We start from the raw sequence: 56,897 nt of genomic DNA on the forward strand, positions 1-56,897 counted from the left end.
GCCGGCACTACCGATCAACGATGGGCGAGCGCGTAATCCAGCGCCGAGCACACCGCTGCCACCTGCGCGTCGTTGCACTGCTGCGGGGTCGCCCGTGGGCTGTCCGGGTAGACCTCGGTGGTGGTGGTGTACTTCGCACCGGTAATGCCGGCGCACAGGCCCAGCTTCACCAGCGGGTACTCGATCACGCCATGGGCCACCACCGGCGAACCGATGATCTCGCCCTTGTCGTCGGCCGGCGCGATGTGGGTGACCTTCTCCACCGCGGCGATGACGGCCTGCTGGAAGGCCGGTTGTGGGTTCTCGCTGTCGTCCACCAGGTAGAACCCATCGGGAATCAGGCCCGGCTCGAACGGCTTGCCGTCACGCGCCGCCAGCGCCGGGCGGAACTCGCTCTCGTCGCTGTCGGTGGTTTCGTGCAGGTCGATGTGCAGCACGAACTGGCCCTTGTACGGCGCGATCAGTTCGATGACGGCGGTCGATTCGCGGGCCGGGCCGTCGGCGCGGAAGTTGCGGTTCGGGTCGATCGCATCGAAGTTCCAGCGGTTGATGCGCTCGAAGCCCCACGGATTCACGCACGGCGTCACCAGCAGGTTGGCCTTGCCGGCATAGTCGGCGGCGTGCTTTTCGAGGAACTCCAGCGCGCCCATCACGCCGCTGGTCTCATAGCCGTGCACGCCACCGGTGACCAGGGCAGCCGGCAGCGCCGGGTTCCAGTCGCGGCTGCGCAGGGCGAACAAGGTGTAGGTCTCGCCCGCGTAGTCGAGCTGGCCGTAGGCCACCTTGTCAAAGCGCGAAGCCAACGCCTCGATGCGCGGCAGCACCTCTTCGTCATAGCGACGCAGGCGCTGCTGGCGGCCACGCCACGCCTCCCGCTCCGCCGCTCCCCACGGCTGGCCAGGGGTTCCGACGGGGTAGAAAGCAGCTTGGGACATGGCGGATCTCAGCGGGTCAGGAAGCAATCGCCCACTCTACCACCGGGGCATCGGCATGAACCGGAGGCGCATTCCAATAGCGAATGGAATCAGCAATAATTCTCATTTACGACCTTCCACAACCCTTACCGATGCCCATCCACGCCCTGCAACCGGCCCGCCTGCCCCTGGCTGCCGCCCTCGCCCTGTGCCTGCTTCCGGCCACCCGTGCCTTCGCCCAGGACGGCGCCACCACGCTGGACAGCATCCAGGTTTCCGGCAGCTGGCTGGGCACCGGCCTGCATGACAGCGTCAAGAGCTTCGCCGGCGCGCGCACGGTGGTCGACCGCCAGCGCATCGAGGCCAGTGGCGCAGCCAGCATCGGCGATGCCATGCGCCGCATCCCCGGCGTGCAGGTCACCGACAACTCCGGCACGGCCGGCAGCTCGGTCTCGCTGAACATCGGCGTGCGCGGCCTGACCGGGCGCTACTCGCCACGCTCGACCGTACTGCTGGACGGCGTGCCGCTGGCGGTGGCGCCGTATGGCCAGCCACAGCTGTCGTTCGCACCGACCAGCCTGTCCAACATCGAATCGATCGACGTGGTGCGCGGCGGCGGCGCGGTGCGCTACGGCCCACAGAACGTGGGCGGCATCATCAACTTCAGCACCCGCGCCATTCCGACCGGCGCGGGCCTGCACGGCGAAGCGGGTGTGCGCTACAGCGCCTACGACCATGGCGGCGGTGACAGCACCCAGTACAACGCCTTCCTCGGCGGCACCGGCGGCAACGGCCTCGGCGCGGCGCTGCTCTACTCGGGCCAGGACGGGCGCGGCTGGCGCCAGGGCAGCGATGACCGCTTCAACGACCTCGCGCTGAAGTTCGCCTATGCCATCGACGAACAGCAGGAACTGCGCGCCAAACTGTCCTACTACGATGTGCGTTCGCTGACCCCGGGCGGCCTGACCCGCGCCCAGTACCAGGCCGATCCGTTCCAGAACACCCGCCCCACCGATTTCTGGAAGGGCCACCGCACCGGCATCGACCTGGGCTACACCAACACGCTGTCGGCCAACAGCGAGTTCGAGGTGCTGGCCTATTACAACGAAAGCAGCCGCGCCAGCTCGCTGATCAACGCCGCCAACACCCAGCTGACCGTGCAGCCGCGTGACTACCGCGTGCTCGGCATCGAGCCGCGCTACACCCAGCGCCTGCACTGGGGCGCCAGCGTGCACGACATCACCGCCGGCTACCGTTTCCTGCGCGAGCGCGGCAACGACCGCAGCTACACCGTCACCCGCCGCACCGGCGTGGCCAGTGCCACCACCCGATTCGACAACGCCACCGATGCGCATGCGTTCTACATCGACGACCGCATCGCGATCGGCCAGTGGCGGATCACCCCGGGCGTGCGCATGGAATGGATCGACATGGACCGCCGCCAGGCCGGTGGCACGGCGACCTTCAGCAGCCGCAACGACAAGGCCCTGCCCTCGCTCAACATCGCCTACCTGCTGACCCCGCAGCTGACCGTGTTCGGCAACTACACCACCTCGTTCGGGCCGGTGCAGAACATCCAGCTGAATTCGCAGACCGCCAGCAATCCGCTGAACCCGGAAATCGCCAAGACCACCGAACTCGGTGCGCGCTGGCAGGACGGTGCACTGCGCGCGGAAGTAACCGTGTTCAAGATGCGCTTCGACAACCAGATCCTGCAGGTGCCGGGGATCACTCCGCCGACTTTCCAGAACATCGGCGCCACCGATCACAAGGGTGTGGAGAGCGCACTGGAATACCGCTTCGCCGAGGACAGCGCGCTGGCCGGGCTGGAGCTGTACGCCAACTACACCTGGACCAAGGCGATCCAGCAGTCCGGCGACAACCGTGGCCTGGACGTGCCCTTCTACGCGCGCGACACCGACAGCGTCGGCGCCCGCTACGCACTGGCCGGCTGGACCTTCAATGTCTCCAGCACCCACCAGAGCGGCCAGTACGCCGACGCCGCCAACACCTGGGCCGAGAGCGCCGATGCGCGCGTGGGCCGCGTGCCGGGTGTTCGCCTGTGGAACGCGCAGGTGGCCTGGCAGGTGCCGGGACTGGGTGACAGCGAGATCGCACTGGGCGTGAACAACCTGGCCGACAAGCGCTGGTACACCCGCAATGTCGATGGCAACGCCGGCCGCATGGTGGCCGCGCCGCGTACCTTCTACGTGCAGGGCCACTACCGCTTCTGAAGCGGTAATCGCCCGATGCAGTGACGGTGGCGATCACGGTGGCGGCGTATCATGCCGCCACCATGTCACCGTCTGCTTTGCCATCGCGCCTGCATCTGGCCTTCCAGGGCCTGCGCCTGCGACTGCGTGGCAGTGATCTGTGGTTCATCGCACTCGCGCTGCTGGTCGGCCTGATCGCCGGCTACCTGACCCTGCTGCAGTCGGGCATCGCGCGCTGGTTGCAGGGCACGCTGTATGGGCTGGACGAAGGCATGCGCCTGAGCTCCCTGCCCTCGCTGACCTGGACCGCGCTGCTGGTGCTGCCACTGGGCGGCCTGCTGGTCGGCCTGGTCAGCCTGGCCGCGACGCGGCTTAAGCGCCCCCTGCTCGATGCGGTGGAAGCCAATGCCCTGCATGGCGGCCGCATGTCGATGCGCGACAATCTGATCGTGCTGACCCAGACCCTGCTGTCCAATGGCTGCGGCGCCTCGGTCGGGTTGGAGGCTTCGTATACGCAGATGGGTGCCGGCAGCGGCTCGCAGCTGGGCCGGGTGATGCGCCTGCGTCGCAACGACGTGCGCATCCTGGTCGGTGCCGGTGCCGCCGGTGCCATCGCCGCCGCCTTCGGTGCGCCATTGGCTGGTGCGTTCTATGCCTTCGAAATCGTCATTGGCGCCTACACCCCGGCCGCACTGGCACCGGTGGCCGTCGCCGCGCTGGCCGGTGCGTTCGTGGCCGACCAGGCTGGCATCGAGGCCTACCTGCTGCCCGCTGCCTCTACCATCGACGTGCGTGCCGCCGACTACGCCATCTACGGCCTGCTCGGCTGCTGCTGCGCGATGGTCGGCATTGTCATCATGCGCCTGATCGCTTCGATCGAAGGCACGGTCAAGCGCAGTCCATTGCCGCTGTGGGGTCGCCCGGTGGTGGGCGGCCTGCTGCTGATCCCGCTGGCCCTGGCCAGCCCGCAGGTGCTCTCGTCCGGCCATGGCGCGCTGCACCTGGACCTGACTACCCACCTGCCGTTGATCTGGATCGGCGGCCTGCTGACCCTGAAGTGCCTGGCCTCCGGCATCTCTCTCGGGTTTGGTTTCCGTGGCGGCCTGTTCTTCGCCTCGCTGTTCATGGGCACCCTGGTCGGCGCCCTGTTCGCCGGCCTGCTGGCGATGGCCACCGGCGTGCCGGTGGTCGACGCCACGTCCGCCGCGCTGGCCGGCATGGCAGCGTTGGCCGCGGCGGTGGTCGGCGCGCCCATGACCATGGCCATGCTGGTGCTGGAAGGCACCCACGACTTCCTGCTGACCAGCGTGGTGATGAGCGCGGTGCTGGTGTCCAGCACGCTGGTACGGCAGTGGTTCGGCTACTCGTTCTCGACCTGGCGCATGCACCTGCGCGGCGAGACCATCAAGAGCGCCCGCGACGTCGGCTGGGTGCAGAACCTCAACGCCGGCCGGCTGATGCGCAAGGGCGTGGCCACCGCGCCGGCCGATCTCGATGCCGCCGCGTTCCGCCAGCGCTTCCCGCTGGGTTCGGGCAGCCGGGTGATCCTGATCGACAGCGAAGGCCACTACGCCGGCATCGTGCAGATTCCGCGCGTCTACGGCGACGGCGTGAAGCCGGAAACCACGATTGGCGAGCTGGCCGAGAACCGTGATGTGTCGCTGTCGCCAGCCGCGGACGTGGTCAGCGTGATGCAGCGCTTCGACCAGACCCAGGCCGACGAACTGGCCGTGGTCACCGCCGACGGCCAGGTGCTGGGCGTGGTCTCTGAAGCCTTCGTACGCAAGCGCTACGCCGAGGAACTGGACAAGCGCCAGCGCGAACTGATGGGCGAGCGCGTCGAGGACACCGACTGATCCCGCAAAAAGGGGACGGAGGGGATTAAGTCGTTTCTGGCACCTGACTAACCACGCGTGGCGTGGACCGCTGGAAATCCACGCATGGCGTGGCTCTACTGTCACCTCGACCGGGTAGACTCCGGCCATGCGCTTCATTGAGACCTTCCAGGCCGGTCCCTTCGCCGACACCGTGGTGAGCCTGCTGGCCGCCTTCGTGCTGGGCACGCTGATCGGCGCCGAGCGCCAGTACCGGCAACGCACCGCCGGCCTGCGCACCAACGTGCTGGTCGCCGTCGGCGCCGCGGCCTTCGTCGACCTGGGCATGCGCATCGCCGGCAGCGCCGAGGCGGTGCGGGTGATCTCCTACGTGGTCTCCGGCGTCGGCTTCCTAGGTGCCGGCGTGATCATGAAGGAAGGCATGAACGTGCGCGGCCTGAACACCGCCGCCACCCTGTGGTGCTCGGCGGCGGTGGGCAGCTGCACCGGCGCGGACATGCTGGCCGAAGGCGTGCTGCTGACCGTGCTGATCATCGCCGGCAACACCCTGCTGCGGCCGCTGGTGAATGCGATCAACCGTATCCCGATCAACGAGGCCGCCACCGAAGCCACCTACGAAGTGCGCCTGAGCGTGGATGCCGAAGCCGTGCCGCGCGTGCGCGAGCGTCTCGTCGATGCGCTGGAGGCTGCGCAGTATCCGGTCGGCGACGTGCAGGTCGTCGAGCATGCCGATGCGCCCACCGATGTGATCGCGGTACTGGTCAGTACCGCCGTGAGTGCCGATGAGCTGGATGTGGTGCTGGCGCGGATGGAGCACGTGCCGGGCGTGCTGCACGCCACCTGGGAAGTCAGCACCCGCGATTGATTCATCCACGCATGGCGTGGATCTACCGAGGTCGTGGTGAAGTAGATCCACGCCATGCGTGGATGCTCTCTCACCCGCCCGCCATGCGCTGCTGTGCGCGCAGCAGCTTGCGGAATGAACCGCACTGCCGCGCGTCCTGCGCTTCCGGGCAGGCCGCCGCGCGCTGCAGGTGCCGGCGCACCCGCTGCAGCTGGGCGATCTGCCGCTGCAGCACATCGGCCTGTGCCAGCAGCGCCTCACGGTCCAGCGAGATACATCCATCCTGCGGCGGCAGCGACAACCCGATCTGCTGCAGCGACAACCCGGCCGCCTGGCCAAGACCGATCAGCGCCAGCCGTTCCAGCACGCGCTCGTCGTACTGCCGGCGCAGGCCGCGACGGCCCAGTGCCTGCAGCAGCCCAAGCTGTTCGTAGTAGCGCAGGGTCGAGGCCGGCACGCCACTGCGCTTGACCACCTCGCCGATATCCAGTTCACGCACGGGCTTGACCTCAAGTGACCTTCAAGCGCCAACCTATGGGCGACTTCCCCGCAAGGCAAGACCATGACCAGTACATCCCCCGTTGATCAGAACGCGCTGTGGAACGGCCCCGGCGGTCAGATCTGGGTTGCGCAGCAGGCCATCCTCGACGGCCTGTTCCAACCCCTGGCCGACCTGCTGGTCGACGAACTGCCCGACACCGTCACGCAACTGCTGGATGTAGGCTGCGGGACCGGTGCCAGCCTGCTGGCATCAGCCGCCGCACGCCCGTCGGCGCACTGCACCGGCCTGGACATCTCCGCGCCGATGCTGGCGCTGGCCCGTCAACGCGCCGAGGCGGCAGGACTGGACGCAGACTTCATCGTCGCCGACGCACAGCAGCATCCGTTGCCCACCGCGCACTTCGACTGGATCCAATCTCGGTTGGGCGTGATGTTCTTCGAAGATACCGAGGCCGCCTTCGCCAACCTGCACCGTGCCGCGCGACCGGGTGCCGGCCTGCGTTTCATCGCCTGGCGCAGCGCAGCGGAGAACCCGTTCATGACAACGGCCGAACGCGCCATTGGCGATGAACTCGATCTACCCCCACGCGCGCCCGGCGCACCGGGCCAGTTCGCCTTTGCCGATGGCGAGCGTGTGCAGCACCTGCTGCAGGCCGCCGGCTGGAATGACGTGGAGGTTGTTGCGGTAGACCTGCCCTGCTCGCTCGCCCGCGAAGACCTGCCGACCTATGTCGGCCAGCTGGGCCCGTTGGGCCTGGCACTGCGCAATCTGCCCGAAGACCGGGCCACCTCGCTCCGGAACAAGGCGGTAGCGGCATTCACCCCGTTCATCGAGGGCGACCGCGTACGCGTGGATGCCGCCTGCTGGCTGGTCCGCGCCCGCGCCTAGGAAAAGGGGACGGAGGGGATTAAGTCGCTCTTGCCCCGAGCGTGCCGGAAACGACTTAATCCCCTCCGTCCCCTTTTTCCCTACAGCGCCTCGCCGGCGTCGGCCAGGCGCGATTCGATCAGCGCATACCACTGCTGCAGCACGTCGATCAGCATGTCCAGCTCGGCGTCGGTACGCTGTGCGCGGCCACTGCGCAGGCAGGCCTGGGCCTCCTGCAGCTGGGCCAGGAACCCGGCCACGGTATCGGCCTGCAGGATCAGCCCCGGCAGGCGCCGCCCGGGAATGCGTACCACGGCATGGTTGCCGAGCTGGCCGTACACGCTGAGTGTGGTTTCCGTCTTCATGGAAAGAGGCAGGAATTGAGCGTTCATCGCGTGCACCATGGAAAACCTGAGCCGCCGGCAGGCGTGGTCAACGGGGGAGACGTAACCACGTCCTGCCGACGGTCAGGGGGGACTCGGGATACCGGGGCATGGCCCCGGTGCGGGACTCTCAGCGCGGTTGGGCGATCCCAGCGATCTGCACGCGACGGTTCGGCGCCAGGCAGGCGATCAGCTCGCGCCGATTGCGCTGCTCGCACTGCACGATCGGCTCGGCTGCGCCCCGCCCTTCGGCGCTGATGCTGGCCGCAGGCACCCCGCCCTGCACCAGCGCGCTGCGTACGGCCTCGGCACGTCGCTGCGACAGGGTCTGGTTGTAGCTGGCACTGCCGATACGGTCGGTGTACCCGGTCACCCGGATCGACTGCACCTGCGCGGCCTCGCGCACCTGCGCCAGGATGCCCTGCACCGCCTGCTGGCCTTCGGCGCTGAGTACCGCGCTGTCGAATCCGAACAGGGCGTCGGCCGACAGCCGCAGGGGTTGCTCCGGCAGCGGTGCCGGTGCAGGCGGCGCCGGTGGCCGTGGCGGTTCGATCACCGCCGCGCACGATTCCGGCTTCCAGTAGCCCCCCTGGGCGATGCCCTTGCTGTCGAAGCGCACCTGGAACTGGCAGGTGAAATACTCCGCGCCCTGCGCGGTGCGGAAGTTGAACAGGTAGTTCCACTCGCGCACGCCCCACATGCCTTCGTTGAAGTGCGGCGTGCCCAGCAAGGTATACAGCTGCCGCTTGCTCATGCCCGGCGCGAATCTGCGCAGGTCGGCGACGTCGGGATAGATGCCCTCCTTCAACGAAGCCTTCGACGCCTCCGGGAACTGCACGGCGGTGGTGTCGGCAGGACGGTCGGCGGCCGGCGCATGGCTGCGGCAGGCGGCCAGCAGGCCCATCCCCAGGACCAGGCCCAGCACTGCGGCCATCTGGCCGGTGCGGGCGATGCGATGCTGTTTCATGTCATTCCCCCCTTTGGACGTTTCCGCGATGCCGGGCCGCGCGTGCGGCCCGGCCGCGGGGATCACCACTGGATGCCGGCACCGACGGCCACACCGGCCTCGCCACGGCTGTTGGTGGAGCCGCTGAACTTGTAGATCCAGCGACCACCTTCAGAGACACCGGAGATACCGATCGCCACGCCCGACTCGCCGTTGTAGCTGCCAGCGGCGACCGAGGCCATGCTGCGGCCCGCTTCGCTGGGCTGCGGCAGCGCTGCGGTGGCCATCGCCGACGCGATACCGGCCGAGGCGCGGTTGTCGGTCTTGCGCAGGTCGCGCTCGAAGCCGCCCATGCGCTCGTCGGTGTACGCCTTCGACCAATCCAGGGTCTGCGCCATGCCCGACTTCAGCTGGTCCACGTTGACCGCGTCGGTACCGGCGGTGCCGGCGGCGACGTTGCGCACCGTGGTCGGGCCGCTGCTGGTGCTGCCCAGGGTGACGCTGTTGTAGTTGGTCGCACCGTTCACCGTGGTGTCGTAGCGGATCGTGCCCTGCTGCGAGGCCTGCAGCTGGCGTACGTTGACCGCATCGGTGGCCTGCGAGCCGTCGGCCACGTTGACCACCTGGCGTTCGGCACCAGCGGCACCCACGGAGACGGTGTTGGCCCGGTTCGCCACCGAACCCGCACCCAGCGCCACCGAGTTGTCGGCCTGCGCCTGCGAACCATTGCCCAGCGCGGTCGAGTTGGCGCCGGCTGCGGTTGAGCCTGCACCACCGGCGGCCGAGTTGGCACCGCTGGCGGACGGGTCGGCCAGGTTGTTGGTGTTGTTGGCGCGGAAGCTGCCGGCCACGTTGGTGATGTTCTGGATCTTCTGGTCGGTGTACTTCTTCGATTCGTCGATGGCGTAGTTCACGCCGTTCTTCAGCTGGCCGACATTGGTTGCGTCGTACGTATCGGAACCGTCGGCGACATGGGTGATCTTGCGCTCACTGCCAGTACTGCCGACCGAGACCTCACCGGCCGAGTTGCTGGCACCGGTCTGGCCGTAGGCACCGGTGTAGCCGCTCTGCGCACCGACGCTGGCCACCGAACCTGCACCCAGTGCCACGCTGTTGCCGGCACTGGCGCTGGCGCCGTTGCCGACCGCCACGCTGTTGGCACCGGCCGCACTGGCCTGCGGGCCGACCGCCACCGCCTCCGCCCCGGCCGCCGTTGCGGCCGCTGCCGTCGAGTTCACCGCCAGGTAGGTACTGCCACCGCCGCCGTTGGTGATGCGCTGGTTGAGGACCTTCAGCGAGCCGTCCACCGCAGTGAAGGCGGCGGTGACATTGTTGTAGTCGCCGCTGGTGAAAGTGCCATCGGTGGCGATGCTGGAGATGCTGAACTTCGGCGCGGTCCACACGTTGGTCGTGCCGTTGTAGGCGGTGGTGCCACCGAAGTAGTTGGCAATGGTGCTGTGGGTGCTGAACAGCTGGTCGCCGGTGATGGCATCGCTGCTGCCGGCCAGGATGCTGCCGGCGGCGACGTTGGTGATCTTCACCGCGCCGGTGCCGGTGCCCGTCAGCGTCACGTTGTTGAGCACGTTGCCGCTGGCGTCGACGTCGTACTTCACGGCCAGCTTGTCGATCTCGCCGGTCTGGTCGGCAACGTTGGCCAGCGAATTGCTGACCGCGTCGAAGGCGGTACCGACGTCGTTGTAGTTGCCCTTGGTAATCGTGCCGTTGGCGGCCACGTTGTTGATCGAATAGGTCGGTGCGGTCAGTACGCCGCTCGCGTTGACCGCCGCGCCACCACCGAGGTGGGTGGCAACGGCCTGGTTGGCCGCAAACAGCTGGGCACCGTTGATGGCCTCGCTGCTGGTGGCACTGACCTGGCCCGGGCCCAGGTTGCGCAGCGTGGTGGCGGTGCCGCTCTGGCCCAGCGTGGCACTGGCGTAGTTGACGCTGCCGTCGCCGTTGAGGTCATAGCGCAGGGCACCCTGCTCCGACGCCTGCAGCTGGCCCAGGTTGACCGCATCGGTCGCGGCGGTACCGGCGGCCATGTTGGTGACCTGGCGTTCGGCACCGGCCGCACCGATGGACACGCTGTTGGCACGGTCGGCCAGGCTGCCGGCACCCACCGCGATACTGTTGGCGGCGGTGGCGCGGGCGTTGGTACCGACCGCGATCGAGTCGGCGCCAGTGGCCAGCGCCTCGGTACCGGTCGAGTTCACCCGCAGGTACTTGGTGCCACCGTTGCGGATATCGGTGATCTGCGTGTTGAGATTGACCAGCGAGCCGTCGACCGCGGCGAAAGCATCGGTGGCGTTCTCATACAGGCCCTTGGCGATGGCGCCGCCGGTGGAGATGGTGCTGATCTCGAACAGCGGTGCAGTGAACGCGCCGCTGGCCGGATCGAAGGCCGCGCGGCCGCCGAAGAAGCTGGCGATGGCAGCATTGGTCGCCGCCAGCTGGCCGCCATTGACCGCTTCCAGACTGCCGGCAGTGACCGCACCGCCGGCCAGGTTGCCGATGGTGGTGGTGCCGGTGCCCGCGCCAAGCGTGACACGACGGTAGTTCGGATTGCCGCCAGCATCCAGGTCGTAGGTGACGGCGGCATCGGCCACGCCGTTGATCAGGCTGATCGCGCCCCTCAGCTGGGCTACGTTGACCGCATCGGTGTTGACGCTACCGGCAGCCACGTTGGTGATCTGGCGCTCGCCACCACCGGCGGTGCCCACCGACACTTCGCCCGCCGAAACCTGCGGAGCAGTCAGGCCGTAAGCACTGTAGCTGGCCTGCGCGCCGCGCAGTGCGGCCGAGCGGTAGCCCAGTGCGACCGAGTTGGCCTGGTTGGAGGTGGCTTCAGCACCGAGCAGGGTCTGCCCGTTTGCGGTACCGACGGCACTGTCGCCGACGATCACCGAATGGCCCATGCGCGCAGCGTAGTCGGCGGTCGGCACACCGGTCGGATTGCTCGGGTCGTTGACCCCATCACCCGGGAAGGCGACGTTGGCATCGACCTTCGGCAATTCGTGCCGTGCATTGGCACCGATCACCACTTCCTTCGAACCGTTGGCGAAGGCGCCATCGCCCATCAGCACCTGGTAGTCCTGCGCGGCGTTCACGGCCCAGCACGAGATGTCAGCCAGGGCGACGTCCAGGCACTTGGCGGCCCACGCCGGCGAGTCCTTCGGCAGCAGCAAGCCCAGCAGGCCACCCGGATTGCCGTTGTTGATGTTGTAGATGTAGCTGTCGGAGGTGACGCCACCGATCAGGGTCAGGTGCGAGCTGCCACCGGTAGCGGCACCGCCCAGCCCGTTGAGGGTGCTGCCGACCGGCGACAGGTTGACCACCGGCAGGCCCAGCACATTGACCGTCGAGTAGGTCTGCATCACGTTGGCATTGCTGAGCTTGAGGTTGCCGTTGCTCAGGTAGCCATCGCCACCGAACAGGCTGGTGGTGGTCGGGCCGATCAGCTGCCCCACATTGCCGACCAGGCCGCCGGTGCCGATGATCAGGCCCGCGTTCGGATCGGCCGGAGCCGGCGCCTTCGGGCTGGTGGGCGGGATCGCCGAGGGCTTGGTCAGGCCGAGGCCACCGAGCGTGCCGCCGACCAGGCCGCAGACCGCGCTGCCCAGATTGCCGAGGGTGCCATTGAGGTTGCCGTTGAGCAGGTTGCCCACGGCACTGCCGACGTTGCCGAGCGTGTTGCCCAGCAGGCCACCCAGGCCAGTGCCGGAGCCGGTGGCGCCATTGAGCAGACCGCCGACGGAACCGACGGTGTTGTTGAGCGTGCCGCCGACCGCAGTGCCGACGCTGCCAACCGTGCCGCCGACTGCGCCACCCACGCTGCCGACGGTGCCATTGAGGGCGCCGCCGACCGCACCACCGACGCTGCCTACGGCGCCGTTCAGGGCGCCGCCGACCGCACCACCGACGGTGCCTACGGTGCCGTTCAGTGCGCCGCCCACGGCGCCCACGGTGTTGTTGAGCGTGCCGCCCACGGCACCGCCGACGCTGCCGGCCGTGCCATTCAGCGCGCCACCCACGGCGCCTACAGTGTTGTTGAGCGTGCCGCCTACGGCGCCGCCCACGCTGCCGACCGTGCCATTCAGGGCTCCGCCGACCGCACCACCGACGGTGCCTACGGCGCCGTTCAGTGCGCCGCCTACGGCGCCTACAGTGCTGTTGAGTGTGCCGCCTACGGCGCCGCCCACGCTGCCGACCGTGCCGTTGAGGGCGCCGCCGACCGCACCACCGACGGTGCCTACGGTGCCGTTCAGTGTGCCGCCTACGGCGCCGCCCACGCTGCCAACCGTGCCGACCGCACCACCGACGCTGCCTACGGTGCCGTTCAGTGCGCCACCCACGGCGCCCACGGTGTTGTTGAGCGTGCCGCCCACGGCACCGCCCACGCTGCCGACCGTGCCATTGAGGGCGCCGCCGACCGCGCTGCCGACCGTACCGACGGTGCCGTTGAGCGCACCACCGACTGCATTGCCTGCGGCGCCGACCGCACTACCCACCAGCCCGCCGACACCCAGCGCGCTGTTCTGCGCCGCAACCGTTGCCTGGCCGGCCAGTTTCAGATTGCGATCGGCAACCACTTCCTGGCCATTCGGCGCCTGCACGCGCACCTTGCCGGCAGCACCAGCATCGAATGCTGCGGTGATCGCGCGATCGTGGGTTTCTCCCGGCAGTTCCTCCTTGGCGGGCAGCGTGATCGCCGCCGTCGCCTTTACCTGGCCCTGGGCGTCGATCTGGTGGCCTGCCACCTTCAGCTTCGAATCCAGCGCCCCATCCACAGAAGCCTTCAGACCCCGCAGTGCGCCCGCCGGCGCGCCGCTGATGCCGGCGGCCGCCTTTGCACCGGCATCGATTGATGCCACCTGAGCGCCGCCAAGACCGATGTTGGCATTCGCTCGGACATCAGCGGCAAGCCTTGGCACGGCGACCTGCTTCGGCGCCGTGTTCGCGGCCAGCTTGACCTGCACGGAGGCCGGCAGCACGTCACGCACCACCGGCAGCGACGCGGTGCTCAACTGCAGGCCGACGCGCGCATCCGCGCTGATCGCCGGGCTGCTCTGGGCCTGGCTTGCGGCAGCCGCGAGGGCTACCTCGGCATCGACCTTGACTGGCATCGGCTGGGTGTACTTGGCTGCAAGAGCCTGCAGATCACGCAGCGACTGATTGGATTCGGATGCTCCTGCGTGGCCACTGGCCAGCACGCACAGCAGGGCCAGGGCGAGCGTGGTGGGCATCAGCAGGAAGGCGCGCGGATCCCGCGCGGCGCTGCCGCCGCTGTCGCCGGTGGCCAGTTCCGAGGCCACAACCAGAGCATTGAGCTGGCGGTTCCATACACGCCGGTAGATGCGATTCATGAGCACTTCCCCCGTAGGCGAACAACTTGAATGTCAGTGGACTTGCCGTTAGGCAGGTGACTGACATTTCAGCGTTTGCAACGGTGGCTGCGCACTTCATTCCGGCACGGCAATCGCGCATTCCGGCAAATCCACGGCCGGAATCGGCAGCGGGCTATGCAGAAGCGGCAACGATATCGGCAAGCGCATGGGCAATTCCGGCAGAAACCACCCCGAAACCCTTGCGGCGCTTGATTCAGGCCGGCTGGCCGATCTGCGCGGGAGCGCGCATCAGCGTATCGCGCGGCAGCTCGCCGAAAACCTTGCGGTAGTTGTCGGCAAAGCGGGAGAGGTCCCATAGGCCACAGCTGAGGGCGATCGCCTTCACCGAACGGCGGCTGGAATCGGCCATGGACAGGCTGCGGCAGGCAGCGCACAGGCGCAGCATCGACAGATAACGGTTGGGCGAAGTTCCGAACAGATCCTCGAAGGCATAGCGCAGGCCGCGTTCGCTGACACCCGCCGCGTCGCATATCTCGTTCATGTAGATATTGCGGCGCAGGTTGAGCCGCATGAAGTTCTCCGCCCGCTGCGCGATCAGATAATGCGTGCGCCGGGCGCGGCTGCAGCCGGGGCGATCGGCGGCGCCTGCACCGAGCAGGGCCTGCACGTGCTCGTGCAGCAATCGTTCGGTTTCCTGCGGCTGCAGGCCAGCGCCCTGGCCGAGCTGAAGATGCAGCTGCTGATAATGATGGGCGAGTGGCGCCGAATCGTTCGCCAGATTGAACAGTGAAAGTGCCTGGCCCGCGGGCGGTGTGCTGCGCAGGCTGAGTTCGGTCAACTTGCGTTGCACCCGTGCGACCGGCACCAGCATCAGGGTCATGTGCGTACCGGGGCTGAGCGTAAACTCGCTGATGCCTTCGGGCATCACCGTCAGCGCCATCCCCGGTGCAAGCGGCACCCCGTGGCACCAGCTCAGTGTTTCATCGGTGGCGTGCAGATACCCCAGCATCGCCCAGTCGGGTGGCAGCATGAAGCGGCCACGGCAGTGGAAACCGCAACTGATGCTGCAGAACAGGGCTTCCTCATGCACGCGCGAAGCGAAGGCCGCCCGCGGCCCTGCCATCGAGCAGCAGCAGTTCGACATCGCACACGCGAAGTACGCCGCCCAGCGTCGCCAGATCGATCGATCGCAGGCCGCTGTCGTCGCTGTCTTCTACCCCACCATCGACCATGACAGTGTCGTCCCCCCATTGATCCGCAACTCGCTGCGGCCCCCACTGCCTGACAGGGCCACACCATTCCTCCAGGAACCTTCGCCATTGCCGGGATGGCCTCGGCCGGTGCCACGCGACCAACCCGGTTGAAAGCAGCAACGTGAGAGCGAGTATGCCCGATAACCATCGAAGGTAAACCCGAACTCCGTATTGAAGAAAATAGATACAGAGATGAAGAAAATGTCGTCGCCAGTGGCACGATATTCGCATGCACCATTTGCTCCATCACAATATCTGCACGTCGATGAATCGTTTTGCCAGCGAACGGATACGCGTCACAGAAACAACCTGAAAGTTTAAGGGCTGCCGCGTTTCTGCCGAATTTGCATATAGGTTCCAGTTGCAGCCAACCGCCATTCAGGCAAAGTCGACGACACGGTGATCCGGTCGCTTCAAAAACGACCACACCTGGGGGAGCGTATGACCACGACCGTATCGCAGAACAGTTCGACCGCCGGCGCATCGCCGCGTGGTTGCGACGTTGCGGCCGGCATTTCCCCCGGGGCAGATCACCAGGAATGAGCACGGCGGGTCATTCCCGTCATGCCACCCCGCCAGGATGTGCGGGGCCCACGGACGATCCCGGCGGAGCCGGGCCACCGCCCAACAGGTGTCCTGCATCTGCAGACAACAAGTAGAGGGAGACAAGGCCATGAACGCATCCATCCGCAAGTTCCTGAAGGAAGAAGATGGCGTCACCGCGCTCGAGTACGGGCTGCTGGCCGCCGTCATCGCCGGCATCCTGATCGCGGTCGGCAACAAGGAGATCAAGGGGTTCTTCGAGACGCTGTTCAAGAACCTCTCCGACCTTGCCACCAAGGCCTCCGGGTCGGCACCTGCGACCGGCGGTGGCGGCTGAGCCTGCGCGCATCGCACATCCCTGCAGCGGTGCTGGGATGTGCCGGTGGCAACTGCAGGCTGTCCAATGACGGACGACGGAGTGTGCGATGACGTTGCTGGGACTATTGGCCATCGGCGTGTGCCTGCGGATCGCGATCAGCGATCTGTATGCCCGCCGGGTGCCCAATGCCTGGCTGTTGTCTGCGTCCATCATTGCCATCGCATTGATCATCGCGGGGCAGTTCAGCACGCCGCGCCAGCCGTGGCCTGCCCACGCGGCGGGCGCGGCGCTCGGCCTGGTGGCCCTGCTGCCGTTCTATGCCATCCGCTGGATGGGCGCCGGTGACGTCAAGTTCTTCGCGGTACTGGGGCTGATGCTGGGCTGGAAAGCCCTGCTGCCGATCTGGATGGTGGCCAGTCTCGCGGCCGGCCTGCACGCGGCGGTGATCATTGTTGGCCGCCGCCTGGGCGTGATGCTGCCCACAGGCCTTCAGATGCAGGTCAACCGCGCCAGCAGCCAATGGCAATCGCACCCCGCCCTGCGCGACATGCAGGCCGCGCGCCAGGGACGACATGGCATTCCCTACGCAGCGTACCTGGCCATCACCGGCATCGGCTGGGTCCTGGCAAGCGTCTATGGAGGTGTGGCATGAACATCCGCAATCCACGGCGTCAACGCGGTGCAGCCAGCATCGAATTTGCCCTGATGCTCATGCTGGGCCTGCTGCCACTGCTGCTGTTCACGTTCTCCGGCGTGATGATCATGGCCGCGCAACAGACATTGGCGACGGCCTCGGCCGAGGGCGCTCGCGCTTCGTTGCGCTATGGCAGCGCCAATGAACGGCGTACCGCAGCCTGCGTAGCAGCCCGCAGTTCGATGCAGTGGCTGTTGAAATTCTCTGGACAGGGTGTCGACTGCAGCAATGGCGGCAGCAACGCAATCGTTGTCTCCGCGCAGGCACCCTGCGCCGGCCTGGCCACTGCGCAGTGCATGACGGTGACCGTCAGCTACGACTACGCCAGCCATCCCTTCCTGCCGGGCACCGCCACGCTTTACAAGTGGGTGATGCAGGCCCCCATCCGTAGTGTCGCGGTCGCCCAGCTCGACCTCGGCAGCGGCAACTGACCATCGGCACAGGAGACGGTTCCATGCTCAAGTTGACCCGCATCGCTGCCGTCGCCCTGATCGGGCTGGCCGTGCTGCTGGCGGTGATCGCCTTGATGATCGGGCGCAAGCAGGCCGCGCCGGCCACGGTTGCCCCGGTCGCGCAGAGCGAAGTCCAGGCGATCACCGTGGTAGAGGCGGTGGCACGACTGCCGGCCGGCGAACCGATCTCTGCCAATGGGGTGCGCCTTGCGCAGCGGACCACGGCGGTAGCCGGTGCTGCCACCAGCATCTCGGCCGTGGTTGGCAAGGTACCGGTGCAGGACATCGCCGAGGGCACCGCCATCAGCAGCGGCGCCCTGGCACAGGGATTCTCGCTGCAGCTGCGCCCCGGCGAACGCGCGCTGGCCGTCCCGGTGGACGAACTGGTCGGCGCCGGAAACCGCATCCTGCCGGGTGATTTCGTCGATGTCTTCCTCAACCTGCGCAATGCCCAGCCCAACGCCAGCGGTCCGGCAGAGGCCGCGCAGACTCGCCTGCTGCTGTCGCGGCTACGCGTGCTCAGCTACGGTCAACAGGACATCGCTCCGGTCACCGGCGATGCCGTCGCCGGCAACGAAGGTGATACCCGCAACGATCCCCGCGCCGCCGACATCACCGGCAATGGCAACAACCATGGCTCGGGCAACGAGGCCACCCAGCCGGCACGCAGTGCGGTACTGGCAGTGCCGGTGGCCGATGCCAACCGGCTGCTGCTGGGTGCGCAGCAGGGAAAGCTGTTCCTTGCCCTGCGCAACCCGGCCGATACGGGGCAACCCGACCTTGCACTGTTCCCACAGGCGCGTGGCGTGATCGATCCCGTGCGTGGCCTCGATGCCGAACAGCAGCTCGCACTGCAGCGGCCGGAGAACCACGCCTTCGCCGGCATCGATGGTGATGCCCTGGCCGGCCGCGGCAACAGCGCAGCCCGCAGCAACCCGCAGCCCCCGGTGCATGCGCCGGCGGCTCGACGCAGCGCACCGCGTGCGTCGGGCATCGAGATCATCCGTGGCGACAGCTCCGCCCCCCGCGGTTCCCTTTGACCTGCATCGAGCGCATCCATGACCGAACGCCGCCGCCCACGCCCCTCCCCCCGCCAGCGCTGGCTGGCCCTGCTGCTGGTGCTGCTGGCTCCGGCAACAAGCGTGGCCGCAGACGATCTCGTGTTGCAGGCGCGTGAGCAGCGCCCGTGGACGCTTCCGGCCGATCTGGAACGGGTCGCCATCGCCGACCCAGGCGTCGCCGATATCGTGATGCTGCGTGGGCAGCGGCAGGCCCTGCTGGTCGGAAAAGCGCCGGGTACGACGACCCTCCTGCTGTGGCACCGCAAGCAGGCCGAGCCGCAACGCCTGCAGGTGCGGGTGCAGAGTGCCGTGCAGGGCGCGGCAGACGCAGGCTCCAACGGGCTGGTGTTCACCCAGCAGGACAACCAGGGCCTGCTGCAGGGAAGCACCGATAGCCTGCTCTCGCACATGCAGGAACAGAAGACCGCGGCCATGGCGCTGGGCAAGGACGGGCTGCTTGCCGACGCGTCGACGGTCAGCAGCGGCGGCGTGGTGCAGGTCGAGGTCAAGGTGGTCGAATTCAACAAGACCGCGTTGAAGCAGATCGGCATCAGCTTCCAGAACCGCAATGGCAGCTTCGCCTACGGCTTCGCCCGCCCGGGCGGCCAGTTGCCGGGCAACACCGGCATCCTGCCGGGCATGAAGGAAGGCAACTCCGGCAACGAGGCCGAGTCGCCCATCTCTTCGGCGTTCCGGCTGGTGTTCGGCTCGACCAAGGGCCTGTGGAACGCCGATGTCGACCTGTTGCAGAGCAACGGCATGGCGCGCGTGCTGGCCGAACCTACCCTGGTCGCATTATCCGGCCAGAGCGCCAGCTTCCTGGCTGGCGGCGAACTGCCGATCCTGGAGCCGCAGGGCCTGGGCACCACCACCATCACCTATAAACCGTTTGGCATCGGCCTGACGGTGACACCAACGGTACTGGCCCCCAACCGCATCGCGCTGAAGGTCGCACCGGAAGCCAGTGATCTGGACTACAGCAACGCCATTGCCCTCAATGGCGTGCAGATTCCCTCGATCACCACGCGCCGTGCCGACACCACGGTCGAACTGGGCGATGGCGAGAGCTTCGTGATCGGCGGCCTGGTCAGCTCCAATGTCGTCTCCAACGTCGGCAAGATCCCGCTGCTGGGCGACCTGCCGATCATCGGCTCGTTCTTCCGCAACTTCGACTACAAGCGCCAGGACAAGGAGCTGGTGATCATCGTCACGCCGCGGCTGGTGCAGCCGCTGGCGCGCAACACCGAGCTGCCGTTGCCTGGCGAACGCGAGGCCAAGCCGCACATGCCCGAATGGGGCGCCTGGCTGCTGGGTCCCATCAGCCAGGATCCGGTACCCGGCTTCTCACGCTGATTCCATGATGCCTGCGATACCACGCCCATGCCCTACGCCACTGCCCAGCCGCTGCATCCGCAAGGACCGCCGATGAATCTGGTCCTGTACGGAATGGATCGCGAACTGCTGCCCCGGCTGGCGGCCAAACTGCCGCCGACCACTACCCTGCACTGGCAGGACAGCAGCACGCCGACCTCCGCTCTGGACCTGCAACGCGGGCCGCAGAGCCTTGTGCTGCTGGATTTCCGCCCTGAACATGCCGCCGCCTCCAGCGTACTGGCGCAGCAACTGCAACAGACCGAACCGGATCTTGCATTGGTTGCCGTCGGTGCCACCAGTACCGGCCAGGTAGAAGGCATCGTCATCGCATTGCGGGCGGGCCTGCGCGATGTGCTGGACCTGGACAGCGACAACGTCGGCATCGAGGCCGCGCTGCGCCGCGCCCTGTCGCCACGACCGGCTGCCGCCGCGCAGCACGCGCACAAGGCGCGCCTGATCGTACTGCTGGGCGTGCGCGCCGGAGTGGGCACCAGTACGCTGGCCGCGCATCTTTCGGTGCTGGCACAGCAGACCCGTGCGCTGGCGCAGGGCGAGGCACTGCAGCAGGACGGCCTGCTGATGGAGCTGGCCCAGCCTTCGGGTGACCTCGCGCTGTACCTCAACCTGGACAGCCGCTTCCATTACGAAGACGCGCTGCGCAACGCCAGCCGCATCGACGCCACCCTCGCCCGCACTGCGATGGCTCGCCATGACACCGGCCTGGTGCTGCTGGACCGCGCCAGCGGCAGCGATGCGGTGCCGCCATCCGATCCGGCTGCGCTGCTGCAGCGCCTGCGCCACGTATTCGCCAGCGTGCTGTGCGATGCCGGTGGCTGCCCGCTGCGGCAGCTACCGCCGCTGTTGCTGGACCAGGCCGACGAGATCTGGCTGGTCACGGACGCCTCGATCGCCACGCTGGTATCGCTCGACCAGGCCTTGAAGCACTTGGCCGGCCAGCGCGAACGGGAGAAGCGCCTGCAGCTGGTGATCAACCGCCACGACGACAGCAGCGGCATGAGTCCCGACCAGATCGCACGCCGATTCGAAGTGCCACTGCTGGCCACGCTGCCCGAACGCCCGCGCGTGCGCCTGGCGGCCAGCCAGGGACATCTGCTGCTGCAGGACGCACCGCGCGACCCCTACCTGCGTGCCCTCGCCCCGCTTGTGTCGCGCCTGGATCCGGCTGCCTGCCCGGTCCAGGCCCATGGCCTGCGGGAAAGACTCTCCCTTGCCCTGGGTGGATCGCAATGGAAGACAAGGTAACCCCGTTCCCACATGCCGCCACCCGCCCGGTGCTGCCCGACAGCGCCCCGGCCCACCTGCCGTTCGCGCAGACCGAGCAGTACCAGAAGGTGCTGTCGGCCGCCCATGAGCACCTGCTCAACAGCATCGAGGACGAGCGCATCGACATCGATTCCTGGGCCCCTGACACCATCGCCCGCTGGGTGCAGGTGCAGACGGTGGGCTTCATCCAGGAATGGCGCATCCCGATCAACGAGGAGGAGATGCAGGTGGTGGCCGAAGGCCTGGTCAAGGAGCTGACCGGCTTCGGCCCGCTCGACGACCTCCTGCACGACCCGACGATCGAGGACATCCTGATCAACGGCTTCAAGGATGTGCATGTCTCGCAGGGAGGACAGCTCAAGCGCGCCACCCAGCGTTTCACCGACGACACCCACCTGCTGCGCATCCTTCGCCGCATCCTCGCGCCGCTGGGCCGCCGACTGGACGACTCCAACCCGATGGTCGATGCGCGCCTGCCCAACGGCGGCCGCCTCAACGCGATCATCTCGCCGCTGGCAGTGGATGGGCCGATGGTCTCCATCCGCAAGTTCCGCAAGGATCCGTTCACCCCGGACGAGCTGCTGGCCAAGGGCACCTTCGATGCGCCGATGCAGGCGCTGCTGAAGGCCATGGTGCTGGGCCGCTGCAACATCCTGGTGTCCGGCGGCACCAGTTCCGGCAAGACTTCACTGCTGAACGCACTGGCCAGCTACGTGCCGCCGAACGAACGCGTGATCACCGTCGAGGACACCGCCGAACTGTCACTCAACCACCCGCACGTGGTCCGCCTGGAAAGCCGCATCGGTGGCGCCGAAGGCCATGGCGCGGTGAGCATCCGCGACCTGGTCCGCAACAGCCTGCGCATGCGCCCGGACCGTATCGTGGTCGGCGAGGTGCGCGGCGCCGAAGTACTGGAAATGCTGCAGGCGATGAACACCGGCCATGACGGCTCGATGGCGACCATCCATGCCAACTCTCCGCGCGACTGCCTGTACCGCATCGAGATGCTGGCCGGGTTCGCCGGGTTCCAGGGCAGCGAGGACAGCCTGCGCCGGCAGATCGCCAGCGCCATCGACTTCATCGTGCAGATCTCGCGGCTGGGCAGCGGCCGGCGCGTGCTGGTCTCGATCACGGAGATCACCGGTGTCAGTGACAACCTGATCACGACCCAGGAAATGTTCCGTCACGAACTGCAGATCGATGGCAACGGCAAGGAAATCGATCGCTGGATCGGACTGGGCTTCCACCCGCATTCGCACAAGCTGGAGCCGTTCCGGCAGCAGTTGCGCGAATCGTTGTACGGAGACTTCTGAGCATGGGCACGGGCCTGCTGCTGGGTGTACTGAGCATCATCTCGGTGCTGCTGGCGCTTGCGGTATGGCTGTGGGGCACCGCCAGCAACCGGGAGCAACGCCAGGCTTCGCTGCAGCACGCCGAGCAGCAGCTGGCTCGCGGAGGCGCCAGTGGCGGAGCCCCGGCCGGGGCATCCGTAGCCGCCGCCAACGACCCGGCGCGACCGGCAAGTGCCGGGCGCCGGGTGTTGCCGCTGGACGGCCTGCTGCAACGTGCGGGCCTGCAGACGGGTTGGAAGCTGCCCATCATGATGCTGGTGCCGGGACTGGTGCTTTCGGTCGTGGCCATGCTCAGGCTCGGTACGGCGTGGATGTTCCCCCTGACCCTGCTGCTGTACCTGCTGGCCCGCTGGCTGTGGGTCATGCGCCGCACCACGAAACTGCGTGCACAGCTGCTGCACCAGCTGCCCGACTTCCTCGACAACCTGGTGCGGCTGACCGCGCTCGGCAACAGCCTGCAGGCTGCCTTCCAGGTGGCATCGATGCAGACCAGCGCGCCGCTGCGCGGACTGCTGGATACCACCGTGCGCTACGCGCGCAGCGGCATGGACCTGGACCGTGCCCTGAGCCTGGCGGCACAGCCCTACCGGATGGATGTGCTCAAGGTGCTGTCCGTCGTGATCGGTGTCAGCGTACGCATCGGCGGACGCTCCGATCAGATCCTGCAGCGCATGGGCGATTTCATGCGCGACCTGGAGCAGGCCCAGCAGGAGCTGGCCGCGACCACGTCGGAAACGCGCATGTCAGCCTGGGTGCTCGGCCTGCTGCCTCCGGCCAGCGCGGTGCTGATGGCCATATCGAGCCCCGAATTCTTCCAGCCGGTGCTGCACGATCCGCTCGGTCACAAGATCCTGTTGATCGCGCTGGGGCTGGAGCTGTTTGGCGCTTTCCTGCTCTACCGCCTGGCCAAGTCGCTATGACCACCCGGATCCGCCACGGAGGTGCCCGATGAGTGCCAGCACCTGGTTTGCCCTGTCGCTGCTGGTTCTGGCCGCCGGTGTTGCCCTGCTGGGCATCGCCGGATGGGTACGCAGCCATCGCGAACAGCGCACTTCGGCCACCTTGAAGACCGCACTGCAACCGCGGGATGAGGCGCGCGACACGGAGGCCGCGCGCCGTGATTCGCTGGGTTGGCTGGAACGCTTCGGGCGCGCGCTCAGTGGCGGCCGCCTGGAATCTGCATTGCTGGCCAATGAAGACCGGCTGCTGCTGGACCTGGCGGGCTGGAACACACGTCGTGGCACCGCCATCTATCTTGGCCTTCGCCTGCTGCTGGGCGTGCTGGTGCTGGTGCTGGCCCTGGCGTTCAGCAGCGCCCAGGGGCTGGCCAGGATGATGGTTGTGATCGGTGCGCTCGCGGCAGGCCTGCTGCTGCCGAAGTTCATCCTCTCTTCTTGGGTGAAGCGGCGCCGGCGCGCCGTCGACAACGAGCTGCCCCTGCTGATCGACCTGCTGCGCCTGCTGCAGGGCGTGGGCTTCAGCATGGACCAGAGCCTGCAGACGCTGGGCGACAAGCTGCGCGACGCGTTGCCGGTGCTTGGCGGCGAGTTGCAGGAGGCCAACGTCGCGTACACCCATGGCCGCACGCGCGCGCAGTCCCTGCGCCGGCTGAGCGAGGTCTACGCGGATGATGACCTGACCAGCCTGATGCAGTTGATCCTGCAGGTGCACGCGCATGGCGGCGCAGTGCAGGAACCACTGCGGCAGTTCAGCATCCGGTTGCGCGAACAGCGCCGCAACGCCCTGAAGGAAAAGGTTGGCAAGCTCTCGGTGAAGATGACCGTGGTGATGATGCTGACCCTGCTGCCAGCGCTGATGCTGGTTCTTGCCGGACCGGCGCTGGTCGCGCTGGCCACCACCATGTCCAAGATGGGATCGCCCTGATGCCTGCCCTGCGCACCTCCTGCCTGTTGCTCGCCCTTGCCGCCGTCGCCAGTGGTTGTGCGTCGACCACGCCGAAGTACCTGCGCGCGCCCAGCCTGGCCGCGCCCGAACCGGCGCCGCAGGACAGCCGCAATGCCTACCTGGAACTGATCGGGCGCATGCAGCAGCAGGGTGCCTGGTATGCCTCGCTGGCCCACGTCGATGCCTTCCGCCAGCGCTATGGCGACCCGCCGGCGTTGCGCCTGCTGCAGGCCGACGCCCTGCGCGAGACCGGCCAGGCCGACGCTGCCATCGCCCTGTACCGCGAGCTCTCCAGTGGCCCGCAGGCCGCTGCAGCCGCACACGGCCTCGGCCTGATCGCCGCGCGCCGTGACGACGATGGCGGCAGCGAGGAGGCACTGGCCCGGGCCACGCAGCTGCAGCCATTGAACACCGATTACCTGGGCGATCTCGGCTATGCACGTCTGCGTGCAGGTCAGTTCGAACAGGCGCGTGAACCGTTGGCCAAGGCGCTGGAGCTGTCTCCAGGCAATGCCAAGGCCACCGCCAACCTCGCCCTGTGGGCGGTGCTGCGTGGCGACACCGCCACTGCAGAGCGCCTCGCCGGACAGGCCAACCTCAACGAGGACACCCGCCGCAGCATCCAGCAACAGGCCGCGCAGATCCGTGCCCGCCTGCAGCAGCGCCAGGTCGCCGCGGCAGCTGCCGCAGTCGTGCCGGCCCCTGCGCGTGCTACCGCCAGCGATGCCGCCAGCAACCGGCCCGGCGCCACGCGACTGGCGGCGGAACCACACCGCGACAGCCGCGATGAACGCGATCCGCAGCGCCTGCCGCCCTCGATGCTGGAGCGCTTCAGCACCTCCGATCAGCCGAACGGAAACACTCCATGAGCGCCATGCCCCTGACCCGACACCTGTTGCCTGCACTGGCCTGCCTGCTGTTGACCGGCGGCGCGCAGGCGCAACAGCAACCCCTGACCGGGCAGATGCTTGGCGGCGGCACGCCCGCTGCGCCGGCTTCGCAGCCGCTGCAGTCCGAGTCACTGGCCACCGTGGACCTGGCGACCCCGCCGGCACCGGTGCCGCAGGCGGCGCCTGCAGCGGTCGCCATCACCGACGGCAACACATCAGCCGCGCGACCCGGCCGCAGCCAGATCGGCGACACCACGCGCGACCTGTTCCGCCTGCAGGCATCAGGGCAGCAGGCCGGGCAACGCCTGCCGATCCTCGGCGACCAGGCTACGTTGAGTTACGCCCGCTACATGAAGAGCTTCGAACACGAGATCCCGGACTTCTTTGAAACCGATGTCGCCAAGTCCAAGGGATCATCCTCATCGGGACGCTGAGGTAGGCCATGAAACGCCCACGCCAGTTCAGTTTCGGCCGCCCCCGCGGCGGCATGTCGGTCACCATGATGCTGGTCATGCTGGCGCTGCTCGCCATGCTGGGCCTGGTAGAGATCGGCTATCTGTTCTGGGCCAAGCGTGACGCACAGAAAGTCGCGGACCTCGCTGCACTGGCCGGTGCACAACGGCTGGAGCTGTGCACGTCTGACAACAGCGACAACAGTGCAGCGCGGCAGAGCGCGGTCACCCAGAACAGGTTTGCAGGCACCGTGCAGATCCGCTGCGGCAACTGGAGCGCCGCACGCAGCACGTCGAACCGCTTCGTCACCACCATCGATGCCAGCAACCCGCGCAATGCCGTGCAGGTAGTCGCGCAGCGCAGCGTGCTGCCGTTCTTCGGCCAGAACACCGGCCTGCCCACCGTCAGCGTGGAGGCCGTAGCCCGCCGTTCCGAACCGACTGCGGTGTTCGCGGTCGGTTCGCAGCTGCTGCGCACCAATGGCGACTCGGTACTGCTGTCGACCCTGCGCCTGGTCGGCCTGGATGTCACCAATGCCACCGTGCTTTCCTATGACGGCCTGGCCCAGGCCAACATCACCCCGTCGGGCCTGCTGAAGGCGTTGAACATCCCGGTCAGCGCCAACCTCAGCGTGGCCGACTTCAACCGGCTGCTGTCGGTCAACAAGATCTCGCTGGCACAGCTGGTCGATGCCACCGCCACCGTGGTCGGCCGCGATACCACCGTGGGCGTACAGCTGCGCGCGCTGTCCGACCTGGTCGCCACCCAGCTGGACATCAACAAGCTCAACATCGTGCTGGGCAGCCAGTCCGGCGGCGGTGGCCTGTTCGCCGAAGTCGTCTCGCCGGATGGCACCGTCGGCAGCGCGCTGGAAACGAAGGTCAACGTACTCAACCTGATCAGCACCGCCATCTCCATCGCCAATGACGGCAACGGCGTGGCGGTCAAGGGATTGGACCTGCTGGGCATCAACATCCAGGCCGGCGTGGTCGAGCCGCCCTCGATCGCCATCGGTGGTGTTGGTACCCGCGCGTACAACGCGCAGGTGCGGCTGATGGTGGACGTGGACAGCAACAACCTGTTCGCGGTGGGCCCGCTGCTGAACCTGCTCGGCACGCGACTGCACCTGCCACTGCATGTCGATGTCGCCAATGCGATGGGCACGCTGACCGGCATCCAATGCGGCGCCAGCCCACAGAAGGCCACCATCCAGGTCGATTCGTCGGTGCTGCGCGCCTGTGTCGGCAATGTCGACCCGGCGCAGCGCTTCTCCAAGAGCAATGTCTGCGACGCCACCCTGAAGAACGAGCAGCTGCTGAAACTGCTGGGGCAACCCTTGATCAATGACAAGATCACCCTGCCCGCCCTGACCAGCTCGCAGAGCCTGACCCTGGCTGCGGGCGAAACCGCCTCGACCCGGATCAATCCACTGGCGGTGGGCAACGCAGTATCGGACCTGGTCAATGAACTGCTGCGCGTGCTGTCGGGCATGCTCAGCTCACCCAAGCAGGGCATGAGCGCCAACGACACCGCCAAGGCACTGGCCGACCGCTACCTGCAGGCCACCTTCCCGCCGAACACCCGCTATGAGGTGGACAAGCTGATTCCACTGCTGCGCGATGGCGACGCGAGCCGGCAACTGGCCCCGCTCAACAGCTGGACCGTACCCGGAGGCCTGCCCTACGCCTGCGGCCTGCTGAACCTGGCCACCTGCCACAAGGACGGTCCGGTCTGGGATGCGTTCAAGGTGACCGTCACCGGCCAGGGACTGGGCGTGCTCGATGGGCTGCTCGGATCGCTGGTCGGCGGCCTGCTGATCAACCGCTGCGACAGCCTGCTCGGCAACCTGATCGACTACAACGGCTGCGTACGCAACAACCTCGCCTCGTACATCCAGACCGCACCGGCCGGCTTCCTCGATGGTACCGGTGGAACCGGCGTCAGCAATCCGGATGGCAGCGTGAGCTGCAGCGGCCTGCTGTGCACGCTGCTCAAGCCGATCCTGGCCGCCCTGCGGCCGGTGCTCAACAGCGTCGGCACCCTGCTGACCAACCTGCTGGCCAGCGTGCTGGGCCTGGAACTCGGCCGCACCGACGTCAACGTGCAGTCGATCCAGTGCAGCGCGGCGCAGCTGGTCTACTGACCCGTGACGGGCGCCCTTGGCGGCGCCCGCGCCCATGCTAGACTCCCGGCGGGGAACCACCTTCATCTCAACCCACACTCATCCGTGGATGGTCTAGACATGCGAGAAACTTCAGGGGGCGCGGTCTTCGCCCGGCACGCGCGCGGCGCGGCACTGCTGGCCGTAGCCATGATGCTGGTGGCACCGGCGGCGATGGCTGCCCGTGGCGACCGTGAGGCAGCCGCAGAGCCGGCCGCACGCAGCGCGCCGGTGGTGCGCAACACCGTTGACGAACTCAAGCAGCTGATGGATTCGCGGCAGCTGACCGAGCTGCGCACGACCTACAACGGCAACTACGGCGCCAGCCTGCTGTTCAACGCCAACACCCTGACCTACTACGTCGCCCTGTTCCAGGAGAAGAACTTCTGGCGGGTGATCAAGACCGATGCCGTCGACAACGCCGAGCGGGTCTACCGTACCTTTGCCCAGCAGTCCGAACAGCTGGCCCAGGTCTACATCGATACCACCCGCCTGGAAGCCGGCAAGCGCTACACCGAGCGCCTGGTGGCGTACAACGAGGAACGCCTGCGCACCCTGCAGCAGGAAATGGAACAGCAGCAGGCGCAGTCGGCCCAGGTCAGCGCCGCCCTGCAGCAGGCGCAGCAGCAGGCGGTCAGCCTCAGCACCGACGTGCAGAGCACCAACAGCCAGCTGGACGCCCTGCAGCGCCGCATCCAGATCCTGCAGGCCGAACAGGGCAACCCGGAACTGAGCCTGCCCAAGCCGGACAGCGTGCCTTCGCCGGCACCGGCTGCCGCCAGCGACGGTCGCTGAGGCCCGGCCATCTGCATCCACGCACAACGGCGCCACAGGGCGCCGTTGTCGTTTTCGGCCTTTCGTGAGCCACCACGCTCAGCGGCAAGCGTCGTACACCGCGTCGTCCAGCTGACGGCGTTGCACGAAGTCCAGGCGCTTGCTCCTGGCAAGCACCTCCCCGCGGTGCTGTCGTGCGCGCTCACAGGCCCTGGGGTCCGTACTGATGGGTATCAGCGCGGCCTGCGCCCGCCGCGAGCGCACGGTGCGCGGTGGCGCCAGCACCCCACTGCCCGCCCTGGCCGGCTTTGGCACTGGTCCGCGCGACAGCGATTGCTCCTCCGGCACCTCCCAGCGCCATTCCGCATGCCCCTGGCAGGGTGTCTGCTGATAGACCGGATGCGGACCGTCCACGCATTTGTAGACATTGGTCTGCGCATGAACCGCTGCGGCGAGCAGCAGGCACAACAGTGGGCTGCATCGCACTCTCGACATCGCATGCTCCTGGACAGGACGGCCATCATCGTCAGCGCCGAAGCCGCCGGCTTCCAGAGCGATACGCGTCACACCCCGGTCAATCCAGCACAGCCGTGCAAGCCACCCACCGGGCCACGCGCTGTACTGCTGGCGGTTCCGGCATATCCGCCGGCGCCGTCCCTCCCTTCCGCCAAGGAAACCGCAATGAGCAACTTCGTCACCGTCGCCGACGGCGCGCGCATCTTCTACAAGGACTGGGGCACCGGCCAGCTGATCGTGTTCGCCCACGGCTGGCCGCTGTCCTCCGATGCCTGGGACCCGCAGATGCTGTTCATGGGCCAGAACGGCTTCCGCGTGATCGCCCACGACCGTCGCAGCCACGGCCGTTCGAGCCAGACCTGGGATGGCAACAACATGGACACCTACGCCGATGACCTGGCCGCGGTGATCGAGGCGCTGGACCTGAAGGACGCGATCCTGGTCGGCCATTCCACCGGCGGCGGCGAAGTGGCCCACTACATCGGCCGCCACGGCAGCACGCGCGTGTCAAAAGTGGTGCTGGTCGGCGCCGTGCCGCCGCTGATGCTGAAAACCGACGCCAATCCGGCCGGTACCCCGCTGGTCGTCTTCGACGGCATCCGCAAGGGCACGGGCGGTGACCGCTCGCAGTTCTTCAAGGACCTGACCACACCGTTCTTCGGTGCCAACCGCGATGGCAATACCGTTACCCAGGGCATGCGTGATTCGTTCTGGCTGCAGGGCATGCTCGGCGGCGTCAAGGGCCAGTACGACTGCGTGCACGAATTCTCGGAAGTGGACTACACCGAGGACCTGAAGAAGATCGACGTGCCGGCGCTGGTGGTACACGGCGATGACGACCAGATCGTCCCGTTCGATGCCTCGGCGAAGTTGTCCTCGCAGATCATCAAGGATGCCGAGCTGAAGGTGTACGCCGGTGCACCGCATGGCCTGACCGTCACCCACGCCGACCAGTTCAACGCCGACCTGCTCGCGTTCGCGCGCAGCTGATGTACCGCGGCGGCGCCGCATCGGTGCCGCCGCCCCTTCGGTAGAGCCGGCCGCTGGCCGGCAACCCCATCATCCATCGTGATCACGCGCAGCCGGCCAGCGGCCGGCTCTACCACCGGCGGGTCAACCGCCTCTGCTTCGGTAGTGCCGGCCGCTGGCCGGCAACCCGATCACCCATCGTGATCACGCACAGCCGGCCAGCGGCCGGCTCTACCACCGGCGGGTCAGATGTCGGTGTGGTGATGCGGCACGGCGGCAGGCAGCGGGTCATGCCCACCCACGAAGTGACGCACCACGGGTGCACGCTCACCGCGATGCAGCTCCCGCAATACTTCCTGGATGGCCTTGTCATCAGCGGTGATGCGTTCGTGCTGGCGCAGGTGCTCCAGCCACGACGGGGTCACGAAATACTCCAGGTGGATGCCTGGACTGGCCACGTCCTCGACCACGCCCCAGACCACCGCGCCATCGCGGCGGCGGATCGTACCCAGCGCGCGCATCTGCGACTGGAACGCGGCACGCTCAGCACCGTCGATGCGGTACTCGATGGTGACCAGCACCGGGCCGCGATCGTTCGACACCGGCACCGACAGCTCGGGTGCGGGCCAGTGCCCGGCCGGACGCAGGTTCAGATCCTCGGTGCCAGCAATCCGCACGCGCCACACCAGCAGTCCGCCGATCACCGCACCTGCGGCAGCCACCAGCAACGCCAGCTCCGGCGAGGTGCGCTGTGCCAACGCGCCCCAGCTCAGGCCACCGGCCGCCATGCCGCCCGAGAACACCATGATGTACAGCGCCAGCGCACGCGCACGTACCCATGCCGGCACCGCCGTCTGCGCGGCGATCTGCAGCGACGACAGCACGGTGATCCAGGCGAAGCCATTGACCAGCATCACAGCCGGAAGCACGGACCAGCTGCGGGTCAGCGCCAGCCCGACCAGGCTGAGCGCCAGCGACAGCGTGGCCAGCAGCACCAGCAAGTCGCGATCCAACTGCGCGCGCAGCTTCGGCAGCAGCAAGGCCCCGCCCACTGCACCGATACCGATGCAGCCCAGCAGCATGCCGTACTGCCCCGCCCCACCCTGCATCTGGCCGCGTACCACCACCGGCAGCAGTGCATTCATCGCCGCAGCAAAGAAGAAGAAGCCCACCGACTTGATCAGCACGGCCTGCAGGCGTCCAGCGCGGCTGGCATAGCGCAGGCCCGCCTTCAGCCCTGCACCAAAGCCTTCCGGTGGCAGGCTGGATTGCTTGGGATCACGCTTCCAGCCCCACACCACGAACAGCATCGCGGCAAAGGTGATGGCATTGAAGCCGAACGCGCACACCGCACCCAGCTGCGCCACGATCACGCCACCAATGGCCGGGCCGATCGAGCGGGCGATGTTGATGCCGATCGAGTTCAGCGCCACCGCCGAGGCCAGCATCGGCTGCGGCACCAGCTCGGAGACGATCGCGGCCTGCGCCGGCATTGCCATCGCTGCTCCGCAACCCATGCAGAAGGTCAGCAGTACCAGCAGCTGCGGAGTCAGCATGTCCATCGCAGTCAGCGCCGCCATCACGGCCGCGACCAGCAGCATCCAGCCCTGGGTCGCCAACAGGTACCTGCGGCGATCGACGATGTCGGCCAGCGTTCCGGCGGCGAGTGCCAGCAGCACGATCGGCACCGTGGTGGCCGACTGCACCAGCGCCACCATCAACGGCGAACCGGTACGTTCGGCCATGACCCAGGCGGCCGCCACGTCATTGACCCAGGTGCCGATGTTGCTGGCCAGGATCGCCAGCCAGATCGAGCGGAACATCTGGATCTTCAGCGGGGACCAGGCACCTGCGGCCTGTACGGGGGGTTGCGACGCGCTTGCGTTCACCATTGCCATGCTCCAACGATCGAGGCGAACAGCGTGTCCTGGCCACCGGCCTGCTTCAGCGCAGGACCGGCATCGACCCAGGCCAGCTGCAGCTGCCATTGCCAGTGTTCGCTGGCCTGCCAGCGGGTTTCGGATTTGTATTGATTACCGATGCGGCGCGCAGCACCGGCACTGCCTGGCAACGCCACCAACGGCGCCGGCGTGGTATAGACCGCATCGGCGCGACGATGCTTCCAGGCCATCTGTACGCCCAGCTCCGTCGTCACCGTGTCGTGCAGGCGCAGGCTCAGGGTCGGCTGCACGTCCATCAGGTTGGCCGGGGCCAGCAGGCTGGCCTCGCTGAAGTAGGCCGATTTCGGGAACAGTGCATTGAAGGTTCCCAGGCGGCCGTCCCGCGGGTTGCCATCGCCACTGGCGATGTCGGCCTTCAGCCCCAGACGCGGCTGCAGCGGCAGCTCCGCCCAGCGCCACCCTGTATCGGTGGCCAGCGTCCAGGCGCGGATATCGAGCGTGCCGACGGCCGTTCGCAGTTCACCGCCCTGCGCCACCAGCTCGCTGTTCCAGTCCAGTGCACCGGCCTGGCCGAACCAGCGTGTACCCACGGTCTGCCGGCGTTCGATGCCGGAGCCCGCCGCGAAGCGCGCACCCTCGCGGCGATAGTCGAGCAGATACAGGTCCCACTGTCCCGCGCCCTGCCCGCGTGCCGTGGTGGCGTAGGCGCCCCACAGGTGGGCACCGTGTTCCCCTCGATCATCAAAGGCGCCCGGCCGGTTCTGCACCGGTCGCAGTGCCATCAGGTCAAGCGTGCCAAGGCGGCCCTTCCAGCCCAGGCGCGCACCATCGAAGGCCAGGCGGATGTTCGGCCCATCGCGCACCGACAACAGTCGTGAGCTTCCGTAGCCGGCTTCCTGCCGACCGAGTTGCAGGTGGAAGCCGCCGCGCTGCCAGCGCCAATACGCCTGCTGCACGTCCAACGCGCTGCGGTCGGTGCGGCCGGGTCCGCCGGCCCTGCCATTCTCAGCATGCACGCCCAGCTGCAGCTTTGCCTGCCAGCGGTCCTCCACATAGGTGGCCGAGGCCAGCGCACGCAGCAGGCCATGGCCATCTTCGCTGCCACCAATACCGAACCGGGTCGGGTCGTAGTACAGGCCACGCACGCGCAGTGAGGCATCCCACTGCAATTGGCCGTCACCGGCGTCAGTGCAGTGGCCACCCTCGCAGGCCAGCGCCAGCGATGGCACGGCCAGCAGCGCCAGGCTCAGAACGCGAAGCACGAGCATCCCATCGCGCCCCAGAACGCGGTCAGGTCATTGGTCGGCGCCGCGTGCTGCGCGGCATGCCCGTGCGCACCGTGGGTACTGCAGGCCACGCCGTGATGGCGGCGATGGGTGGTGGCCAACCCGGTGGCCGCACCGCCGACGTGGTAGCCACCGAACCGGTTGACCGGCGACCAGTCCGGCATCGCCGGCGGCAGCTGCGGCGCAAGGCCGGCGTAGTCGCCGTCGGCGTGCACGATGCGGCCGCCGACGACGGTCAGCAGGCTGGTGATGTCGGCAATTTGCGCGTCGTCGACGCGGAAGAAATCGGCCGAGAGCAGGATGAAGTCGGCCAATTGGCCAGCTTTCAGCGTGCCCTTCACCGCCTCGTCGCCGGAGAACCAGGCGCTGCCCTGGGTCCACAGGCGCAGGGCCTGCTCGCGTTCAAGCAGGTTTTCCTCGCCATACAGGGCCAGCGGTGCGCCCGGTCACCAGCCAGGACAACGCCACCCACGGGTTGTAACTGGCCACGCGGGTGGCGTCGGTACCGGCACCGACCGGCACGCCTTCGGCCAGCATGCGCTTGACCGGCGGCGTGTGCCGCGCGGCCTGCACGCCATAGCGCTCGACGAAGGCTTCGCCCTGGTAGGCCATGCGGTGCTGCACGGCAATGCCGCCACCCAGCGCACGGATGCGTTCGATGTTGCGCGGGGTGATGGTCTCGGCGTGGTCGATGAACCAGTGCAGGCCATCGAACGGCACCTCGCGGTTGACCTGTTCGTACACATCCAGGATGCGGGTGATGCTCTCGTCGTAGGTGGCGTGGATGCGGAACGGCCAGCGCTTCTCGACCAGCAGCTTCACCACGTCGTGCAGTTCCGGCTCAAGCTCCGGCGGCAGTTCCGGGCGGGGCTCGTTGAACAGTTCGAAGTCGGCGGCGGAGAACACCAGCATCTCGCCGGCACCGTTGTGGCGCAGCAGGTCATCGCCCTGGCGCGGCTGCAGGATCTCGCTCCAGCCACGGAAGTCATCCACTTCCCTGCCCTTGTTCTGGGTGAACAGGTTGTAGGCAATGCGCACCGTCAGCTGGTCATCGCGGTGCAGCTGCTCGATGACCTGGTAATCCTCGGGATAGTTCTGGAAGCCACCGCCGGCGTCGATCACCGAGGTGATGCCAAGCCGGTTCAGTTCGCGCATGAAGTGGCGCGTCGAGTTCGCCTGGTACTCGATCGGCAGGCGCGGTCCCTTGGCCAGCGTCGCGTACAGGATCAACGCATTCGGCTTGGCCAGCAGCAGCCCGGTCGGGTTGCCCAGCGAATCGCGCACGATCTGCCCGCCCGGCGGATCCGGCGTGTCCTTGGTGTAGCCGCAGGCGCGCAGCGCGGCACGGTTGAGGAGTGCGCGGTCATACAGGTGCAGCAGGAACACGGGTGTATCCGGCGCGATGTCGTTGAGCTCCTGCAGGGTCGGCAAGCGCTTCTCGTTGAACTGCGCGGCAGTGAAGCCACCGACCACGCGTACCCACTGCGGCGCGGGCGTGCGGTCGACCTGGGCTTTCAGCATGTCCAGGGCGTCGCCCAGCGAGCGCAGGCCGTCCCAGCGCAGTTCCAGGTTGTAGTTCAGGCCACCGCGGATCAGGTGGGTGTGGCTGTCGTTGAGGCCGGGCAGCAGGCGCCGGCCCTGGGCGTCGATCAAGGTCGCTTCATTGCCCCAGCCGCGCATGATCTCCTCGTCGCTGCCGACGGCAACAATGCGTCCTTCCTGCACGGCCAGCGCCTGCGCATGCGGCTGCTGCGGGTCGAGGGTGGTGATGCGGGCATTGCGGATGACCAGCGTGCTCATGCGACGCTCCTTGGAAGTGGAATCGAGTTCGGCACCGGCACGGCCGGCCAGACCGAGCGCAACAGCGGCGCCGCTGGCCAGCAGCACGTTGCGGCGGCCGTGATCGAGGGGATCGTGACTCATGCGAGGTCTCCCGGAAGGCGATGGACGTCCAGTGCCCAGGTGCCGGGCCCGGCCAACGCGATGGCCAGCAGTACCGTGGTCCACATCAACGGGTACTCACTGCCACCGCGCATCCAGAACCAGCCCCTGGGCAGGGCCAACAGGACGGTGAAGCCGATGAAAGCAGCCGCCGCAAGCGCGGCGATGCGGGTCTGCCATCCCAGCAGCACGGCCAGCCCGGACAGCACCTGCAGCAGGGCCAGCAACAGCGGCAACGGTGCCACCGCTGGCAGCCCGAAGCCGCGCAGCTCGGTAGCGAAGCCGGACAGCCCCGGTCCACCGAACCAGCCGAACAGCTTGCCCAGTGCGTGCGGCAGCAGGAAGCCTCCTGCCGCCACGCGCAGCATCAGCAGGGCCAGGTCGAGGCCATGGCCAGCCAGCATGCTCAGTGCCCGCCTTCCTGCGCGCCGAACATGCGCTTGGCGTACTGGATGCCGATGCCGTAGCCGCCGGCATGGTCGCGGGCAATGCCGGTGGTCAGGTCGTAGGTTTCACCGCGTGCCCAGTCGCGCTGCAGTTCGAGCAGGTACTGCACGCTGGTCATCGGCACCGCGCCGGCCTGCACCATGCGGGTGATCGCACGCTCGTGCGCTTCTTCGCTGACATCGCCGCAGGCATCGGTGATCACGTAGACCTCGAAACCCTGCGCCAGCGCCGACAGCGCCGGCCCGACGATGCAGACGCTGGTCCAGAGGCCGGCAAGCACCAGGCGGCGCTTGCCGATGCGGTTGATCTCATCGATCACCGGCTGGTCTTCCCAGGTATTCATCGAGGTGCGGTCGAACACCGGCTGGCCAGGGAAGATCTGCGGCAGTTCCGGGAACATCGGGCCGGAGAACGACGCTTCTGCGACCGTGGTCAGCACCACCGGCACATTGAAGCCCTTGGCACCCTTGCTGATCAACGACACGTTGTTGCGCAGCGCGGAGATGTCGATGGTATGGGTAGCGAATGCCATCTGCGACTGGAAGTCGATCAGCACCAGGGCATGGTCGGTGGGCGACAACAGGGCCGGGGCGGGCGTGGCGGTGGCAAGGCTCATGGGTGGACTCCGTTGGAAACACGATCAGGGGGAAGCAACAGGGCTGCATCGCCGGCCAGGTACTGGCCGGGGCTGCAGCCGGTCTCGGCGCGGAAGCTGCGGACGAAATGGCTCTGGTCGAAGAAGCCGAGCTGCTGCGCCAGGCAGGACATCGGCAGGTGCTGGGCCGACAACAGCTCGCGCGCACGTTCGATACGGCGACGGCGTACATAGCGCAGCGGGCTGGCGCCGGTACCGCTGCGGAACAGGCGCACCAGATGGAAGCGACTGACGCAGGCGACGGCCGCCAGTTCGGTGACCCGCAGCGGCTGTGACAGGTGTTCATCGACATAGCGCAATGCACGCTGCAATGCGGCGACCTGCTGCGGCGCCAGTGAAGCGGCGGGCGGATCAGGCGGAAAGATGGTGGCCATGCGGGACGCCGCGAAGGGATGCCCCATGGTGCGTGACCCCTGCGTGATGCCCTACCCCCGTCGGTCGAGGCCAGCACCTACCCGAATGGGGGAGGCCGACGGCCGAGCAGGCGGCGCCCGAACAACCGCGCATCCAGTGAATAAGCGCCAGGGCCCAGCGCCAGCAAGGCCAGCGGCAACACCACCAGTGGCCACGGCAGTGCCTGTGCATACAGGCCCAGTGTTGCCGGCACTACCGCCAGCGGCGTCAATACGCCCAGTGCAAGCATCGCCACCGCCAGCAGGCATAGCGCCGACAGCCAGCCCGCGTGCGTGCCCGGCGTGCACAATGCAGCGGCCACGCACAGCCGCAGCCACAGCAGGCCGATGCCCGGCCCGCGGTCGGGGAACATCACGAACAGGCGCTGCATGGCCGGACTCCACAGGACATGCCGGCGTGATAGCCGACCACGGCACCAGGCGCCTACCCCGTTCGGGTCACCCGCGGCTGCCCCGCACCTGCCAGAATGCGCGCCATGCATGGCCGCCCCTTCCCGTTCCTGCGTCGCCTGCCGGCGCTGCTGGCGTGCCTGCTGCTGTGGACCGCCCTGCCCGCCCTCGCCGTGCAGCGGCCGGCCGTGAGCAGCGGGTTGCCCGGCTACGAGCACACCGCCTGGCGGGTCGGCCAGGGTGCACCCGGTGACATCTGGGACATCAGCCAGGACCGTGACGGCCTGTTGTGGTTGGCTACCGGTTCAGGCCTGTACCGATTCGACGGACGTCGCTTCGAACGGCAGGCGCCACCGGCTGGCACCCGCTACCCGTCCACCAACATGGTCACGTTGGAACACAGCGCCGATGGCGCACTGTGGATCGGCTACTTCCAGGCAGGCATCAGCCGGTTCGCGCGCGGCCAGCTGTACAACTACGGCCGCGGCCAGGGCGTGCCGGTTGGCGTGGTACCGCACTTCAGCCAGGACCGCGACGGCCGCATGTGGGCAGCCATCAATGGAGGGCTGCGCGAGTTCGATGGCCAGCGCTGGCAGCCGCTGCCCGCAGACACGGGCGTTCCGGAACACCGCGTGCAATGGGTGCTGCACGACAGCCGTGGCACCTTCTGGGTACTGGCCAACCTCAGGATCTGGATGCGTCCTGCAGGCCAACCGCGTTTCGAGGACACCGGCATTGCTGTATCCCAGATGGCGACGCTGACCGAGAGCCCGCAGGGCGAAGTCTGGCTGGCCGACCGTGTGCGCGGCACCTCGCCGCTGGCCAATGCGCAGGGCCTGCTGCCAGACAGCGAACGCGAAGCGCGACGCCTGCCGGACCTGGTCGCCGCACGCCTGCAGTTCACTGCCGACGGCGCGTTATGGGCCACGATGAGCCCGCATGGCGGTGTGGCCCGGGTCACGTTCGACGGCAGCCGCGCCGTGCGCATGGAGCGTTTCGATTCGCCGCACGGGCTGACCGCCACCTCGGCCGTGCCGATCATCGCCGACCGCGAAGGCAATCTCTGGGTCGGCACCAATCTGGGCCTCAACCGCTTCCGCGTGCGCAGCGTGCACACGCTGGCGGTCGGCCCCAGTGATCCCTATCGCTCGCTGGTGCGGGCCAGCGATGGGCGTGTGTACGGCTACGGCGAGGACCTCAAGCCGTACGACCTGCGCCGGCCACTGCTGGAAGGCAGCGCCGCACAACTGCAGGCGGCCGCGCGCCGGGCGCCCAAGCCGATCTGGCAGTTCGACTGGGTCAACCTGGCACGCACGGTGGCCGGCCACACCACGCTGATTCCGCTGCCCGAGCCCTTCACCGGGCAACCGCTGCATGCCCTGCTGTTCGCCGATGACGACCAGGCCTGGGTCTGCACCGGTGAACGTGGCGTGCTGCACTATCTGCACGGCCAGTGGCAGCGCGAAACGCGCCTGCCCGAACAGGCCTGCTCATCACTGGCGCTGGATGCCAATGGCCAGCTGCTGCTCGGCTATGCCGACGGCCGGCTGCGCAGCATGGGCGCGACCCGCATCGAAACCTTCGATGCCAACCACGGGCTGTTGGTCGGCCCGGTCACCGCGCTGCTGCACCACCAGGACCTGTTGCTGGTGGCCGGTGAGGCCGGGCTGGCCGCCCGCCTCGGCAATGGCCGCTTCATGCCGGTCAACACCGACATGGCCGGCGTGCTGGAGGGCATCACCGGCATGGTTGCCGATGCACACGGTCACCTGTGGCTCAACGGCAGTCGTGGCCTGGTCCGGTTGGGGAGCGATCAGTTGCGGCGGGCGCTGCGTACCGGGCAGCCGGTGACGCCACGCCTGTTCGATGCGGTGGATGGCATGCCGGGCATCGCCCTGCAGAGCGGACCGATCCCCACCGCCGTGCTGGCCGACGACGGCCTGCTATGGCTGGCCACCAACCAGGGCCTGGCCTGGCTGGACACCACCCGGTCGCACGTCAATACGATGGCTCCCAGCGTGCGCATCGGCGACGTGCTGCATGGCAGCGAACAGCAACCACTGCGGGACGGCCTGCGCCTGCCGGCCGGCACCAGCCAGCTGCAGATCGACTACGTGGCGCTGTCGCTGGCACGCCCGGAACGCAACCGCTATCGCTATCGCCTGTCCGGCGTTGACGATGGCTGGCAGGACGCGGGCAGCAGCACCCGCGCGTATTACACCAATCTCGCGCCAGGCAACTACCGGTTCGAGGTGGAAGCCGCCAATGAGGACGGCATCTGGAGCACCGCACCGGCCAGCCGCAGCTTCCGCATCGCGCCTACCTTCATCCAGACCGTGTGGTTCAAACTGCTGTGCACCGCCGCCGTGCTCGCACTACTGGTGCTGGCGGTACGCATCCGCAGCGGGCAGCTGGCCGCGCTGTTCCGTGCGCGCCTGCAGGAACGCAATGGCGAACGCGAACGCATCGCGCGCGACCTGCACGACACCCTGCTGCAGGGCAGCCAAGGCCTGATCCTGCGCCTGCATGCGATCAGCCAGTCACCCCAAACACCCGAGCCGGTGCGCAGCCAGCTGGAGTCGGCGATGCAGCTGGCCGAGCGCAACCTGGCCGAGGGCCGCGAGCGGGTCAATGCGCTGCGCGAGGGGCCGTTCGCGGGTCGCGACCTCGCTTCGGCACTGGCCGATGTGCACGCCGAGTATGCCGGGCACGGCACCAATCCGCTGCGCCTGACCGTGGAAGGCACCCCTCCACCGCTGCAGGCTGATGCCGCCGAGGAAGTGTTCCTGATCGGACGCGAGGCGATCCGCAATGCGCTGCGCCATGCCAATGCCAGCGCCATCGAAGTGGAGCTGTCCTACGGCACGCGGTGCTTCCTTCTACACGTGCGCGATGATGGCGTGGGCATCGCCGACGAAAATGCCGGCCATGGCCATTGGGGCCTGCAGGGCATGCGCGAGCGCGCGCAGCGCCTTGGCGCGGAACTGCAGCTGTGGACCCGCCCCGGGCTGGGGACCGAAGTGGCGCTGGCAGTTCCCGCCCGGCGCCTGTATCACCGCCGCCCATCACGTTGGCGCTGGCCCTGGAGTAGAACGAGCCATGACTGAAACCCCTGCCCCGATCGGCGTACTGGTGGTCGACGACCACCCGCTGCTGCGTGACGGCCTGGCCGCCCTGCTGGGCGCACAACCCGATCTGCGCCTGCTCGGTGAAGCCGCCGACGGCGAGGAAGCCATCGCACGCTACCAGCAGCTGCAGCCGGACGTGGTGCTGATGGACCTGCAGATGCCCCGCCTGGATGGTGTGGAAGCCATCGTGCGAATCCGCGCGATGGACCCGCGCGCGCGCATCATCGTGCTGACCACCTACCGCGGTGACGTACGTGCGGTGCGGGCGTTGCAGGCCGGCGCCAGCGCCTACCTGCTGAAGGACATGCTGCGCCACGAGCTGGTCGACACGATCCGCATGGTTGCGGGCGGCCGGCGCGCGCCGATTCCACCAGCGGTGGCGGCGAGCATCGCCGCGCATGTGGTGGAAGACCGGTTGTCGCCGCGCGAGACCGAAGTACTGCGGCACGTGGCCGGTGGCCTGTCGAACAAGCGCATCGGCGAGCGCATGCAGATTTCCGAGCAGACGGTGAAGGCGCACATGAAGAGCCTGATGGACAAGCTCGGCGTGGGCGATCGCACGCACGCGGTGACCCAGGCGCTGCGGCGCGGCATCATCAGCCTGGACGACAGCGGTCACGATTAGTGGGTTGTTCGGCAGGGCTTGCAGCCCTGCCAAACACCCCCCCTTACTTCAAGCGCAGCAGCAGGCTGCCGCCCGCACACACCACTGCCAGCCAGGCCACGCCGTGCCACCCCCACTGCGCCAGCGCCAGGCTGCCCAGCGCACCGCCGGCGGCCATGCCGATGAACATGCCCGTGAACAGCAGCGCATTGAGCCGGCTGCGGGCCGGCGGCACCAGGCCATAGACCAGCGTCTGGTGCGCCACCAGCGCCGACTGGAAACCGAAGTCGAACAGCAGCGCACTTACCACCAGCAGCGGCAGCAGCGCAACGGCCGGCAACCAGGCTTCGGCCAGCAGCAGCCCGAAACCCACCAGCGCCACTGCGATCGCCAGCCGCGCCACCGCATGGCAACCCAGGCGATCGGCGAAACGTCCTGCAAACGGCGCAGCCAATGCGCCGGCCGCGCCGGCGATACCGAACGCACCCGCCGCCGCACTGCCCAGCCCCAGGCGGGCATGCAGCATCAGCGCCAGCGTCGACCAGAACGCGCTGAAGCCCACTGCCAGCAACGACTGGCTGGCCACCGCACGGCGCAGCTGCGGCTGCTCGCGCCACAACGCCAGCAACGAACCCAGCAACGCCGGATAGCGCAGCGTGCTGGTCGGTGCGAAACGCGGCAGCGCGCGCGCCATCACCGCGCCCATCGCCGCCACCGATACCGCGGCCAGTACGAACTGCGTGCGCCAACCCCATGCTTCAGCCACCACGCCACTGACCACGCGCGACAGCAGGATACCGAGCAGCAGGCCGGTCATCACCCGGCCGACGATCTGGCCGCGTTGTGCATCCGGCGCCAGCACCGCAGCGGCGGGCACGATGTCCTGTGCCAGCGTGGCCATCAACCCGACCAGCAGGCTGGCCATCAGCAGGCCCGGCAGGTGCCCGGCCATCGCTGCAGCGCCCAATGCCAGTGCCAGCAACGCGGACTTCAACAGGATCAGGTTGCGGCGGTCGAAGCGGTCGCCCAACGGCGCCAGCAGGAGAATGCCAAGCGCATACCCAAGCTGGGTCAAGGTCGGCACCAGGCCGGCGGCGCGCTCGCCTGCGCCGAGGTCCTGGACGATCAGGCCCAGCATCGGCTGGCTGTAGTACAGCGAGGCGACCGAAAAGCCGGCGCCGGCCGCCATTGCCAGCACCAGCGGGGTGGAGGGTGCGGTCGCGGGCGCGGCGGCGACGGATATCGAAGGGGTAGACATGGGGGAGTCCGGTGGAGGAAGTGGACGTATCCTGCCGGTATTCGCCGAACGTCTGTAGTAGGCTTCATTACATATTCTTCATACGCCATACGCATGAATGACCTCACCACCGGCGCCGATCGCCTGGATCTGCTGCGCACCTTCCTGCGCATCGTCGACGCGGGCAGCCTGTCTGCTGCGGCCGTGCAGCTGGGCACCACCCAGCCGACAGTCAGCCGACGCCTGCAGGCCCTGGAGCGACAGCTCGGCCTGCGCCTGCTGCAGCGCTCCACACATGGGCTGCAGCTGACCGAGGACGGCCTGCGCTGCCAGCGTCATGCGCAACGCGTGGTCGACGAATGGGAGTCGCTGCAGGCCGAACTGCACGGCGAACCGGAAACGCTGCGCGGACGCCTGCGGGTGATGGTGCCGCACGCGTTCGGCCAGGCACAGCTGCTGCCGACCATGCTCGCGTTCCTCGCCCAGCACCCGCAGCTGAGCCTGGAGTGGATCCTGGAAGATAGGCGCCCGGACTTCATCGCAGAAGGCATCGACTGCGCGGTGCGGGTGGGACCGGTCGACGAACCGCGCATGGTCGCACTGCCGCTGGCCGAAGTGCCGCGCATCGTCGTGGCAGCGCCGTCGCTGGTGCAGTCCACCGCGATCAGCACACCAGAACAGGCACAGGCACTGCCATGGATCTCACTGGTCACCTACTACCGCGAACGCCTGTTGCTGCATGACGCACAGGGTCGCGCGCATACGCTGTCGATCAGCCCGCGCCTGCTCAGCGACAACCTGTTCGTGGTGCAGCAGGCTGCACGCGCCGGGCTGGGCGCAGCGGTGGTCTCGGCCTGGCTGGTGGCCGACGACCTCGCACAAGGACGTCTGGTGCAGCTGCTGCCGGACTGGCAGGCGCCGGCACTGCCGGTGCATGTCGTGTTTCCTGCTGCGCGCCAGCAGCCGCCGCGGCTGCGCGCCTTCATCGATGCGATGAAGGCCGCACTGCCGCAACTTCATGGAATGCGGCCGGCACCGCGTTAGGCCAACGGCCGCGTCATCCACGCATGGCGTGGATGCCGTCCAACCCCATAGGGTCGGATCCCTTCCCGCCGGGAAGGGCTCTGACCCTGTCGATCACTGCCTCTTCGCCGCCTCGGCATTCCACGCCGCCACCTTGGCCTTGGTATCAGCCAACATCTTGTCCAGCGCAGCGCGGTCATACACGCTGCCACGCAGGATCACGCTGTCGATCTTCTCGGTGGCGGCGATGTCCTGCAGCGGGTTGGCGGTCAGCAGCACCAGATCGGCGGCCTTGCCCTGTGCGACACCACCGTAGCGGTCCATCTGGCCGAACCAGGCCGGACCGGAACGGGTTGCGGCGGACAGCGCCTGCGGCGCGCTCAGGCCTTCCTTCACGAACAGCTGCAGTTCCTGGTGCAACGCGATGCCCGGGAAGTTGAACGAATTGAGGAAGCCCGCATCGGTACCGGCGATGATCGTTACGCCCGCCTCCTGCAGCAGCGGCAGCACCGCGGCCACCTGGTGGTACTGCGCGTGGCGCGCTTCAATCTGCGCCGGCGTGGCCTTGGCTGCGCGGTCCACGCGCCACTGGTAGGTCGCGCGCAGGCCAGGGCCGATGTAGGCCAGGTACGGATCGTTGGCGTGGTCATCCTGGTCAAGGAAGTCGAGGATGCGGCCACCGTTGAGGGTCGGGGTCACGAATACACCGCGCTTTGCGAAATCACGGTAGGCATGCATCGCAGTGTCACGGTCGAAGCTGGCGTCGAGGCGCCGGTTGGCTTCGGCACGGTCGATGCGGCCTGCGCCGAAGTCGGCGGCGATCTGCGCTTCATCCTTGCTGCCGGCCTTGAATGCGTAGTCCAGATGCTCGATCGAAGTCAGGCCAGCATCGACCGCCTGCTCCACGGTCAGTGCCATCGGAATATGCCCCGAGGCTTTGAAGCCGGCCTTTCGCGCAGCGCTGGCCGAGTACAGGAACAGTTCCGGCTTCAGCGTGCTGTCGGTGATCTTCACGAAATCGACCTTGTCATGCTGCAGGCGGGCGATCGCCTTGTCGGCGTCGGCCTCGCTGCCCACTTCGATCGTGCCCTTCCAGACCGGCTTGATGCCTTCGATCTTCGCACCGGAGCTGAGCAGGCGCGGGCCGAACAGCGTGCCCTTGGCGATCTCGCCGCGCCACTGCAGCACCTGCTCGGGCAGGTCGCCGGAGCAGTCACGCACGGTGGTGATGCCGTGCGCGATGTACAACGGCAGCAGCGCCTTGTTCTCTTCGATCAGCGCCGGACCACCACCGAAGTGCACGTGCATGTCCCACAGGCCCGGAATCAGGTACTTGCCCTTGGCATCGATCTGGCGGGCCGCACTCCATTGGCTGCGCAGCTGCGCGTCCGGGCCGACGGCGACGATGTCCTCGCCACGGATCACCACGCTCTGCCCGGCCAGCGTGCTGGCGTGCTCGACATCGACCACGGTGGCATTGCGGATCATCAGGTCGGCGCGCTCGGCGGCAGACGCCGACAGCGGTGCTACCGCAAGGAGGATGGCAAGGGACAACGGACGGGAACGGAACATGGACAGCATCCTGATGGGCACGCCCAGCGTGCGGGTGGAAGGGGTTTGCATTCAACGCACCGCGCCGTGCTGGCGCAGCAGGGTCTCAATTCCGGTATAGCCGCGCTGGCGCGCGTGCGCCAGCGGCGTCACGCCGTCGCCGTCGGCAAGCTCCGGGTCGGCACCGGCCTCCAGCAGCAGCTGCACGATCTGCACGTGGCGCGCACCGCCATCGCCGAGCAGGATCGCTTCCAGCAGCGCGGTCCAGTGCAGCCGGTTGACATGGTCCACCGCCACACCGGCCCGCAGCAGCGTGCGCACGGTGGCGACGTGACCGCGCTCGGCGGCCGGAATCAGCGCGGTACCGCCATAGCGGTTGGTGCTGCGCAGGTCGGCGCCATGCGCCAGGGTCATCGCCAGGATCTCGTCCAGGCCGCGCGCACCGGCGTACAGGTAGGCGCTGTCCTGCAACGCGTCCTTGGCGTTGACGTCTGCCCCGGCCTCGATCAGCTCACGCGCGGCATCCACGTTGTTGCCATGCGTGGCCAGCAGCAGCGCGGTGCGGCCCTGGCCATCGCGCGCCTCCAGCGTGGCGCCATCCTCGATCGCCTGTCGCACCGCATCGGCGTCGCCGCGGCTGGCAGCATCCCGCAGGCGCGCGTCTGCGTCGGCCCTGGACGTGGCGGTGCAGGCGGGGGTGACCATGGCCAGCAGGCACAACAGCAGCACGCGCGTTAACGGCGCAGGCCAACCAGCGGAATGATGGACGCGCATGACAGTGTCTCCTCATGTCCGTCGCCACGGAACGCCGTGCGACGGTAGCAACAGCCGGGCGTTGCCGGCCCCTGCCCTGCATGGTAGAAGTCGGCCTGGGTATCCAGAAGTGAAATGTTCAAATGCAAGACAGTGCCAAATCGAATAGAACCCTGTTCGAACTGGACCTGCTGCGGGCGCTGGTGATGGTGGCCGACTGCGGCAGCTTCACCACGGCGGCCACGCGCCTGCATTCGACCCAGTCCACGGTCAGCCAGAAGGTGCGCCGGCTGGAGGAACTGGCCGGGCATCGCCTGCTTGAACGCGGCCATCGCGACGTGCACCCCACTGATGCCGGCCACACCCTGCTCGGCTACGCGCGGCGCATGCTCGACCTGAACGAGGAAATGGCGCAGGCGCTGGCCGGTGCGATGGTGGAGACCGCAGTCCGCATCGGCGTGCCCGAGGATTTCGTCAACGCGCAGACCACGCGCATGCTGGCCGCCTTCAGCCGTCGCCACCCGCAGGTGAAGCTGGAGATCAGCAGCGGCCTCAGCCGCGACCTGGCGCAGGGCTTCGATCATGGCGAGTTGGATCTGGTGCTGGTCAAGCAGCGCCGCAACAGCCGCCAGGCCGTGCACTGCCGCCGCGAGCCGATGCACTGGATCGACAGCCTGCGCAGCAGCTGCCTGCAGCAGGACCCGCTGCCGCTGGTCACCTTCCCCCCGCGCGGGCTGTACCGCGACGAGATGATCCATGCCGTGGAAGCGCTGGGCCTGCGCTGGCGCATCGCCTTCACCAGCTCGTCGCTGAGCGGCATCCAGGGCGCGGTGGCCGATGGCATCGGCATCAGCCTGCTGCCACGCCGCGCGGTCAGCCGCGAGCACCGCATCATCGATGGCGAGCGCGAGCTGCCGGTGATCGACAACTACGAAATCGGCCTGCTGCACCGTGCCGACGCCGACGATGCCGTGCGTGCGCTGGCCAGCGAGCTGTGGCGGCAGGTGCAGCGCGAACCGGACTGACCACGGTAGATCCACGCCATGCGTGGATGCCTTTCGCGCATCACGCATCGAAACATGGTCACTCCGGCCGTATAGCGGGCAACAATCGCCTCGTAGAGTGCCTGTTGTTTCCGTGCCCCACGGCGCCCTGCCATGTCCGACGAAATCCCCACCCGCTTCGATCCCCTGCCCGCTGCCCTGCAGAGCCATCTGCAGCACCAGCGCTCGCTGATCGCTGCGCGCGTGGCGGCCGGCTTCCCGACGTTGCCGGTGCAGTGGCCGCTGGCGGCCAGCACACTGCAGCGCGTGATCGATGCCGAGCTGATCGACCGTGCCGACTGCGATGGCTGGGAAGCGCTGGGCGTGGCATTCGGTGACACCCTGGCCCAGCGCGTGCCGGGCCTGGCCTGGATGCAGGTCACCGATGCCTGGGGCATCGACGCGGTGCTGCGTTATGCCGACAGCAGCCTGCAGATCGGCGCCAGCACACTGTTGCTCAAGCGCGTCGAGCAGGGCGAGATCATCGACATCGCCCACCTGCTTGCGTGGCTTGAGGAATTCGTCGCCACCCGCGCCGACGATTACGCCTGAAAGGCCGCCGAGCATGGCTCGGCACTACAGGGGATTGCGTGGCGTGGATCTACAGCCAGCGGCCGTCGACCACCAGGCGGCGTTCCACGGGCACCCCAGCCACGGCAGCAGGGCCGTGGTCGGCACGCACCGCCACGAAAGTGGCTGGCTGGCCTTCGGCAATACCATGCTGCGGCAGGCCGATCGCCTGCGCGGCGTGGGTGGTGACCATGTCCAGCGCCAGCATCAGGTCGGCATCGGTGTAGAAGCCGGACCGGTAGCCCAGCAACATCGCCCGCTGCAGCAGGTCGCCGTTACCGTACGGCCACCAGCAGTCGCGGATGTTGTCGTTGCCTGCGAACACGCGCACACCGGCATCATGCAGCGCGCGCAGCGGCGGGAAAGGATGATCGCCCGGCGCGTTGCTCATGATCGCCACACCCGCCGTGGCCAGTGCTTCGCCCACCTGCAGCGCGCGCGCCAGCGGCACTTCGCCCAGTGAATAGGCATGGCTGACCGCAACCCGCCCATGCAGGCCGGCGGCCCGCGTCCGCGCCGCGATGCGCAGCAGCTGGGCCAGGCCGGTTTCGCCGGGCTCGTGCAGATGGATGTCCAGCTGCACGCCGTAACGCTCGGCCAGGCCGAACAGCAGCGCCAGCTGGCCTTCGGCATCACCATCGAGCGTGGTCGGGTCGATGCCGCCGAGCACCTCCACGCCCGCGGCAAGCGCCTGCTCCAGTACGGTGGCGGTGCCGGGACAGGACATCACCCCGGCCTGCGGAAACGCCACCAGCTGGATCCGCATGATGTCGGCGCAGCGCAGTGCCGCCTCGCGCACCGCTTCGAGATGGCCGAGACCGGTGCTGCCGTCGATATCGACATGGCAGCGCATCGCCACCGTACCGAAAGCACTGCATTGGCGGATCAGCGCCTCGGCACGGTCCACCATCGGTGCCGCACCCGCCACCGCCGCCTTCTCCACCGCCAGCCGCTCACGCAGGCTATTCACCGGCTGGTGCGGGTGCCAACGGTCGCCGACGAAGCTCTTGTCGAGGTGAATGTGGCCGTCGATCAGCCCGGGCAGCACCGCGAAGCCCTGCAGGTCGACGCATTCCGCCCCTTCGGCCGGCGTGGCCTCGCCATTGAGCCCGCTGATGCGGCCATCACGGATATGGAAATGCAGTGGCGCACCGTCGCGGTCGACACCGCCATGGACGAACTGGAGGGTCATCGGGAACTCCCGGGATGCCAAGAATGGCGCCATCGTGCGCCTCGCCGCAGCCATCGGCCAACGAAATATCTGGATGGCACGCATTCACCAGAACGATGACTGCCCTGCGACAACCGGTCGCAGCCACGCCGTGCACACCCCTGAACGGGTAACATGGGCGCCTGTTTCCGCTGTGATGCCGCATGGGCCCGTCCGACCGCCACGATCGTCTCCGCCGCTGGCAGGCCGCGTCCCTGCTTGCCGCCGCCCCGATCGCCAGCCTGTCCGCCACCGATGCAGCGGCTGCCGCGCCGCTGCATTCACCGCCGGGCCAGCAGCGCATTGCCCCGGCTGCACTGGTCGAGCGCCTGCACCAGCGCGTGCTGTCCGGGCAGAGCGCCACTGCCACGCTGGAACACTGGTGCGCCGAGCACGGCCTGGCCGAACAGGCGCGGGTGCGTGCAGTGCGCGTACACGGCCAGGACAAGCCCGCGCCCACCGACGTGCTGCAGGCGCTGGGCGTGAAGCCGGGTACCGACCTGCGCTATCGCCGCGTGCAGCTGGTCTGCGGTAACCGCGTACTGTCCGAGGCCGACAACTGGTACCTGCCCGGCCACCTCAGCCCGGCCATGAACCAGGTGCTGGACAGCACCGATGAACCGTTCGGTCGCGTGGTCGGCCCGCTCGGTTTCCAGCGCCAGACCTTGGCCGACCAGACGTTCTGGCCGCCGCGGGGCGAAGGCGACCGCGGCGTGATCCTGGAGGTGCGTGCCCTGTTGCGCGACCGCCAGCAGCAGCCTTTCAGCTACGTCATCGAGTCATACCTGCTGCAGGCGCTTCCGTAACGCGCCGTGGCGCCGGTCATCCGCCGGCGCTACGGGCCCGCGATGCCGTTGGCGGCCGGGTCCACCGAGAACACGAAACGCCCACCGCGCTGGTCCCTGCCCCGTGTCATCGGCGCGGTGGTAAGGCTGTAGACCGGGGCCGCCTTGTCCATGCCGATCGCCTCGGACCAGGCACTGAAATCCTCATCGGTACGGCTGCGGATCTCGCCAACGCACAGGCTGTAGCCGCAGGCAAAAGACACCAGCGTGCCGTCGTTGCCGATGAGCCGGGTCGCGGCCGTCCTGTAGAGCCGGGTCAGGTCCTGCACTTCCGGGTGGCCGGCCGCATCGCGCTCGAACTGGCTGATCGCCTGCGCGAAGGCCTTGTCGGAACCCAGCACCGCCTCGCTCTTCTGTGCGGACACCGCACCCTCGTTCAGCAGCATGCGCTCGCCCTCGAGGAAGTGACCCTCCGGTTGCGCGAGCCCAGGGGCAGCCGTCGTGGTACTCGATGCCGTTGGCACGCGCGCTGATACAGCATCGGTCGCGGGGTTGGAAAGGGACGGCGCAGGCGCGGCATTGGCCACCTCCGCGGCATCCTCCACGCTGGCCGCCTGCCTGCCACTGCAACCTGCAATGGCCAGCACGGCAATCACACTCCACCCCCTGACATCCATGCGCATCCTCCTCCGTGTATCGCCCCAGCATGCCATGTGCGCGCCGGCAACACGGATGCACTGCACAAAGAAAAGCCCGGCAATGCCGGGCCTTTCGTTCGCCTGCCGGATCAGCGGAACCGGTAGTCCAGCTGCACCCAGTACTGGCGGCCATACGGATCGTAGTTGCCGACCGGATAGAACGGCCAGCCGCCACCGTTCTTGTCCGCCGGCGGGCGGCTGTCACGCAGGTTGTTGACGATCACGCCCACCGACAGGTTCTCGCCGAATTGGCGGAACACGCTGGCGTTGTAGGTCATGTACGGCGCGATGCGGCCACTGCCATCGGTCTTCGGCAGCGAGCCGAAGCGGTTGCCGTACAGCGTGGTGGTCCAGTCACCCTGGTTCCAGGTGATGCTGCCGTTGGCCTTGCTGCGCCACTGGTAGTCATCCAGCGAATTGCGGATGTCACGCTCCGGATCATCGGAGAACTGCCGGTATTTGTGCTCCAGCACCACGGTGTAGGCCAGGCGCGTGGTGAAGCGGCCATAGCGACCGGCATCGAAACGCCAGTTGCCCTTCAGGTCCAGGCCGCGAACCGATTCAGAGGCGGCGTTGATCGGGTTGATCAGCACACGGGTCACCTGGTCCGGCTGCACGGTTGCATTGGACGGGTTGCGGATCACACGCGACAGCGCGTCCTGGCACAGCGGTGAGCCGATGTCACGCGCCTCGCCGCCCAGCGTCTTGCCCAACCGGCAATCGGCCTCGTCGCGCAGGATGCGGCTGGTATCGAGGCTGGTCACCTCGTTGTCGATGCGGATGTCGTAGTAATCGGCACTGAAATCCAGGCCAGCCAGCGGCGACCAGACCACGCCGAAGCCATACGACTTGGCCGACTCCGGCTGCAGCTGCGGGTTGGCACGGTTGCTGTAATCGATCGACAGGCCGTTGTAGTCGCAGTTGTCATACGACTGGCCTGCGGTGCGGCAGCGCCAGTAGTCGGTCATGCCCGGGTTGTAACCACGCGTCTCGGTCGCGAACACGTAGTTCATGTCCGGCGCCCGGAAGCTGGTGGCAGCGGTACCACGGATCAGCAGGCTCTCGATCGGCCGGAACTCGACGCCGAAGCTCCAGGTCGCCTTGCCGATGTGCTCACCACCGGCACGGTACTGGTCATAGCGCCCGGCCAGGGTGGTGGTCAGCGACTGCAGCAGCGGCAGCTGCAGCTCCACGCCGGCAGCATAGCGGTCGCGCTCGCCACCGGCACCAATACCGGCGCTGGTGTTCCAGAATTCACCGGTGCCCAGTCGGGGGTCCGGTCGATTGCGATAGCCCTGGCTGCCAGCCTCGACCACCGCGGCCAGCGCAGCGTCGCCACCGGGCAGTGCGAACAGCCGGCCGTTGACGCTGGCGCTGAAGGTCTGCAGCCACGCCGCGTTGCGGCTCTCCTGGTAGCCGGACAGGCTCTGGTACTCGTTCGGGCTCAGCGGCTGGAACAGGCGCGCCGGATCCGGCGCATAGACCTCTACACCATTGCGCACGCCCAGCTTCGGGCCAAGCAGGTATTCGTTGATCCCGGCCAGCAGCACCGGGCGGCGGGTGCGGTTCTCGTAACGCGAACGGCTGTAGACCGCCTCATAGTCCCAGCCACTGTCGCCGATCTGGCCGCGCGCGCCGACGTTGAATGACCACGAATTTTCCAGGAAACGATTGGCATTGCGCGGCAGGCCACCGATTTCCTCGGGCGCAAAGCGGCGGTACCAGCTTTCCAGGTTGCCGGTGGTCTGGTTGTAGAAGTAGTTGCGGGCCGAGGTCCAGGTGGGCGCACGGGTGTTGTTGGTGATGCGTGCGCTGCCCACGGCCAGATCGGCGAACAGGTCGGTGGTCTCGTTGACGTGGAAGGTCAGCAGGCCGTAGCCGTTGAGGTTGCGCTTCTCGGTCTGCACCGTCCAGTAGCTGGCGGCGGCCTCGTTGCTGCCGCAATACCAGCCCTGGCGCGGGTTGAAGGCACGGAACACGCTGCCGCCATAGATATCCGACGCCGCGTCGCAGCCATTGGCGCCCGGATCGATGTTGCGACCGGTAGCGGCGTTGCGGCGATACGCGATCGCGGTCGCCTGCGGCGCCTTGCCGGCGGGGTCATCATCCAGCGAGTCCATGAAATCGCGCTGGCGCGCATGGATCGCCTTGCGCACATCGAACTCGAAGCCGAACAGCGCATCCCAGCGCTCGCCGGAACTGCCACCAACCACCTGCGCGCGCTGGTTGTCGCCACCGCCCTGCTGGGTGCCGCCGGCCCGCACGTTCACGTCCACACCCTCAAAGCGGTCCTTGAGGATGATGTTGACCACGCCGGCGATGGCGTCGGAGCCATACACCGCCGACGCACCGGCCGCCAAGACCTCGATGCGCTCAATCAGCGCACTGGGAATGTTGGCCAGGTTGACCACGTTCACCGAGCCCTCGTAGGCCAGCGGGTAGTCGGCCTGGCGGCGGCCGTTGACCAGCACCAGCGTGCGGTTCGGGCCCAGCCCGCGCAGGTTGATGGTGTTGGCGGCCGGGGTGAAGGTGTTGCCGAAGTCCTCCCCCTGCACGTTGCCGGTGTTTTCAGTCAGGGCGCTCAGCGCGTCGAACGCGTTGCGGTAGCCCTGCGCGTCGATCTGCTCGCGGCTGATCACGGTCACCGGCGACGGCCCTTCGACACTGGCGCGCGGAATGCGCGAGCCGGTGACCTTCACTTCCTGCAATGAGGTGGGTGCGCTTTCCTGCGCGAAGGCCGGCGACGACACCAGCATCAGGGACGACAGCGCGAGCACCAGCGGACGCGGGCGCAGCGCCTTGTGGGAGGCAGACATGGGCTTCCTGGGGGAGTTGGACGGGTGGTATGGGACCGGAGGCCTGCGCGGCGCATAACGATCCCGTAACGAAAGTGTCCTGAATGGATGGTTTCAACGGAAATGACCAGCCCTGATGGACTTATGCCTGAACCGAATCAGGCTCCGCCCGGTGATCGTCGCGTTTTTGCAATCTTTTGAATGGTCTGGCGAACCGGGCATTGCCATCGTTCCGGGGATGATGACCCCGTACCCCACATCCCCCCTCCCCCCGCTGCGCCCGGTGTTGCGCCGTCACCTGCTGCAGCTGCAGGCCGCACCGGTCACCCTGCGCCCGTTCCAGCGTACCGACCTGCCGCGCTGGCGCCTGTTCGATGACCGCCGCCGGCGCGGCCGCCGCCATCCGGCCGGTATCGACGAAGAAGCCCGCTTCCTTGCCCACATGCATCGCTCGCGGCTGGAGCAGGACAACGACCAGCTGCTGCTGGGTGTGTTCGATGACGAGCACGGCACTGTCCTGGACCAGCTGCATGTCCGCCTGCAGTCCCTGCATACGCGCTGCGCCGAGCTTCTGTCGCTGCAGCACTGGCACCCGCACGTGGATGCAGCGCTGCGCGCGCTGTGCCCGTTCCTGTTCGAGGATGTGGGCGTGCACCGCCTGTTCGTGATGCTGCCACCGGACTGCAGTGACCCGTTCGCCACTGCGCTGCACGCCTTCGGCTTCGAGCACGAAGGCCTGTTGCGCGACCATCATCTGGATCTGGATGGCTGGCAGGACCGCCAGCTGCTGGCGCTGACTGCACCGGTCTGGCGCAGCCGCCAGCAGCCACCGGGTTAGCGGACCCGCTCCAACGCGTCGCCTGCGCCGGTCAGCACCGAGCAGGCGTGGTCCTGCAGTTCTTCGGCGCTGGCCTCGTTGCCGGTGCCGGCGTCCACCCGGGTCGCCAGCAGGATGAAGCCCGGGGCGCCCTGCACGGCGTCCCGGCCGGCCACGACCAGGCTCCACTGGCCCACGTCGTCCACGCCTGCGAGGTCGTACGCCAGCAGATTGAGCGGATTGGCGGTCAGTTCCGCGCCCGCCAGCAGGCGTGCCTGGTATTGATGGCCGCGCAGCAGCACCGGCAGCGGTGCCCAGCGGCTGCCGAGGGCGGCAGCATGCGTGTCCAGCGCCTGCAGCACGTCGGCACGCAGGCAATCCACGTGGATATGCAGCTGGTGCTGCGAGCGGCCGTGCGGCGAGTTCAACGCCAGGCTGGCGACGTTGCGCGGCAGCGGTTGCCGCAGGGCCTGTTCGGTGTGGCTGCGCGCCTGCCAGGCGGCAGCGAAGTAGTTCGGTGCACCACGCTGGTACAGGCTGCGGCTCTCGATACCGCTCACCTTGTCCAGCGGCATCAGCAGGAACTGGTAGTCGCCGTGCGCATCCTTGACCAGCACATCGCGGCGGTCTGCGGTCGTCTCCACGCGCAGGCAGTCGCCGCGTGGACCTTCGGCGCCCCGGCAGTCACGTTCGATCAATCGCCACAATGCATCGGAATGGGCCGGCGGCGGCGGCGCACTGGCACAGGCGGACAACAGCAGCAGGGACGACAGCATGAAGGGGCGCAGGGACACGGCAACGACTCACGGAGCAGGCACGGCAGACAGCGCCGCGCTGCATTCTAGCCAGTGCGAAGCTGCAATCAGTAGGTGCCGAACGGCACTTCAACCACGATCGGGGCGGCACCCTCGCCGGCCTGCAGGCTGTAGCGGTCCAGCGCCCCATCGTCATCGGCGTGCGGCTGGCGCTGGAAATGCAGCGGGTAGCGGGTGTCCCCCAGGCGCACGGCGCTGCCGTCGGCCTCCAGCGCGGCACCTTCCGGAATCAGCAGCCCTCCCAGGTCACTGTAGGCGCCAGGCACATCGGCGAAGCGGTAGTCGGCCAGCTCGTCCACCCGCTGCATCGCATAGACGTGCGGCACATAGGGGCGTGCGGGGCTGCGGCCATTGCTCAGGTCGGTCACCCAGGCCTGCGGCAGGTGGTACTGCTCGCGCAGCGCAGCCACGCCCAGCGAGGGACTGGCCACCTGCAGGCAGCACACCGTCCGCTTGCCTTCACGGTCGAGGATGGCGAAACGGTCACCGCGGGTGGCCGCCTGCGGCAGCATGGCGAAGGCCAGGTTACGCTGGGCCGGTGCGTAGCCGGATTCGGTCTGCAGGTTGCGCCAGGCACCGAATACCGGGGTTTCGACCGGCGCGGGTTCCGGATCGGCAGCGGAGGCGGAGGCGGAGGCGGAGGCGGAGGCGGAGGCGGAGGCGGCAAACGCTACGCCCAGCAACGACAACACCAGCGCCGTCATCGTCTTGTCCTTGCCGCGGAAACTGCCTGCCGTCATACCGTATCCCGTATCCAACACCTGCGCCGGAAAGGCCCGGCCTGCCCGCTGGCGTATTGCCAGCCATTGCTCCCACTATGCAATGACCACGCTGTGCCGGCAATGACCGGGATGCTGACGCCTTTCGCACGCTCGGTGCTATCGTTCCCGCCATCTTCCCCTGCGCAGGAGCGCTCGCATGTCTGCATTCCGTCTGTCCCTGTTGCTGCCGGCCTCTGCCCTGCTGCTGTCGGCCTGCGTCAGCACCCCTGGCCCGGAAGTCAAAGGCAGCGGCCGCTGCGACGCCAGCCAGCTGGGCTGGGCGATCGGCCAGCCGGCCAATGAGCCCAACATCCGCCGCCTGTCCCGCGAGAGTGGTGCCGGCCTGGTCAACCCGATCGGCCCCAGCACCATCACCACCAAGGACATCCGCCAGGACCGCCTGCGCGTGTTCGTGGACAAGGACAACATCATCACGTCCACGCGCTGCGAGTAAGCGCCGCCACCGCTTTTGTAGAGTCGAGCCATGCTCGACTGGCTTTTCGCGCCGCCCATCCGAAGACCCGTCGAGCATCGCTCGACTCTACATTTCAGGGTTCGGTATAGCCGGCACAGTCCGGCAGCGCCTGGTCGGGATGGAACATCCCCGCCCCGAAGCGGAACAGCCGCGTGTAGGTGCACGCCGGGTCCTGCTCGCTGCGCAGATCCTGCTTCTTCAGCGGGCCTTTGGCCAGCGAATCCTCGAAGCGTGAAACGCCGGCCGGGAACCGGGTCGCCACGGTCTGGTAGCGCAGCACCGGCATGCCCTCGGCAGCCGTATCCAGCGCCAGCTTCGCCGAGAACCCGTATTCGTCGTGGCAGGCACCTGCGCGCTGCTTCATGTCCTGCTCGCTGAAACAGGCGCGGATCATCGCATTACCCAGCCATGGCACGGTCAGCACGTCGTCGTCCACCTGGATGTCGTCCTGCAGGTGACGTACGCGTGCCAGCTGCAGCGTGGACGCGTCGGCACCTCCACCGGAGTACATGGCGCTGAACTTGACGATGCCGCCCACCAGCACATTCTGGCGGGCGCGCTGCTGCGGGTCGGTCACTGGTTCATCGCTGCCCACGCCCGGCGCCAGGCGCACGATCCATGGCCACAGCGACAGCTCGCTTTCCTGTGGCACGTCGATGCTGACGTGGTAGGTGTGCGGCTTGCCCTGGCCCGGTGCGTTCTCAAGCACTTCCAGCACGGTCGGCCGGTTACCCTCCTCGGCAACCGGCTGCACGCGTACGCACCAGTTGCCGTCCCGCGTGCAGTCATAAAGCCCCGACGGTCCAGTCTCACTCGCGATCAGTACCTGTCCCAGCGGCTCCATCACGTTGCCGGCGGCATCGCGCTGCTGCGGCAGGATCGCGCTCTGGGCCAGCGCCAGCAGCGGGGTCGCCAGCAATGCAGTGCACAGGGTGGTGCGGACGGCGGCGGTGGGCATGGATGGCTCCTGCGGATGGGCTTCCGATGGTAACCGTTGCCCGGGCGGCGTCGAGCCATGCTCGTCTGCTGTCTGTCGGCAGGAGCAGCCGAGCATAGGGTCGGCTCTACATCATCCGCAATCGCAGCCACCCCAGCCCTTGGCTTTCGACGTCTGGCCAATGCCCGGATTGAACGTATTGCTCGGGTCCAGCTGCCTGTAGAACCCGGCCAGCGCCGGCTTGGCCGGGTACAGGTGACCGACATTGTGCTCGGCCGGGTACTCGGCACCACGCTGGTCCAGCAATGCCCACATTGCGTGCTCGATCGCCATCGGGTCTTCACCCTTGCGCGCGATGTAGTCCTGGTGGAACACGTGGCACAGGAAGTGCCCGTAATACAGCTTGTGCAGCAGGCGGCCGTCGATATCGGCCGGCAACTGCTCGAACCAATCGGCATCATCTCGGCGCAGGGCAATGTCCAGCGCCACGATGTCCTGCACCTGCCCGCGATGCACTTCGCGGTAGCGCACCGCGGCACCGGCCACGGCGAAGCGATGCAGGAACGCCTTGCGCCCCTCCTCGGCCGTGCAGTGGAAAAAGCCGCCTTCGTGCCCGGCGAAGAAGGCGCGCAACCAGGCCTCGGTTTCCGCAGCGTCCTGGGCAGAGACCTTCAGCAACAGGTGATGCTCGTAGCGCTGGCGGAACTCGCCCATGCGCTTGGGCAGGTGCGAGGGCAGCAGGCCGGTCAGAACCTGCATCACCCGGTCAGTCACCCCACGCAGGCCCAGCCGTTCGAACCAGCCGTCGACGCG

The 56,897-nt window shown here is 67.8% G+C and carries 48 protein-coding genes and 2 pseudogenes (1 of these 50 running past the window's edge); 26 read left to right on the forward strand and 24 right to left on the reverse strand.

Translation table 11 applies throughout. The features are described from left to right. Positions 1–14: 14 nt before the first annotated feature. Complete coding sequence (locus tag AC5P7E_RS16500; RefSeq protein WP_005409981.1) at positions 15–935, reverse strand: M14 family metallopeptidase; 921 nt, start codon at positions 933–935, stop codon at positions 15–17. Positions 936–1,066: 131 nt separating this feature from the next. On the opposite strand from AC5P7E_RS16500, the gene AC5P7E_RS16505 reads away from it, so the two are divergent. From AC5P7E_RS16505 to AC5P7E_RS16515, 3 genes are all read left to right on the forward strand, one after another. After that, a complete protein-coding gene (locus AC5P7E_RS16505; RefSeq protein ID WP_114619064.1) occupies positions 1,067–3,148 on the forward strand; it encodes a TonB-dependent receptor family protein in 2,082 nt (693 codons plus the stop codon). 62 nt (positions 3,149–3,210) lie between these two features. Next, positions 3,211–4,983, forward strand: coding sequence for a chloride channel protein (locus AC5P7E_RS16510; protein WP_043035279.1), 1,773 nt, complete (start codon positions 3,211–3,213; stop codon positions 4,981–4,983). Between the two features lie 127 nt (positions 4,984–5,110). After that, positions 5,111–5,827 carry an MgtC/SapB family protein gene (locus AC5P7E_RS16515; RefSeq protein WP_005409984.1) on the forward strand — a complete coding sequence of 239 codons (717 nt, stop codon included), beginning with the start codon at positions 5,111–5,113 and terminating at the stop codon, positions 5,825–5,827. Positions 5,828–5,897: 70 nt separating this feature from the next. Here AC5P7E_RS16515 and AC5P7E_RS16520 read toward each other — a convergent pair whose 3' ends face one another. Then, a complete protein-coding gene (locus tag AC5P7E_RS16520) occupies positions 5,898–6,305 on the reverse strand; it encodes a MerR family transcriptional regulator (RefSeq protein WP_043035273.1) in 408 nt (135 codons plus the stop codon). Positions 6,306–6,368: 63 nt separating this feature from the next. On the opposite strand from AC5P7E_RS16520, the gene AC5P7E_RS16525 reads away from it, so the two are divergent. After that, a complete protein-coding gene (locus tag AC5P7E_RS16525) occupies positions 6,369–7,196 on the forward strand; it encodes a class I SAM-dependent methyltransferase (protein WP_049430205.1) in 828 nt (275 codons plus the stop codon). A gap of 80 nt (positions 7,197–7,276) precedes the next feature. Here AC5P7E_RS16525 and AC5P7E_RS16530 read toward each other — a convergent pair whose 3' ends face one another. The 4 genes and pseudogenes from AC5P7E_RS16530 to AC5P7E_RS16545 form a co-directional block, all read right to left on the reverse strand. After that, on the reverse strand, positions 7,277–7,567 hold the full coding sequence (locus AC5P7E_RS16530; RefSeq protein WP_019659952.1) for a DUF6959 family protein: 291 nt from the start codon (positions 7,565–7,567) through the stop codon (positions 7,277–7,279). Between the two features lie 121 nt (positions 7,568–7,688). Further along, positions 7,689–8,525, reverse strand: coding sequence for an OmpA family protein (locus AC5P7E_RS16535; RefSeq protein WP_005409988.1), 837 nt, complete (start codon positions 8,523–8,525; stop codon positions 7,689–7,691). A gap of 62 nt (positions 8,526–8,587) precedes the next feature. After that, a complete protein-coding gene (locus tag AC5P7E_RS16540) occupies positions 8,588–13,867 on the reverse strand; it encodes an ESPR-type extended signal peptide-containing protein (RefSeq protein ID WP_495222857.1) in 5,280 nt (1,759 codons plus the stop codon). A gap of 235 nt (positions 13,868–14,102) precedes the next feature. After that, positions 14,103–15,081 (reverse strand): annotated as a pseudogene (locus AC5P7E_RS16545) (AraC family transcriptional regulator). 694 nt (positions 15,082–15,775) lie between these two features. On the opposite strand from AC5P7E_RS16545, the gene AC5P7E_RS16550 reads away from it, so the two are divergent. From AC5P7E_RS16550 to AC5P7E_RS16610, 13 genes are all read left to right on the forward strand, one after another. Beyond that, on the forward strand, positions 15,776–15,982 hold the full coding sequence (locus AC5P7E_RS16550) for a Flp family type IVb pilin (protein WP_043035237.1): 207 nt from the start codon (positions 15,776–15,778) through the stop codon (positions 15,980–15,982). An 88-nt stretch (positions 15,983–16,070) separates the two neighbouring features. Continuing rightward, on the forward strand, positions 16,071–16,616 hold the full coding sequence (locus AC5P7E_RS16555) for an A24 family peptidase (protein ID WP_005409992.1): 546 nt from the start codon (positions 16,071–16,073) through the stop codon (positions 16,614–16,616). Next, entirely contained in the window at positions 16,613–17,089 is a 477-nt protein-coding gene (locus AC5P7E_RS16560; RefSeq protein ID WP_043035235.1) for a TadE/TadG family type IV pilus assembly protein, read from the forward strand. Before AC5P7E_RS16555 ends, AC5P7E_RS16560 begins: the two co-directional genes overlap by 4 nt. Positions 17,090–17,112: 23 nt before the next feature. Continuing rightward, the gene (cpaB, locus tag AC5P7E_RS16565) at positions 17,113–18,150 is read left to right on the forward strand and encodes a Flp pilus assembly protein CpaB (protein WP_100438611.1); all 1,038 of its coding nucleotides are present in this window, start codon (positions 17,113–17,115) and stop codon (positions 18,148–18,150) included. 18 nt (positions 18,151–18,168) lie between these two features. Then, positions 18,169–19,524, forward strand: coding sequence for a type II and III secretion system protein family protein (locus AC5P7E_RS16570; RefSeq protein ID WP_049469784.1), 1,356 nt, complete (start codon positions 18,169–18,171; stop codon positions 19,522–19,524). Positions 19,525–19,551: 27 nt separating this feature from the next. Further along, complete coding sequence (locus tag AC5P7E_RS16575; RefSeq protein ID WP_024958095.1) at positions 19,552–20,808, forward strand: CpaE/TadZ family protein; 1,257 nt, start codon at positions 19,552–19,554, stop codon at positions 20,806–20,808. Continuing rightward, complete coding sequence (locus AC5P7E_RS16580; protein ID WP_005413742.1) at positions 20,793–22,142, forward strand: TadA family conjugal transfer-associated ATPase; 1,350 nt, start codon at positions 20,793–20,795, stop codon at positions 22,140–22,142. The genes AC5P7E_RS16575 and AC5P7E_RS16580 overlap by 16 nt, the downstream gene beginning before the upstream one ends. A gap of 2 nt (positions 22,143–22,144) precedes the next feature. Next, positions 22,145–23,101 carry a type II secretion system F family protein gene (locus tag AC5P7E_RS16585; protein WP_495222858.1) on the forward strand — a complete coding sequence of 319 codons (957 nt, stop codon included), beginning with the start codon at positions 22,145–22,147 and terminating at the stop codon, positions 23,099–23,101. A 28-nt stretch (positions 23,102–23,129) separates the two neighbouring features. Then, positions 23,130–24,065: a type II secretion system F family protein gene (locus AC5P7E_RS16590; RefSeq protein ID WP_005409999.1), complete on the forward strand. Its 936-nt coding sequence runs from the start codon at positions 23,130–23,132 to the stop codon at positions 24,063–24,065. Further along, a complete protein-coding gene (locus tag AC5P7E_RS16595; protein WP_111174162.1) occupies positions 24,065–24,955 on the forward strand; it encodes a tetratricopeptide repeat protein in 891 nt (296 codons plus the stop codon). Before AC5P7E_RS16590 ends, AC5P7E_RS16595 begins: the two co-directional genes overlap by 1 nt. Then, a complete protein-coding gene (locus tag AC5P7E_RS16600) occupies positions 24,952–25,410 on the forward strand; it encodes a DUF3613 domain-containing protein (protein ID WP_099490259.1) in 459 nt (152 codons plus the stop codon). Before AC5P7E_RS16595 ends, AC5P7E_RS16600 begins: the two co-directional genes overlap by 4 nt. 8 nt (positions 25,411–25,418) lie before the next feature. Then, positions 25,419–27,572, forward strand: coding sequence for a TadG family pilus assembly protein (locus tag AC5P7E_RS16605; RefSeq protein ID WP_197596166.1), 2,154 nt, complete (start codon positions 25,419–25,421; stop codon positions 27,570–27,572). Positions 27,573–27,671: 99 nt separating this feature from the next. Beyond that, a complete protein-coding gene (locus AC5P7E_RS16610; RefSeq protein WP_111111936.1) occupies positions 27,672–28,385 on the forward strand; it encodes a DUF2968 domain-containing protein in 714 nt (237 codons plus the stop codon). Between the two features lie 78 nt (positions 28,386–28,463). On the opposite strand, the gene AC5P7E_RS16615 is transcribed toward AC5P7E_RS16610, so the two are convergent. Continuing rightward, the gene (locus AC5P7E_RS16615; RefSeq protein ID WP_106549488.1) at positions 28,464–28,859 is read right to left on the reverse strand and encodes a hypothetical protein; all 396 of its coding nucleotides are present in this window, start codon (positions 28,857–28,859) and stop codon (positions 28,464–28,466) included. 186 nt (positions 28,860–29,045) lie between these two features. On the opposite strand from AC5P7E_RS16615, the gene AC5P7E_RS16620 reads away from it, so the two are divergent. Then, positions 29,046–29,870, forward strand: coding sequence for an alpha/beta fold hydrolase (locus AC5P7E_RS16620; RefSeq protein WP_329761762.1), 825 nt, complete (start codon positions 29,046–29,048; stop codon positions 29,868–29,870). Between the two features lie 224 nt (positions 29,871–30,094). Here AC5P7E_RS16620 and AC5P7E_RS16625 read toward each other — a convergent pair whose 3' ends face one another. The 7 genes and pseudogenes from AC5P7E_RS16625 to AC5P7E_RS16655 all read right to left on the reverse strand — a co-directional run bounded on the left by AC5P7E_RS16625 (position 30,095) and on the right by AC5P7E_RS16655 (position 36,863). Beyond that, positions 30,095–31,741 (reverse strand): MFS transporter, encoded by a 1,647-nt coding sequence (locus AC5P7E_RS16625; protein ID WP_197596167.1) that lies wholly within the window; start codon positions 31,739–31,741, stop codon positions 30,095–30,097. Continuing rightward, positions 31,735–33,018 (reverse strand): alginate export family protein, encoded by a 1,284-nt coding sequence (locus AC5P7E_RS16630; RefSeq protein WP_197596168.1) that lies wholly within the window; start codon positions 33,016–33,018, stop codon positions 31,735–31,737. Before AC5P7E_RS16630 ends, AC5P7E_RS16625 begins: the two co-directional genes overlap by 7 nt. After that, positions 32,997–34,836: pseudogene (locus AC5P7E_RS16635) on the reverse strand (amidohydrolase). The gene AC5P7E_RS16630 and the pseudogene AC5P7E_RS16635 overlap by 22 nt, the downstream one beginning before the upstream one ends. A 119-nt stretch (positions 34,837–34,955) precedes the next feature. Next, complete coding sequence (locus tag AC5P7E_RS16640) at positions 34,956–35,381, reverse strand: DoxX family protein (protein ID WP_005410009.1); 426 nt, start codon at positions 35,379–35,381, stop codon at positions 34,956–34,958. A 2-nt stretch (positions 35,382–35,383) separates the two neighbouring features. Further along, positions 35,384–36,040 (reverse strand): hydrolase, encoded by a 657-nt coding sequence (locus AC5P7E_RS16645; protein WP_005410010.1) that lies wholly within the window; start codon positions 36,038–36,040, stop codon positions 35,384–35,386. Continuing rightward, a complete protein-coding gene (locus AC5P7E_RS16650; protein WP_005410011.1) occupies positions 36,037–36,480 on the reverse strand; it encodes a helix-turn-helix transcriptional regulator in 444 nt (147 codons plus the stop codon). Before AC5P7E_RS16650 ends, AC5P7E_RS16645 begins: the two co-directional genes overlap by 4 nt. A 50-nt stretch (positions 36,481–36,530) precedes the next feature. Then, positions 36,531–36,863 (reverse strand): hypothetical protein, encoded by a 333-nt coding sequence (locus tag AC5P7E_RS16655; RefSeq protein WP_005413754.1) that lies wholly within the window; start codon positions 36,861–36,863, stop codon positions 36,531–36,533. A gap of 96 nt (positions 36,864–36,959) precedes the next feature. On the opposite strand from AC5P7E_RS16655, the gene AC5P7E_RS16660 reads away from it, so the two are divergent. Continuing rightward, on the forward strand, positions 36,960–39,989 hold the full coding sequence (locus AC5P7E_RS16660; RefSeq protein ID WP_197596169.1) for a sensor histidine kinase: 3,030 nt from the start codon (positions 36,960–36,962) through the stop codon (positions 39,987–39,989). After that, complete coding sequence (locus AC5P7E_RS16665; RefSeq protein WP_005413756.1) at positions 39,982–40,635, forward strand: response regulator; 654 nt, start codon at positions 39,982–39,984, stop codon at positions 40,633–40,635. Before AC5P7E_RS16660 ends, AC5P7E_RS16665 begins: the two co-directional genes overlap by 8 nt. Before the next feature lie 43 nt (positions 40,636–40,678). Here AC5P7E_RS16665 and AC5P7E_RS16670 read toward each other — a convergent pair whose 3' ends face one another. After that, entirely contained in the window at positions 40,679–41,872 is a 1,194-nt protein-coding gene (locus AC5P7E_RS16670) for an MFS transporter (protein ID WP_060381166.1), read from the reverse strand. Positions 41,873–41,965: 93 nt separating this feature from the next. Between AC5P7E_RS16670 and AC5P7E_RS16675 the strand changes: the two genes are divergently transcribed. Further along, entirely contained in the window at positions 41,966–42,895 is a 930-nt protein-coding gene (locus AC5P7E_RS16675) for a LysR family transcriptional regulator (RefSeq protein WP_024957550.1), read from the forward strand. A gap of 93 nt (positions 42,896–42,988) precedes the next feature. Here AC5P7E_RS16675 and AC5P7E_RS16680 read toward each other — a convergent pair whose 3' ends face one another. Beyond that, positions 42,989–44,446, reverse strand: coding sequence for an amidohydrolase family protein (locus AC5P7E_RS16680; RefSeq protein ID WP_197596170.1), 1,458 nt, complete (start codon positions 44,444–44,446; stop codon positions 42,989–42,991). Positions 44,447–44,497: 51 nt separating this feature from the next. Continuing rightward, the gene (locus AC5P7E_RS16685) at positions 44,498–45,199 is read right to left on the reverse strand and encodes an ankyrin repeat domain-containing protein (protein WP_049395183.1); all 702 of its coding nucleotides are present in this window, start codon (positions 45,197–45,199) and stop codon (positions 44,498–44,500) included. A gap of 122 nt (positions 45,200–45,321) precedes the next feature. Here AC5P7E_RS16685 and AC5P7E_RS16690 point away from each other — a divergent pair, with 122 nt between their 5' ends. Beyond that, entirely contained in the window at positions 45,322–46,203 is an 882-nt protein-coding gene (locus AC5P7E_RS16690; RefSeq protein WP_012480566.1) for a LysR substrate-binding domain-containing protein, read from the forward strand. A gap of 132 nt (positions 46,204–46,335) precedes the next feature. Next, on the forward strand, positions 46,336–46,773 hold the full coding sequence (locus AC5P7E_RS16695) for a DUF3806 domain-containing protein (protein WP_060381167.1): 438 nt from the start codon (positions 46,336–46,338) through the stop codon (positions 46,771–46,773). A 49-nt stretch (positions 46,774–46,822) separates the two neighbouring features. Here AC5P7E_RS16695 and AC5P7E_RS16700 read toward each other — a convergent pair whose 3' ends face one another. After that, the gene (locus tag AC5P7E_RS16700; protein WP_150359927.1) at positions 46,823–47,983 is read right to left on the reverse strand and encodes an amidohydrolase family protein; all 1,161 of its coding nucleotides are present in this window, start codon (positions 47,981–47,983) and stop codon (positions 46,823–46,825) included. Positions 47,984–48,165: 182 nt separating this feature from the next. On the opposite strand from AC5P7E_RS16700, the gene AC5P7E_RS16705 reads away from it, so the two are divergent. Then, on the forward strand, positions 48,166–48,807 hold the full coding sequence (locus tag AC5P7E_RS16705) for a hypothetical protein (RefSeq protein ID WP_005413762.1): 642 nt from the start codon (positions 48,166–48,168) through the stop codon (positions 48,805–48,807). Positions 48,808–48,836: 29 nt separating this feature from the next. On the opposite strand, the gene AC5P7E_RS16710 is transcribed toward AC5P7E_RS16705, so the two are convergent. Together AC5P7E_RS16710 and AC5P7E_RS16715 are read right to left on the reverse strand one after the other, a co-directional pair. After that, complete coding sequence (locus tag AC5P7E_RS16710; protein ID WP_235648973.1) at positions 48,837–49,232, reverse strand: hypothetical protein; 396 nt, start codon at positions 49,230–49,232, stop codon at positions 48,837–48,839. A gap of 341 nt (positions 49,233–49,573) precedes the next feature. Then, on the reverse strand, positions 49,574–52,300 hold the full coding sequence (locus AC5P7E_RS16715; RefSeq protein ID WP_043035212.1) for a TonB-dependent receptor plug domain-containing protein: 2,727 nt from the start codon (positions 52,298–52,300) through the stop codon (positions 49,574–49,576). A gap of 217 nt (positions 52,301–52,517) precedes the next feature. Here AC5P7E_RS16715 and AC5P7E_RS16720 point away from each other — a divergent pair, with 217 nt between their 5' ends. Then, the gene (locus AC5P7E_RS16720) at positions 52,518–53,117 is read left to right on the forward strand and encodes a GNAT family N-acetyltransferase (RefSeq protein ID WP_049403499.1); all 600 of its coding nucleotides are present in this window, start codon (positions 52,518–52,520) and stop codon (positions 53,115–53,117) included. Here AC5P7E_RS16720 and AC5P7E_RS16725 read toward each other — a convergent pair. Beyond that, complete coding sequence (locus AC5P7E_RS16725; protein ID WP_114619063.1) at positions 53,114–53,890, reverse strand: CDP-diacylglycerol diphosphatase; 777 nt, start codon at positions 53,888–53,890, stop codon at positions 53,114–53,116. The genes AC5P7E_RS16720 and AC5P7E_RS16725 overlap by 4 nt on opposite strands. Before the next feature lie 68 nt (positions 53,891–53,958). Beyond that, positions 53,959–54,651, reverse strand: coding sequence for a decarboxylase (locus AC5P7E_RS16730; protein WP_322529908.1), 693 nt, complete (start codon positions 54,649–54,651; stop codon positions 53,959–53,961). A gap of 178 nt (positions 54,652–54,829) precedes the next feature. Here AC5P7E_RS16730 and AC5P7E_RS16735 point away from each other — a divergent pair, with 178 nt between their 5' ends. Further along, complete coding sequence (locus AC5P7E_RS16735; RefSeq protein WP_005413768.1) at positions 54,830–55,126, forward strand: hypothetical protein; 297 nt, start codon at positions 54,830–54,832, stop codon at positions 55,124–55,126. 94 nt (positions 55,127–55,220) lie between these two features. On the opposite strand, the gene AC5P7E_RS16740 is transcribed toward AC5P7E_RS16735, so the two are convergent. Continuing rightward, positions 55,221–56,105 (reverse strand): hypothetical protein, encoded by an 885-nt coding sequence (locus tag AC5P7E_RS16740; RefSeq protein WP_114619062.1) that lies wholly within the window; start codon positions 56,103–56,105, stop codon positions 55,221–55,223. A 111-nt stretch (positions 56,106–56,216) separates the two neighbouring features. Next, positions 56,217–56,897: the end of a D-lactate dehydrogenase gene (gene dld / locus AC5P7E_RS16745; RefSeq protein WP_049475964.1), read on the reverse strand. The gene runs 1,020 nt beyond the window's last position; 681 of the gene's 1,701 nt are visible here — the last part of the coding sequence; its start codon lies off the right edge, out of view; it ends in the stop codon at positions 56,217–56,219.

It is taken from the genome of Stenotrophomonas sp. YJH_SMC_25 (assembly GCF_059369595.1).

Bases quoted from the DNA above. Each gene is read 5' to 3' on its own strand.
- AC5P7E_RS16515 (WP_005409984.1), top strand. From the start codon at position 5,111: ATGCGCTTCATTGAGACCTTCCAGGCCGGTCCCTTCGCCGACACCGTG.
- AC5P7E_RS16615 (WP_106549488.1), bottom strand. From the start codon at position 28,859: ATGTCGAGAGTGCGATGCAGCCCACTGTTGTGCCTGCTGCTCGCCGCA.
- AC5P7E_RS16655 (WP_005413754.1), bottom strand. From the start codon at position 36,863: ATGCAGCGCCTGTTCGTGATGTTCCCCGACCGCGGGCCGGGCATCGGC.
- AC5P7E_RS16610 (WP_111111936.1), top strand. From the start codon at position 27,672: ATGCGAGAAACTTCAGGGGGCGCGGTCTTCGCCCGGCACGCGCGCGGC.
- AC5P7E_RS16625 (WP_197596167.1), bottom strand. From the start codon at position 31,741: ATGGTGAACGCAAGCGCGTCGCAACCCCCCGTACAGGCCGCAGGTGCC.
- AC5P7E_RS16510 (WP_043035279.1), top strand. From the start codon at position 3,211: ATGTCACCGTCTGCTTTGCCATCGCGCCTGCATCTGGCCTTCCAGGGC.
- AC5P7E_RS16675 (WP_024957550.1), top strand. From the start codon at position 41,966: ATGAATGACCTCACCACCGGCGCCGATCGCCTGGATCTGCTGCGCACC.
- AC5P7E_RS16630 (WP_197596168.1), bottom strand. From the start codon at position 33,018: ATGCTCGTGCTTCGCGTTCTGAGCCTGGCGCTGCTGGCCGTGCCATCG.
- AC5P7E_RS16585 (WP_495222858.1), top strand. From the start codon at position 22,145: ATGGGCACGGGCCTGCTGCTGGGTGTACTGAGCATCATCTCGGTGCTG.
- AC5P7E_RS16715 (WP_043035212.1), bottom strand. From the start codon at position 52,300: ATGTCTGCCTCCCACAAGGCGCTGCGCCCGCGTCCGCTGGTGCTCGCG.
- AC5P7E_RS16550 (WP_043035237.1), top strand. From the start codon at position 15,776: ATGAACGCATCCATCCGCAAGTTCCTGAAGGAAGAAGATGGCGTCACC.
- AC5P7E_RS16740 (WP_114619062.1), bottom strand. From the start codon at position 56,105: ATGCCCACCGCCGCCGTCCGCACCACCCTGTGCACTGCATTGCTGGCG.
- AC5P7E_RS16690 (WP_012480566.1), top strand. From the start codon at position 45,322: ATGCAAGACAGTGCCAAATCGAATAGAACCCTGTTCGAACTGGACCTG.
- AC5P7E_RS16525 (WP_049430205.1), top strand. From the start codon at position 6,369: ATGACCAGTACATCCCCCGTTGATCAGAACGCGCTGTGGAACGGCCCC.
- AC5P7E_RS16660 (WP_197596169.1), top strand. From the start codon at position 36,960: ATGCGCGCCATGCATGGCCGCCCCTTCCCGTTCCTGCGTCGCCTGCCG.
- AC5P7E_RS16730 (WP_322529908.1), bottom strand. From the start codon at position 54,651: ATGACGGCAGGCAGTTTCCGCGGCAAGGACAAGACGATGACGGCGCTG.
- AC5P7E_RS16575 (WP_024958095.1), top strand. From the start codon at position 19,552: ATGCCCTACGCCACTGCCCAGCCGCTGCATCCGCAAGGACCGCCGATG.
- AC5P7E_RS16530 (WP_019659952.1), bottom strand. From the start codon at position 7,567: ATGAACGCTCAATTCCTGCCTCTTTCCATGAAGACGGAAACCACACTC.
- AC5P7E_RS16555 (WP_005409992.1), top strand. From the start codon at position 16,071: ATGACGTTGCTGGGACTATTGGCCATCGGCGTGTGCCTGCGGATCGCG.
- AC5P7E_RS16640 (WP_005410009.1), bottom strand. From the start codon at position 35,381: ATGCTGGCTGGCCATGGCCTCGACCTGGCCCTGCTGATGCTGCGCGTG.
- AC5P7E_RS16670 (WP_060381166.1), bottom strand. From the start codon at position 41,872: ATGTCTACCCCTTCGATATCCGTCGCCGCCGCGCCCGCGACCGCACCC.
- AC5P7E_RS16685 (WP_049395183.1), bottom strand. From the start codon at position 45,199: ATGCGCGTCCATCATTCCGCTGGTTGGCCTGCGCCGTTAACGCGCGTG.
- AC5P7E_RS16570 (WP_049469784.1), top strand. From the start codon at position 18,169: ATGACCGAACGCCGCCGCCCACGCCCCTCCCCCCGCCAGCGCTGGCTG.
- AC5P7E_RS16680 (WP_197596170.1), bottom strand. From the start codon at position 44,446: ATGTTCCGTTCCCGTCCGTTGTCCCTTGCCATCCTCCTTGCGGTAGCA.
- AC5P7E_RS16600 (WP_099490259.1), top strand. From the start codon at position 24,952: ATGAGCGCCATGCCCCTGACCCGACACCTGTTGCCTGCACTGGCCTGC.
- AC5P7E_RS16500 (WP_005409981.1), bottom strand. From the start codon at position 935: ATGTCCCAAGCTGCTTTCTACCCCGTCGGAACCCCTGGCCAGCCGTGG.
- AC5P7E_RS16590 (WP_005409999.1), top strand. From the start codon at position 23,130: ATGAGTGCCAGCACCTGGTTTGCCCTGTCGCTGCTGGTTCTGGCCGCC.
- AC5P7E_RS16735 (WP_005413768.1), top strand. From the start codon at position 54,830: ATGTCTGCATTCCGTCTGTCCCTGTTGCTGCCGGCCTCTGCCCTGCTG.
- AC5P7E_RS16595 (WP_111174162.1), top strand. From the start codon at position 24,065: ATGCCTGCCCTGCGCACCTCCTGCCTGTTGCTCGCCCTTGCCGCCGTC.
- AC5P7E_RS16540 (WP_495222857.1), bottom strand. From the start codon at position 13,867: ATGAATCGCATCTACCGGCGTGTATGGAACCGCCAGCTCAATGCTCTG.
- AC5P7E_RS16535 (WP_005409988.1), bottom strand. From the start codon at position 8,525: ATGAAACAGCATCGCATCGCCCGCACCGGCCAGATGGCCGCAGTGCTG.
- AC5P7E_RS16580 (WP_005413742.1), top strand. From the start codon at position 20,793: ATGGAAGACAAGGTAACCCCGTTCCCACATGCCGCCACCCGCCCGGTG.
- AC5P7E_RS16560 (WP_043035235.1), top strand. From the start codon at position 16,613: ATGAACATCCGCAATCCACGGCGTCAACGCGGTGCAGCCAGCATCGAA.
- AC5P7E_RS16695 (WP_060381167.1), top strand. From the start codon at position 46,336: ATGTCCGACGAAATCCCCACCCGCTTCGATCCCCTGCCCGCTGCCCTG.
- AC5P7E_RS16705 (WP_005413762.1), top strand. From the start codon at position 48,166: ATGGGCCCGTCCGACCGCCACGATCGTCTCCGCCGCTGGCAGGCCGCG.
- AC5P7E_RS16505 (WP_114619064.1), top strand. From the start codon at position 1,067: ATGCCCATCCACGCCCTGCAACCGGCCCGCCTGCCCCTGGCTGCCGCC.
- AC5P7E_RS16620 (WP_329761762.1), top strand. From the start codon at position 29,046: ATGAGCAACTTCGTCACCGTCGCCGACGGCGCGCGCATCTTCTACAAG.
- AC5P7E_RS16645 (WP_005410010.1), bottom strand. From the start codon at position 36,040: ATGAGCCTTGCCACCGCCACGCCCGCCCCGGCCCTGTTGTCGCCCACC.
- AC5P7E_RS16650 (WP_005410011.1), bottom strand. From the start codon at position 36,480: ATGGGGCATCCCTTCGCGGCGTCCCGCATGGCCACCATCTTTCCGCCT.
- AC5P7E_RS16665 (WP_005413756.1), top strand. From the start codon at position 39,982: ATGACTGAAACCCCTGCCCCGATCGGCGTACTGGTGGTCGACGACCAC.
- AC5P7E_RS16710 (WP_235648973.1), bottom strand. From the start codon at position 49,232: ATGCTGCTGAACGAGGGTGCGGTGTCCGCACAGAAGAGCGAGGCGGTG.
- AC5P7E_RS16605 (WP_197596166.1), top strand. From the start codon at position 25,419: ATGAAACGCCCACGCCAGTTCAGTTTCGGCCGCCCCCGCGGCGGCATG.
- AC5P7E_RS16720 (WP_049403499.1), top strand. From the start codon at position 52,518: ATGATGACCCCGTACCCCACATCCCCCCTCCCCCCGCTGCGCCCGGTG.
- cpaB (WP_100438611.1), top strand. From the start codon at position 17,113: ATGCTCAAGTTGACCCGCATCGCTGCCGTCGCCCTGATCGGGCTGGCC.
- AC5P7E_RS16700 (WP_150359927.1), bottom strand. From the start codon at position 47,983: ATGACCCTCCAGTTCGTCCATGGCGGTGTCGACCGCGACGGTGCGCCA.